This window comes from Marinibacterium sp. SX1 (assembly GCF_050389775.1).
In the GTDB taxonomy this organism is placed as follows: domain Bacteria; phylum Pseudomonadota; class Alphaproteobacteria; order Rhodobacterales; family Rhodobacteraceae; genus Marinibacterium.
Window position 1 is genome coordinate 171,735 of record NZ_CP177146.1, and the last position, 56,335, is coordinate 228,069.

50 protein-coding genes and 1 pseudogene (1 of these 51 running past the window's edge) are annotated in these 56,335 nt (G+C 68.7%); 14 read left to right on the plus strand and 37 right to left on the minus strand.

Features of this window, described 5'->3' with window-relative positions:
* Positions 1–29: 29 nt before the first annotated feature.
* Positions 30–596 (plus strand): LuxR C-terminal-related transcriptional regulator, encoded by a 567-nt coding sequence (locus tag ACK3BB_RS23365; protein WP_428929087.1) that lies wholly within the window; start codon positions 30–32, stop codon positions 594–596.
* 40 nt (positions 597–636) lie between these two features.
* Here ACK3BB_RS23365 and ACK3BB_RS23370 read toward each other — a convergent pair whose 3' ends face one another.
* The 10 genes from ACK3BB_RS23370 to ACK3BB_RS23415 all read right to left on the minus strand — a co-directional run bounded on the left by ACK3BB_RS23370 (position 637) and on the right by ACK3BB_RS23415 (position 12,255).
* Complete coding sequence (locus tag ACK3BB_RS23370; RefSeq protein WP_428929088.1) at positions 637–1,401, minus strand: HpcH/HpaI aldolase family protein; 765 nt, start codon at positions 1,399–1,401, stop codon at positions 637–639.
* Positions 1,398–2,948, minus strand: a complete 1,551-nt coding sequence (locus ACK3BB_RS23375) for a hydantoinase B/oxoprolinase family protein (RefSeq protein WP_428929089.1) — start codon at positions 2,946–2,948, stop codon at positions 1,398–1,400. Before ACK3BB_RS23375 ends, ACK3BB_RS23370 begins: the two co-directional genes overlap by 4 nt.
* Complete coding sequence (locus ACK3BB_RS23380) at positions 2,948–5,071, minus strand: hydantoinase/oxoprolinase family protein (protein ID WP_428929090.1); 2,124 nt, start codon at positions 5,069–5,071, stop codon at positions 2,948–2,950. The genes ACK3BB_RS23375 and ACK3BB_RS23380 overlap by 1 nt, the downstream gene beginning before the upstream one ends.
* The gene (locus ACK3BB_RS23385; protein ID WP_428929091.1) at positions 5,068–5,850 is read right to left on the minus strand and encodes an IclR family transcriptional regulator; all 783 of its coding nucleotides are present in this window, start codon (positions 5,848–5,850) and stop codon (positions 5,068–5,070) included. Before ACK3BB_RS23385 ends, ACK3BB_RS23380 begins: the two co-directional genes overlap by 4 nt.
* A 3-nt stretch (positions 5,851–5,853) precedes the next feature.
* On the minus strand, positions 5,854–7,131 hold the full coding sequence (locus ACK3BB_RS23390; protein ID WP_428929092.1) for a TRAP transporter large permease: 1,278 nt from the start codon (positions 7,129–7,131) through the stop codon (positions 5,854–5,856).
* The gene (locus tag ACK3BB_RS23395) at positions 7,128–7,706 is read right to left on the minus strand and encodes a TRAP transporter small permease (protein WP_428929093.1); all 579 of its coding nucleotides are present in this window, start codon (positions 7,704–7,706) and stop codon (positions 7,128–7,130) included. Before ACK3BB_RS23395 ends, ACK3BB_RS23390 begins: the two co-directional genes overlap by 4 nt.
* A 184-nt stretch (positions 7,707–7,890) precedes the next feature.
* On the minus strand, positions 7,891–8,262 hold the full coding sequence (locus ACK3BB_RS23400; RefSeq protein ID WP_428929094.1) for a cupin domain-containing protein: 372 nt from the start codon (positions 8,260–8,262) through the stop codon (positions 7,891–7,893).
* Positions 8,263–8,265: 3 nt separating this feature from the next.
* On the minus strand, positions 8,266–9,246 hold the full coding sequence (locus ACK3BB_RS23405; protein ID WP_428929095.1) for a TRAP transporter substrate-binding protein: 981 nt from the start codon (positions 9,244–9,246) through the stop codon (positions 8,266–8,268).
* A 349-nt stretch (positions 9,247–9,595) separates the two neighbouring features.
* Complete coding sequence (locus tag ACK3BB_RS23410) at positions 9,596–11,089, minus strand: AMP-binding protein (RefSeq protein ID WP_428929096.1); 1,494 nt, start codon at positions 11,087–11,089, stop codon at positions 9,596–9,598.
* Entirely contained in the window at positions 11,086–12,255 is a 1,170-nt protein-coding gene (locus ACK3BB_RS23415; protein ID WP_428929097.1) for an acetyl-CoA acetyltransferase, read from the minus strand. Before ACK3BB_RS23415 ends, ACK3BB_RS23410 begins: the two co-directional genes overlap by 4 nt.
* Positions 12,256–12,408: 153 nt before the next feature.
* On the opposite strand from ACK3BB_RS23415, the gene ACK3BB_RS23420 reads away from it, so the two are divergent.
* The 4 genes from ACK3BB_RS23420 (at position 12,409) to panC (ending at position 17,459) form a co-directional block, all read left to right on the plus strand.
* Positions 12,409–12,777 (plus strand): hypothetical protein, encoded by a 369-nt coding sequence (locus tag ACK3BB_RS23420; RefSeq protein ID WP_428929098.1) that lies wholly within the window; start codon positions 12,409–12,411, stop codon positions 12,775–12,777.
* A 107-nt stretch (positions 12,778–12,884) separates the two neighbouring features.
* Positions 12,885–15,500 (plus strand): protein translocase subunit SecD, encoded by a 2,616-nt coding sequence (gene secD / locus ACK3BB_RS23425; protein WP_428929099.1) that lies wholly within the window; start codon positions 12,885–12,887, stop codon positions 15,498–15,500.
* A 253-nt stretch (positions 15,501–15,753) separates the two neighbouring features.
* Entirely contained in the window at positions 15,754–16,611 is an 858-nt protein-coding gene (panB, locus tag ACK3BB_RS23430) for a 3-methyl-2-oxobutanoate hydroxymethyltransferase (RefSeq protein ID WP_428929100.1), read from the plus strand.
* On the plus strand, positions 16,608–17,459 hold the full coding sequence (gene panC, locus ACK3BB_RS23435) for a pantoate--beta-alanine ligase (protein ID WP_428929101.1): 852 nt from the start codon (positions 16,608–16,610) through the stop codon (positions 17,457–17,459). The genes panB and panC overlap by 4 nt, the downstream gene beginning before the upstream one ends.
* Positions 17,460–17,465: 6 nt before the next feature.
* Here the strand turns inward: panC and ACK3BB_RS23440 are convergent, their stop codons facing one another.
* From ACK3BB_RS23440 to ACK3BB_RS23545, 22 genes and pseudogenes are all read right to left on the minus strand, one after another.
* A complete protein-coding gene (locus tag ACK3BB_RS23440) occupies positions 17,466–18,512 on the minus strand; it encodes an HlyD family secretion protein (protein WP_428929102.1) in 1,047 nt (348 codons plus the stop codon).
* A gap of 15 nt (positions 18,513–18,527) precedes the next feature.
* The gene (locus ACK3BB_RS23445) at positions 18,528–20,420 is read right to left on the minus strand and encodes an MFS transporter (RefSeq protein ID WP_428929103.1); all 1,893 of its coding nucleotides are present in this window, start codon (positions 20,418–20,420) and stop codon (positions 18,528–18,530) included.
* Entirely contained in the window at positions 20,417–20,911 is a 495-nt protein-coding gene (locus tag ACK3BB_RS23450; RefSeq protein WP_428929104.1) for a MarR family winged helix-turn-helix transcriptional regulator, read from the minus strand. Before ACK3BB_RS23450 ends, ACK3BB_RS23445 begins: the two co-directional genes overlap by 4 nt.
* A gap of 210 nt (positions 20,912–21,121) precedes the next feature.
* A complete protein-coding gene (locus tag ACK3BB_RS23455) occupies positions 21,122–21,631 on the minus strand; it encodes an RES family NAD+ phosphorylase (RefSeq protein ID WP_428929105.1) in 510 nt (169 codons plus the stop codon).
* Positions 21,631–21,981 carry an MbcA/ParS/Xre antitoxin family protein gene (locus ACK3BB_RS23460; protein ID WP_428929106.1) on the minus strand — a complete coding sequence of 117 codons (351 nt, stop codon included), beginning with the start codon at positions 21,979–21,981 and terminating at the stop codon, positions 21,631–21,633. Before ACK3BB_RS23460 ends, ACK3BB_RS23455 begins: the two co-directional genes overlap by 1 nt.
* Before the next feature lie 92 nt (positions 21,982–22,073).
* Positions 22,074–22,799, minus strand: coding sequence for a hypothetical protein (locus ACK3BB_RS23465; protein WP_428929107.1), 726 nt, complete (start codon positions 22,797–22,799; stop codon positions 22,074–22,076).
* Entirely contained in the window at positions 22,792–23,166 is a 375-nt protein-coding gene (locus ACK3BB_RS23470) for a response regulator (protein WP_428929108.1), read from the minus strand. Before ACK3BB_RS23470 ends, ACK3BB_RS23465 begins: the two co-directional genes overlap by 8 nt.
* Positions 23,163–25,133, minus strand: coding sequence for an ATP-binding protein (locus ACK3BB_RS23475; RefSeq protein ID WP_428929109.1), 1,971 nt, complete (start codon positions 25,131–25,133; stop codon positions 23,163–23,165). Before ACK3BB_RS23475 ends, ACK3BB_RS23470 begins: the two co-directional genes overlap by 4 nt.
* 30 nt (positions 25,134–25,163) lie before the next feature.
* Positions 25,164–26,126, minus strand: a complete 963-nt coding sequence (locus ACK3BB_RS23480) for a response regulator (RefSeq protein WP_428929110.1) — start codon at positions 26,124–26,126, stop codon at positions 25,164–25,166.
* A gap of 3 nt (positions 26,127–26,129) precedes the next feature.
* Positions 26,130–27,545 (minus strand): hypothetical protein, encoded by a 1,416-nt coding sequence (locus ACK3BB_RS23485; protein WP_428929111.1) that lies wholly within the window; start codon positions 27,543–27,545, stop codon positions 26,130–26,132.
* Positions 27,542–29,431, minus strand: a complete 1,890-nt coding sequence (locus tag ACK3BB_RS23490; RefSeq protein WP_428929112.1) for a glycosyltransferase family 2 protein — start codon at positions 29,429–29,431, stop codon at positions 27,542–27,544. The genes ACK3BB_RS23485 and ACK3BB_RS23490 overlap by 4 nt, the downstream gene beginning before the upstream one ends.
* Positions 29,432–29,436: 5 nt before the next feature.
* Complete coding sequence (locus tag ACK3BB_RS23495) at positions 29,437–31,380, minus strand: cellulose biosynthesis cyclic di-GMP-binding regulatory protein BcsB (protein WP_428929113.1); 1,944 nt, start codon at positions 31,378–31,380, stop codon at positions 29,437–29,439.
* Positions 31,377–31,709: an Hpt domain-containing protein gene (locus ACK3BB_RS23500; protein WP_428929114.1), complete on the minus strand. Its 333-nt coding sequence runs from the start codon at positions 31,707–31,709 to the stop codon at positions 31,377–31,379. The genes ACK3BB_RS23495 and ACK3BB_RS23500 overlap by 4 nt, the downstream gene beginning before the upstream one ends.
* Before the next feature lie 345 nt (positions 31,710–32,054).
* The gene (gene arsJ, locus ACK3BB_RS23505) at positions 32,055–33,359 is read right to left on the minus strand and encodes an organoarsenical effux MFS transporter ArsJ (protein ID WP_428929115.1); all 1,305 of its coding nucleotides are present in this window, start codon (positions 33,357–33,359) and stop codon (positions 32,055–32,057) included.
* Positions 33,356–34,354, minus strand: coding sequence for an ArsJ-associated glyceraldehyde-3-phosphate dehydrogenase (locus ACK3BB_RS23510; RefSeq protein WP_428929116.1), 999 nt, complete (start codon positions 34,352–34,354; stop codon positions 33,356–33,358). The genes arsJ and ACK3BB_RS23510 overlap by 4 nt, the downstream gene beginning before the upstream one ends.
* Positions 34,351–35,184, minus strand: coding sequence for a helix-turn-helix domain-containing protein (locus tag ACK3BB_RS23515; protein WP_428929117.1), 834 nt, complete (start codon positions 35,182–35,184; stop codon positions 34,351–34,353). The genes ACK3BB_RS23510 and ACK3BB_RS23515 overlap by 4 nt, the downstream gene beginning before the upstream one ends.
* 170 nt (positions 35,185–35,354) lie before the next feature.
* Positions 35,355–35,516: pseudogene (locus ACK3BB_RS23520) on the minus strand (amphi-Trp domain-containing protein); the annotation flags it as partial.
* A 32-nt stretch (positions 35,517–35,548) separates the two neighbouring features.
* Positions 35,549–36,877, minus strand: a complete 1,329-nt coding sequence (locus tag ACK3BB_RS23525) for a metallophosphoesterase (protein ID WP_428929118.1) — start codon at positions 36,875–36,877, stop codon at positions 35,549–35,551.
* A 33-nt stretch (positions 36,878–36,910) separates the two neighbouring features.
* On the minus strand, positions 36,911–37,663 hold the full coding sequence (locus ACK3BB_RS23530; RefSeq protein WP_428929119.1) for a histidine phosphatase family protein: 753 nt from the start codon (positions 37,661–37,663) through the stop codon (positions 36,911–36,913).
* Positions 37,623–38,714 (minus strand): HprK-related kinase B, encoded by a 1,092-nt coding sequence (locus ACK3BB_RS23535; protein WP_428929120.1) that lies wholly within the window; start codon positions 38,712–38,714, stop codon positions 37,623–37,625. The genes ACK3BB_RS23530 and ACK3BB_RS23535 overlap by 41 nt, the downstream gene beginning before the upstream one ends.
* Positions 38,711–39,592 carry a GAK system ATP-grasp enzyme gene (locus tag ACK3BB_RS23540; RefSeq protein ID WP_428929121.1) on the minus strand — a complete coding sequence of 294 codons (882 nt, stop codon included), beginning with the start codon at positions 39,590–39,592 and terminating at the stop codon, positions 38,711–38,713. The genes ACK3BB_RS23535 and ACK3BB_RS23540 overlap by 4 nt, the downstream gene beginning before the upstream one ends.
* On the minus strand, positions 39,585–41,219 hold the full coding sequence (locus ACK3BB_RS23545; RefSeq protein ID WP_428929122.1) for a phosphotransferase: 1,635 nt from the start codon (positions 41,217–41,219) through the stop codon (positions 39,585–39,587). The genes ACK3BB_RS23540 and ACK3BB_RS23545 overlap by 8 nt, the downstream gene beginning before the upstream one ends.
* Before the next feature lie 573 nt (positions 41,220–41,792).
* Between ACK3BB_RS23545 and ACK3BB_RS23550 the strand changes: the two genes are divergently transcribed.
* From ACK3BB_RS23550 to ACK3BB_RS23560, 3 genes are all read left to right on the plus strand, one after another.
* On the plus strand, positions 41,793–42,980 hold the full coding sequence (locus tag ACK3BB_RS23550) for a GAK system CofD-like protein (RefSeq protein ID WP_428929123.1): 1,188 nt from the start codon (positions 41,793–41,795) through the stop codon (positions 42,978–42,980).
* Between the two features lie 211 nt (positions 42,981–43,191).
* Complete coding sequence (locus ACK3BB_RS23555; RefSeq protein WP_428929124.1) at positions 43,192–44,745, plus strand: CHAD domain-containing protein; 1,554 nt, start codon at positions 43,192–43,194, stop codon at positions 44,743–44,745.
* Positions 44,742–45,485, plus strand: coding sequence for a ParA family protein (locus ACK3BB_RS23560; protein WP_428929125.1), 744 nt, complete (start codon positions 44,742–44,744; stop codon positions 45,483–45,485). Before ACK3BB_RS23555 ends, ACK3BB_RS23560 begins: the two co-directional genes overlap by 4 nt.
* 169 nt (positions 45,486–45,654) lie before the next feature.
* Here the strand turns inward: ACK3BB_RS23560 and ACK3BB_RS23565 are convergent, their stop codons facing one another.
* Together ACK3BB_RS23565 and ACK3BB_RS23570 are read right to left on the minus strand one after the other, a co-directional pair.
* Positions 45,655–47,094 carry an MmgE/PrpD family protein gene (locus tag ACK3BB_RS23565; RefSeq protein WP_428929126.1) on the minus strand — a complete coding sequence of 480 codons (1,440 nt, stop codon included), beginning with the start codon at positions 47,092–47,094 and terminating at the stop codon, positions 45,655–45,657.
* Entirely contained in the window at positions 47,091–48,191 is a 1,101-nt protein-coding gene (locus tag ACK3BB_RS23570; RefSeq protein ID WP_428929127.1) for an AbrB family transcriptional regulator, read from the minus strand. Before ACK3BB_RS23570 ends, ACK3BB_RS23565 begins: the two co-directional genes overlap by 4 nt.
* 256 nt (positions 48,192–48,447) lie before the next feature.
* Between ACK3BB_RS23570 and ACK3BB_RS23575 the strand changes: the two genes are divergently transcribed.
* The gene (locus ACK3BB_RS23575) at positions 48,448–48,639 is read left to right on the plus strand and encodes a hypothetical protein (protein WP_428929128.1); all 192 of its coding nucleotides are present in this window, start codon (positions 48,448–48,450) and stop codon (positions 48,637–48,639) included.
* A 10-nt stretch (positions 48,640–48,649) separates the two neighbouring features.
* Here the strand turns inward: ACK3BB_RS23575 and ACK3BB_RS23580 are convergent, their stop codons facing one another.
* From ACK3BB_RS23580 to ACK3BB_RS23590, 3 genes are read right to left on the minus strand one after another with little or no spacing between them, the layout of a single operon-like run.
* Positions 48,650–49,951, minus strand: coding sequence for a hypothetical protein (locus ACK3BB_RS23580; RefSeq protein WP_428929129.1), 1,302 nt, complete (start codon positions 49,949–49,951; stop codon positions 48,650–48,652).
* A gap of 38 nt (positions 49,952–49,989) precedes the next feature.
* Entirely contained in the window at positions 49,990–51,183 is a 1,194-nt protein-coding gene (locus tag ACK3BB_RS23585; RefSeq protein ID WP_428929130.1) for a pyridoxal phosphate-dependent aminotransferase, read from the minus strand.
* A 20-nt stretch (positions 51,184–51,203) separates the two neighbouring features.
* Positions 51,204–51,974: an SDR family NAD(P)-dependent oxidoreductase gene (locus ACK3BB_RS23590; protein WP_428929131.1), complete on the minus strand. Its 771-nt coding sequence runs from the start codon at positions 51,972–51,974 to the stop codon at positions 51,204–51,206.
* Positions 51,975–52,173: 199 nt separating this feature from the next.
* Here ACK3BB_RS23590 and ACK3BB_RS23595 point away from each other — a divergent pair, with 199 nt between their 5' ends.
* The 5 genes from ACK3BB_RS23595 to ACK3BB_RS23615 all read left to right on the plus strand — a co-directional run.
* Complete coding sequence (locus ACK3BB_RS23595; protein WP_428929132.1) at positions 52,174–52,854, plus strand: GntR family transcriptional regulator; 681 nt, start codon at positions 52,174–52,176, stop codon at positions 52,852–52,854.
* Between the two features lie 71 nt (positions 52,855–52,925).
* Positions 52,926–53,915: a Bug family tripartite tricarboxylate transporter substrate binding protein gene (locus ACK3BB_RS23600; RefSeq protein WP_428929133.1), complete on the plus strand. Its 990-nt coding sequence runs from the start codon at positions 52,926–52,928 to the stop codon at positions 53,913–53,915.
* Between the two features lie 68 nt (positions 53,916–53,983).
* Positions 53,984–54,469 (plus strand): tripartite tricarboxylate transporter TctB family protein, encoded by a 486-nt coding sequence (locus ACK3BB_RS23605; RefSeq protein ID WP_428929134.1) that lies wholly within the window; start codon positions 53,984–53,986, stop codon positions 54,467–54,469.
* A gap of 297 nt (positions 54,470–54,766) precedes the next feature.
* Positions 54,767–56,287 (plus strand): tripartite tricarboxylate transporter permease, encoded by a 1,521-nt coding sequence (locus ACK3BB_RS23610; RefSeq protein WP_428929135.1) that lies wholly within the window; start codon positions 54,767–54,769, stop codon positions 56,285–56,287.
* Between the two features lie 3 nt (positions 56,288–56,290).
* Positions 56,291–56,335 carry the 5' portion of an Ldh family oxidoreductase gene (locus ACK3BB_RS23615; RefSeq protein ID WP_428929136.1) on the plus strand. Its footprint extends 1,008 nt past the window's final position, so 45 of the gene's 1,053 nt are visible here — the first part of the coding sequence; it begins with the start codon at positions 56,291–56,293; the stop codon falls past the right edge of the window.

The window sequence follows — 56,335 nt, forward strand, 5'->3', positions numbered from 1 at the left end:
GCAGGGGCCACCAGGGGACACGCCACGCCATGACAGATCCGTCCGAGCACATCTCGCTGGCCTTCGACCTGGCCCCGGTCGGGCTGGCGGTGACCCGTGACCGCACGATCCTGGCCTGCAACCCGCAATTCGCCGCGATCTTCGGCTATCGCCCCGGCGTGCTGGAAGGCCGGTCCCTGTCGCTGCTCTATCCCTCCGACGAGGAATACCGCCGCATCGGCGAGATCGGCCTGGCCGAGATGCAGCGCAGCGGCAGCTACCATGACGAACGCATCATGAAACGCCGCGACGGCAGCCGCTTCTGGTGTTCCGTGCGCGGCCGGTCGCAAGACCGGACAAGCCCCTTCGCCCGGGCGGTCTGGACGATGATCGACATCTCCGACGCCCGGCCCATCGTCGACCTCACCCGCCGCGAACGGCAGGTGGCCATGCTGATGACCGAAGGCCGGACCAGCAAGCAGATCGCCGAAGCCCTGGGCATCTCGCCCCGCACGGTCGAGGCACACCGGGGCCGGCTCTTCGACAAGCTGGGCGTGCGCAACACGGCGGAATGCGTGGCCCGGCTGAGCGGCCTGCCCGTGCCCGGCGCGCGCTGAGCGCCTTGCGCCGAACACGCGCCCCCGGGGTCAGCGGGGCTTAACCGCCCCGCATCTCGGCCAGCGCCTGGCGCGCACCGTTCAGGACATAGCCCTGGTCGGTGCCCAGCACGAACAGGTTGGCCCCATCCGCCTGCCAGCCCGGGGCCTGCCCCGGCTGACCTAGGAACAGCCCGCCCGCCTTGCCCGCCCGGCCCGCCGCCCCAAGCACCGCGCGGGTCATCCGCGCGACCTCCGGCTCGGCGGCCGAGGTGAAGCCCGCCGACACGGCCAGGTCGACCGGCCCGACAAGCAGCCCGTCGACCCCCTCCACCTCAGCGATCTCCTCCGCATGGGCCACCGCGCCCGGATCCTCGATCTGGCAGACTAGGACGCTTTCGCCGGCCCCGGCCGCAAGATGCGCGGCGATCCCCCGGCTGCCGTATCCGGCCCCGGGGGTCGACGGCGAAAAGCCCCGCCCCCCGGGGCCATAGCGCATCCGCGCGGCCAGCCGCGTGGCCGTCGCGGCATCAGGCACCTGCGGAGCCATGATGCCGGCCGCCCCCGCATCCAGCGCCGTGGCGATCCAATGGCCGTCCAGCTGCGGGATGCGCACCAGCACGGGCAGGCCCGCGGCCCGCGAGGCGACCATCATCGCCGCGATCCCGGCCCGGTCGATGCCGACATGCTCGGCATCGAGAATGGCAAAATCCAGCCCCGCCAGGCCCAGCACCTCCACCACCGCCGGATCGGCGGACTTGATGAAGGTGCCGGCCATCCCCTCGCGCGCCCGAAGGCGCCGGGCAAAGGCCGCGCGATAGCTCACACCGCCGCCCCGTATCCGCCGCCGCCGGGCGTGATCATGAAGACCTCGTCTTCGGGCTGCATCTCGCGCTTGCGCGTATCGGTGACATCCTCGCCATTGATGCGAAAGACCCCCGCCGCGCCATCGCCCCCGCCCAGCAGGCCCTCGGGACCGGCCGTCAGGCGTGACGGAATGGTGTTCAAGAGCCAGCTGCGCCCGGTGCGCATGCGATAGCCGATCCGCTGGCCATCGCCGCCGGGATACTTGCCCGCCCCGCCGGTGCCGTGCTCCAGCTCCTTGCAGGTGAAGGCGATGGGATAGGTGGCCTCCAGCACTTCGACCGGCACGGCCGACACACCCGTGGGATAACACACCGCCGAGATCCCCGGCTTGGTCGCCCGTGCGCCCATGCCCCCGGAATAGTTGAACATCGACGAGGTGAAGGGCTTGCCCGCCTTGTCCTTGCCCTGGATCTGGATCGTCCAGACCGCGCCCGAGCCTTCGGCCACCACGCTGTCGGGCACCACCTGGGCCAGCGCCTTGAGGATCGGGAAGGGCACGTACATGCCCACGACATGGCGGGCATTGACCGGCGAGGGATACTTGGCATTCACCACGCAGTCCTCGGGCAGCTTCAGCTTGATCGGCGCGAGGCTGCCGGCGTTGTTGGGCAGGTCCGGGTTCAGCGAGGAGCGCACGGCGAAAGTGGCATAGGCATGGGTATAGGCCGGCACCACGTTGATCCCCATCGAGGACGGCCCGGAGGAGCCTTCGAAATCGATGGTGATCTCGCCCTTGTCGCTGTCCACGGTCACGGCGGTCTGCAGCGTGATCGTCTCGCCACCCGGCACATCGAATTGCGAGGCACCGTGATAGGTGCCGCCCGGCAGCTTGCGGATCGCATCGCGGGTGGCCTTTTCCGACCGCGCGATGATCTCTTCGGACAGCGCCGAGATGTCATCCAGCCCGTAGCGGTCGCAAAGCGCATTCAGCCGGTCCGAGGCAATGATGCCCGACGACACCTGCGCGCCCAGATCACCCATCAGCGCGTCGGGCGTGCGGACGTTCCGGCGGATGATCTGGAAGAGCGTCTCGTTGGGCCGGCCGGCCTCGTAGAGCTTCATCGTCGGGATCCAGAGGCCTTCCTCGTGGATGTCCCGCGCGCCCGAGCCGATGCCATAGCCGCCGATATCCGAATGGTGGATGGTCGAGCCGGCATAGCCGATGATGCGCTGGCCCCGGAAGATCGGCGAGAGCACCGTGATGTCAAAGAAATGCCCGGCCGACATCCAGGGGTCATTGGTGATCAGCACGTCGCCCGGCTGCAGCTTGTCGATATCGGTGCCGTCCAGCAGGTTGCGGGCGGCCGCGGCCAGCGAGTTGATATGGCCGGGCGTGCCGGTCACGGCCTGGGCCACCATGCGGGCGTTTTCGTCGAAGAGGCCGTTGGCCAGGTCGCCCGCCTCGCGGACGATGGGGCTGAAGGCGATGCGCTGGAGCGCGCGGGCCTGTTCGCTGACGATCCCGATGAGGTTGGACCAGAGGATCTGAAGTTCGACGCCATCCATCAATTGGTTTCCTTTTCGGCTTCGGCGGCGGCGGATGCGCGCGCGGGGGTTTGGGGGCTGACGCGTTTTGCGGCCACGAGGCTGCCGCTTTCGTGGCGGGTGACCTCCCAGCCCTCCAGGACAAAGATCGTGGTTTCGCGTTCCTCGATGATCACCGGGCCGGCGATGCAATCGTCTTCGGTGATTGCCGCGCGCTGCCAGACGGCAACGTCGCGGGCCTCGCCCTTGATGTGGACGGGCCGGCTTTCCTGCACCCGGGCCGACAGGTCGGCAGGGCGCACGGCGGCGCGGTTGGGCTGGCTGCCAGAAGCGGTGACCAGCCAGTTGACGACCTCGACCTTCATGCCATCGAGTTTCAGCCCGTACTGGCGGTGATATTCCACCTCGAAGAGCTGCATGATCTCGTCGGTGCTGCGGCCCTCGCGCGGGTCGGCGGCCAGGTCGATGCGCACTTCGGATTGCTGGCCGAGATAGCGCATCTCGGCGGCGAAGCTGAAGGTGAATTCCTCCTCGCGGATACCGGCCTCACCCAGGGCCGTGGCGCCTTCGGCGATCATCGCGCCCAGCACACCGTCGACGGCATCCCAATCCAGCGCGTCCAGCGTGGTGACATGGCTGCGCACCAGGTCGATCTGCACGGGCGTGACCAGCGTGCCGAAGGCCGAGAGCACCGAAGCCAGCGGCGGATAGATCACCTTGGGGCTTTCGGTCAGCTCGGCGACCATGCAGGCATGCACCGGCCCGGCCCCGCCAAAGGCCAGCAGCGGCAGGCCCCGGTAATCGATGCCGCGTTCGGTGGCATGGGTCCGGGTGGCGGCGGCCATCTGTTCGCAGACCACTTCAAAGACCCCCCAAGCGGCCTGGTTGCGGGGCAGGTTCAGCGCCCGGCCCAGCTCGTCGAATGCCTGCTCGGCCCCCGCCAGGTTCAGCTCCATGTCGCCGCCGAGGAAGCGGTCGGCATTGAGGATGCCAAGAACGAGGTCGGCATCGGTCACGCAGGGGTCGGTGCCGCCGCGCCCGTAACAGACGGGGCCAGGCATGGACCCGGCGCTTTCCGGGCCGATCTTGAGCAGGCCCAGGTCGTTGACCGAGGCGATGGACCCACCCCCTGCCCCGATCTCGATCATGTCGATCGACGGCACGGTGATCGGCATGCCCGAGCCCGGCTTGAACCGGTAACGGCGGTCGACTTCGAAGGTGCCGGTGACCAGCGGCTCGTGGTTCTGCACCATGCAGGCCTTGGCCGTGGTGCCACCCATGTCAAAGGAAATCAGGTCGGGAATGTCGAAGATCCGGCTGAAATAGCAGGCCACCAGCGCGCCCGCCGCCGGGCCGCTTTCGATCATCCGCACCGGGATCGTCGATGCCCGTTCGGCCCCGATCACCCCGCCGTTCGACAGCATGATCAGCGGCTGCTGCCGGAAGCCGCGGTCCTTCAGCTCGGCGATCAGCGCGGTCAGGTAGGGCCGGGTGATCGGCACGGTATAGGCGTTGATCGCCACGGTGGAGGCCCGCAGGTATTCGCGCATCTGGGGCGCGATCACGCTGGAGAGCGAAACGTAGATATCAGGCGCTTCCTCCTCGAAGATCTTGCGCACGGCTTCCTCGTTCACCCCGTTGCGGTAGGAATTCAGGAAGCAGACGGCGACCGACACGATGCCCTTCTCGCGGCATTGCGCGATGACCGCGCGCACCTCGTCGGCCTCGACGGGCGTGCCCACGCTGCCATCGGCAAAGACCCGTTCCTTGAGCGTAAAGGTCCGCTCGGAGGGGATCAGCGGCTCGGCGAATTCGATCTGCGGATCGTACATGTCATAGCGGTGCTCCTCGCGGATATAGAGCACGTCGCGGAAGCCTTCGGTCAGCAAGAGCGCGACCGGCGGCCCCTTGCGTTCGATCAGCGCATTGGTCACCACGGTGGTCGCATGGACCACCACGTCGTCCACGTCCTGCGGCCGGATGCCGGCCCGGCCGGTCACCAGGTCGACGCCGCGAAAGAAGCCTTCGAGCAGGTTGTTGTGCGTGGTCAGGGTCTTGTCGACATAGCTCTGCCCGTCAGAGGCCAGCAGCACGGCATCGGTAAAGGTGCCGCCGATGTCGATGGCAAGCGAATATCTGGTCATAGGGGGTACTCCATGCATCCAAGCTCGGCCGAGATTTCCCGCGCCGCGCCAGTGGCGGCGTCGACAAAGACCTCCGCCGGTTCCGGTTTGATGTCCTGGACCGACCCGACGATGGTGATCGTCGCGGTGAAACGGCCCTCGATGTCGAAGATCGGCGCGGCGACGGCATTGACGCCGCGCAGGGTCTCTTCGGGGGCGACCGCCCAGCCGGCCTGCCGGGCATGGGCGATCTGGTCTTCCAGCCAGTCCGGGTCCGGCCGGTCACCGGGCGCCAGGGCCGCCAGCGCGGTCTCCAGCGCCGCCCGGTAGCCGGGGCCGCCCCAGGCCAGGGCCACCTTGCCCTGGGCCGAGGTATGCAGCGGCAGGATGGCCCCCGGCCGGGTGACGATCTGCACCGGCGTTTCCACCCGCACGATGTCGATCACGCGCATGCCGGTTTCCTCGGGGATCGACAGCGTCACGGTCTGGCCGATCCGGTCGCGCAGGGCGGCCATGACCGGCCGGGCGGCCGAGGTCAGCTGGGTGCCGTCGGCAATGGCCTGGCCCAGGTGGAACAGCTTGAGCGTCAGCCGGTAGCGCTCGGTCGCCGGGTCCTGGCGCACGTAGCCCAGCGAGACCAGCGTGTGCAGGTAGCGATAGACCCGGGCCCGGGGCATGCCCAGGGCCTTGGCCAGGTCGGTCACCCGGCTGGGCTCGCCCCGGGCGGCCATCTCTTCGAGAATGGCAAAGGCCGCGACGGTCGATTGGTTGGTGGTGTTGGAATTGGTGATGTCCGACATGGATCAGCCTCCGAGCAGCGCGGGCAGCGACAGGGTGAGGAACGGCACGAAGGCCACGGCCAGCAGGACCAGCAGGCAGATGCCGATCATCGGCAGGATCGCCCGGGCGACCTTTTCCAGCGGCTGCTTGCCGATGGCCGCGACGATGAACAGGCACAGGCCGACCGGCGGGGTGATCATGCCGATCATCAGGTTCAGCACGACCATCACCCCGAACTGGACCGAGCTGATGTCCAGGAGCGGAAAGACCTGGTTGAGGATCGGCATGGCCAGCACCAGCGCGGCCAGCGGTTCCAGGAACAGGCCCAGCAGCAGCAGCACGAGGTTGAGCATCAGGATCAGCACCCAGGGCCGTTCGCTGATCGCCTGCATGGCCGCGGCAATGGCCCGCGGGATGTTCTCGATTCCCAGGATGAAGGCCGTCATCGAGGCCATGGCCACGATCAGCATGACCCCGGCCGTCATGGTCGCCGTGTCATAGAAGGCCCGGGCGATCTTGGACCCGCCCAGCGTGCGATAGAGCAGCCCGCCGATGATCAGCGCGTAAAGCGCGGCCACGGCGGCGGCTTCGGTCGGGGTGAAGACCCCGGTGCGGATGCCGCCCACGATGATCACGGGCAGGAACAGCGCCGGCAGCGCCTTGACCGCCAGGCCCGCGCGTTCCGATGCGGGCACCGGCGCGGGCAGCGGGTGGTCTTCGACCCGGGCGCGCCAGAGCGCGTAGAGGATCAGCAGGCCGCACAGCAGGAAGGCGGGGACGATGCCGGCCAGGAACAGGTCCGAGATCGAGGTGCCGGTCAGCACGCCATAGAGGATCAACGACAGCGACGGCGGCACCAGCGGTCCCAGGATCGAGCCGGTGGCCACCAGGGCGGCGGCATATTCGGCCTTGTAGCCGTCCTTTTCCACGGCCGGGATCATGACCGAACCGATGGCCGAGGCCTCGGCCGTGGCCGCACCCGACACCCCCGAAAACATCATCGACGACAGGACGTTGACCACGGCCAGCCCGCCCTTGACCCGGCCGACCAGCATCTGGGCAAAGCGTACGATCTGGCGGGTCAGGTCGGCCGAGTTCATCAGGTTGCCGGCCAGGATGAAGAAGGGAATGGTCAGCAGCACAAAGCTGTCGATCCCGGCGATCATCTTCTGCGGGAAGCCGATCATCAGCTGCCATTGATCGTTGACGAAGAGATAGGCCACCGAGGCCAGGCCCAGCGAAAAGGCGATGGGCACGCCGAGGATCATGAACAGGACGAAGGCGGCGAGATAGAGCGTCATTCGGCCATCTCCAACCGGGCGCGGTCCAGCACCTCTTCCAGCGTCTGGCCGCCGGGAATGGCCCGGGCACAGAGCACCAGGTCGCCGGCAAAGCGCAGGGCCAGCAGGCCCATGCCGATGGGCAGGGCGACATAGACCCAGAAGGTGCCGGGCGTCGGCGGGGCGTTGTCGCCGAAGAGGTCTTCGAGGATGAAGCGCAGCGCGGGGATCGCCGCGCGCCCGGCCATCTCGGCAAAGCGCCAGCCATACCAGACCAGCAGCAGGCACAGCAGCAGCGACAGCCCCGTGGTCACGCAGGCCAGCACCAGCGCGGGCACCCGGGGCAGACGGGCCGACAGAAAGGTCAGCGAGGCCACCTCGCCGCGTTCAAAGGCCAGGGGCACGGCCAGGAAGGCCAGCCAGATCAGCATGTAGCGACAGACCTCCTCGGCCCAGAGCAGCGAAGCGTTGAACCCGTATCGCAGCACGATCTGGATGATCATGATGGTCAGAAGCGCCCCGACCAGCGTCACCAGCAGGCCGCGCAACGCGATGCGGAACGGGCGCTGGATCGACCGGGTGGTCATGGCTGTCATTGATGGTCTCCTGTCCGCCGGTCACACCCTGCCCGATCGCCCGGCGAAGGCATCGCGGGCGGGGCGGGGTGATCCGGTCATGGGTCGTCTTGGCGGCCCCTGCGGCGGTCCTGTCGGCCGTCCGCCCGGGGGCCCGGTTGGCTGGTCACGTCCGGCCCGGCGGCGGCACCGCCGGGCGGGGGCATCAGGCGTCCTGGAAATCGGGCTCCTGGTAGGCCGTCAGGTGCAGGTAATCGTCGCGCGGCGGGGCAAAGACATCGAGGTTCACGGCCGTCTCGGTCCCAAGCGCCTCGCCGCAATGCACCACGTCGGGCGGGATGCGCACGACTTCGCCCGCGCCGACCTCGACGACATCGTCGCCGATCTCGAACCGGACCCGGCCGGCCAGGATATAGGCCAGCTGTTCGAACGGGTGGGAATGGGGTTTCTTCTCCATCCCCGGTTCCAGCCAGTTCATCACCATCAGCGCGCCATCGCCCCGGAAGGCCGTGCGCGAGACACCCGCGCGCACCTGTTCCCTGGGCAGGCTGTCCCAGCGGTAGACATTGGTTGCCATCGCTCAGTCCCCGGCCCCGAAGGCATCGACAAAGCGGGCGACCAGCGGGTCCTTGCCCTGCCATTCCTCGACCACCGGCGCGGTCAGGGCCTGCATCGCGTCCAGGTCGGCCAGCCGGTTGATTGTCACGCCATGGCCTTCGAGGAAGGTGATCGTGTCGGCCTCCTGGGCCGCGGCCAGGGCATAGGCCTCGGCCGTCGTCTCGTGCCCGGCCTCGATCAGCGCCGCCTTGTCATCGTCGCTCAGCTTGTCCCAGGTCATGCCCGACAGCATGATCACGCCCGGCCAGAAATACTGGCCCGTCAGCGTCACCTGGGTGGCCGCGTCATAAAGGCTTTCGGACTGGATCGACGACAGGTTGATCTCGACCGCGTCGATCGTGCCGGTTTCCAGCGCCGAGTAGACCTCGCCATAGGCCATGCCGATCGGGTTGACGCCGATGGCCTCCCAGATCGCCTTGTGCAGCGGGATCGGCACGATACGCGTCTTCAGCCCGGCGAATTGCGCGGTTTCGCTGACCGGCACCTCGGCCGACAGGAAATGGCGCTGACCGGCCTCGACATAACCCAGGCCCTTGATGCCGCTGTCATCCAGCGAGGCCAGCAACTCGTCGCCCAGATCAGAGGTCAGCACCCCGGCCAGCTGGTCATAGCTCTGCACGACAAAGGGCAGCTGCAGCGCGTCGAAGCCGCCCGCGCCCAGAACCAGCGGCAGGGTCGGGGCCGAAACCAGCGCGCCGTCGATCAGCCCGATCTGCAGCCCTTCGAGCAATTGCTTGTCATCGCCCAGCTGGCGGTCGCCATAGACCTCGACGGCCACGTTGCCGCCGGTCTTCTCGGCCACCTTGTCGGCAAAGATCTCCAGCCCCTGCTGGAAGATGTGCTTGGACGAGGCCGCATGGCCCATCTTGATGGTCACCTCCTGGGCGGAAAGCCCCATGGGCACCGCACAGACCAAGGCTGTCGTCAGGAACAAATGTTTCATCCTAAGGGCCTCCCACCCCCGGGTCAGATATGGCGCGTTTCACTCCTCAAAACACGTGATACGATATTGAAACACCGGTGAGGGAAGTGTCAATGAGCCTTGCGAGGCGGGGGGCGCGGAAAACTCAGATCGCCGCGTAGACCTATGAAATATCACATCAAATACCCTTGTGATCACAAATTTCCAGGCCGGATCGCCCGATCCGAAACCCCCATTGCCGCAGCAAAATACACGTATGACGTGTATCCTGTTTCGCTCTCCGAACGCCCCGGGACCGGACAGCCGGACGGGCAGAAAAAAGACCGCCGGCAGGCGCTGCCGGCGGTCCGCTTGACGCAGGGTGATTCGCCTAGGCCTCGGCCAGGTCGCGGGCGCGCAGCTCGGTCTTGAGCACCTTGCCGTAGTTGTTCTTGGGCAGTTCGGGCAGGAAGACATAGGCCTTGGGCCGCTTGAACCGGGCGATGCTGGCCAGGCAATGGGCGTCCAGCACGGCCGGATCGGGCGCCGGGCCACGGGCCACGACACAGGCCACGACCACCTCGCCCCACTCCGGGTCGGCCCGGCCGATGACCGACACCTCGCTGACCGCCGGATGGGTCAGCAGGGCTTCTTCGACTTCGCGCGGATAGATGTTGGTGCCGCCCGAGATGATCACGTCCTTGGACCGGTCGCGCAGGGTCAGGTAGCCGGCGTCGTCCAGGCTGCCCATGTCGCCGGTGCACAGCCAGCCGTCGCGCAGCGTGCGGGCCGTGGCCGCCGCATCCTGCCAATAGCCGGCCATGACCGGCGTGCCGCGCACCTCGATCTCGCCCAACTCGCCGGGCGGCAGGGCGGCCCCGTCGGACCCGGTGATGCGCAGCCGCACCGGGCTTTGCGCCCGCCCGACCGAGCCCAGCATCGCGGGCGTGCCGGTGGCGATCTCGTCGCGCGACAGGGCGGTGATGGCCATCGGGCATTCGCCCTGGCCATAGATCTGGACAAAGCGCGGGCCCATGACGCGCAGGGCCTCGACGATGTCGGCGGTGTACATCGGCCCGCCGCCATAGACGATGGTGCGCAGCCCCTCGCCCCGGCTGCCGGCGGCCCGGGCGGCGTCGACCAGCCGGCGCACCATGGTCGGCGCGGCAAACATCGACACGTTGTCCAGCGCCCGGCCCAGGGCCAGCACCTCGGCCCCGTCGAACCCGCCCGAGGCGGGCACGACATGGCGCGCGCCCTTGATCACGTGCATGAAATTGTACAGCCCCGCGCCATGGGACATCGGCGCGGCATAAAGCGCGGCATCCTCGGCACCGACCGGATCGACATCGGCGAAATAGGCCAGGGTCATGGCCTGAAGGTTGCCCGTGCTCAGCATCACGCCCTTTGGCTGGCCCGTCGTGCCCGAGGTATAGAAGAGCCAGGCCAGGTCATCGGCCTCCATCGGATGGACCGGGCGGGCGCCCGACGCCCCGGCCACCAGCGCGGCCAGGTCCAGGACCAGCGGATCGGGGCAGAGCCCGGCCAGCGCCGCGACATGGGCGCCCTGGCTCAGCACCGCCCGGGCGCCGGAATGATCCAGGATATAGGCCGCCTCGCGGTCGTGCAGCTTGGCATTGATCGGCACGGCCACGGCCCCCAGCCACCAGATGCCGTAGAGCGCGACAAGGTAATCGGTGGAATTGCCCGCAAACAGCGCCACCCGGTCGCCCGGCCCCAGCCCGTGACCGTGCAAGGCGGCCGCCACGGCCCCGGCCCCGCGCGCAAAACCGGCGTAATCGGCGACCACCTCGGTGCCGCGCAGCAGCGCCGGGCGGTCCGGCCCGGCGGCGGCGCTGCGGGCCAGCCATCCGGCCGGGTTCATGCCCGGCCCCCGGTGCGTTCGAGGATCGAGACGTAATTGGCCACGCCCGATCCGCCCATGTTCATCACGGCGCCCAGCTCGGCCCCCGGGATCTGCATGTCGCCGGCCTGGCCGGCCAGCTGGCGGGCGGCCAGCGCATGCATCGACACGCCGGTGGCGCCCACGGGATGGCCCTTGGCCTTCAGCCCGCCCGACCGGTTGACCGGCAGCGCGCCATCGGCCATCACCACGCCCTCTTCGATGCAGCGCGCGCCCTGGCCCCGGGGCGCCAGGCCCATGGCCTCGTAGACCAGCAGCTCAGCAATGGTGAAGCAATCGTGGACCTCGGCGAAATCCAGGTCACCCACGCCCACACCGGCGGCCGCATAGGCCCGGCGGAAGGCTTCGGTCGGGCCGGCGAAATCCAGCAGCTCGCGGCGCGACATGGGCAGGTAGTCGTTGACCTGCACGGCGGCGCGGAACCCGATGGCATGGTCGAACTCGCCGGCCATGTCGTCGGCCACCAAGACCAGCGCGGCAGCGCCGTCCGAGATCAGAGAGCAATCGCTCATCCGCAGCGGCGGGGCGATCAGCGGGTTCTTGTCGGACACCGTGTTGCAGAAATCGAACCCCAGGTCCTTGCGCAGGTGGGCCAGCGGGTTGTCCATGGCGTTGCGGTGGTTCTTGGCCGCGATCCGGGCCAGCGCGGCCGATTGATCGCCGTTGCGCTGGAAATAGGCATCGGCGAAGCGGGCAAAGATCATCGGAAAGCTCTGGCCGTCTTCCTCGGCGGCGTAGCCGGCCTGCATCAGCGCGTCGGTCACCCCGGCGGTGTCCATGGCCGTCATCTTCTCGGCCCCGACGACCAGCGCCACCCGGGCCTCGCCCGCGCGGATGGCATTGCGCGCGGCATGGATGGCCGCCGAGCCGCTGGCACAGGCGTTTTCGCAGCGTGTCGCGGGGGTGAACCGCAGGGCGTCGTCGGCCTGCAGGACCAGCGAGGCGGCAAAACCGTCGCGCACCATGCCGGCGTTGAAATGGCCCAGCCAGATGCCGTCGACCTGCCCAGCCGTGATGCCCGCGCTATCCATCGCCTCGCGCGCGGCCAGGGCGATCAGCCCTTCCAGGTCTTCCTCGCGGCGGCCAAAGGGCGTGTGGCCCCATCCGACGATTGTCGCTTCGGTCATGTTCCTGTCCTCCCTTGACGTGGTTCGGCCCATCATGGCCGGCCTGCCGCCGTCCGCCCATCCGTAGAACCACGCGGTTTTCTGCGCGGATCGCGGTGGCCGGGCGCGTGGCAGAGATTGACAGGCGCCCCGCGAAGGGCCAGATGCGCAGGCATGGATGATCGCCGTGCCAGCAGCATGACCTGGATCAGGACCACGCTGGCCCTGCTGCTTCTGGCTGCCGTGGCCCTGGGCGGGGTGCCGCCCCAGGCCCAGGCCGGGCGCATCATGGCCCTGGCCCAGCAGCACGACGGCCTGGTGCATGCCACCGGCACGGTGACCAAGCAGACCAGCGAGGCCCGCCGGGCCGATCCGACCTCGGCGCCCATGGGCGGCGGTCTGGACGAAGGGCTGCTGCCCGTCACGGTGGCCCGGGCCCTGCCCGACAACCGCCTGCGCCGCGCGGCCGCCCCACGCGCTCCGCCCCCGGCCCTGTCGGCGCGCCTGCGCGTCCACCCCGTCCGCGCCCCTCCCCACGCATGATCCGACCCGCGCCCGGCCGATGGCCCGGCGCGTGATCCGTCGTTTCCAAGACCCGTCAACCGACAGCCGAGCCCGGGCCGCGCGCCCCGCCCTGTCGTGGAGAGATCATGCAAAGACCTACCCTTCTGAAACGCCTGGGCGTCTGGGCCATCTGCCTGCTGTGCCTGTGGCTGGCCCTGCCCAACGCCTTTTACTCCCGCGTGGACCTGTCCACCGGTGATGCCCCCCCTGCCGCCGTCACGGCCGAGGCCGAAACCGACACCGCCCGCGGCTGGCCCGCCTGGATGTCCTCCTCGCTGATCAACCTCGGGCTCGACCTGCGCGGCGGCGCCCACCTGCTGGCCGAAGTCGATACCGACGGGGTGATTGCCAAGCGGCTCGACGCGCTCTGGCCCGACCTGCGCGATGCCCTGCGCGCCGATGGCGGCGGCGAGATCCGCCTGCGCCGGCTGGACGCCCCCGCGGGCGAGCTGCGCGTGGCCGTCAGCCCGGCCGGGGCCATGGATGCCGCACGCAATGTTGCAGCAGGCTTTGCCACCCAGGTCACCGGCCCGACCGGCGCCAGCGCGCCGGACCTGGCCGTGACGGCCGACGGTGGCACGCTGGTCATCACCTATTCCGAGGCCGGGCGCAGCGCGCTGACCGACCAGCTGGTGTCGCAGAGCCTCGAAGTCGTGCGCCGGCGGATCGACGAGGCCGGCACCCGCGAGCCGACCATCGTGCGCCAGGGCAGCGACCGCATCCTGATCGAAGTGCCCGGCTTTTCCGATGCCGACGGGCTGAAACAGCTGATCGGCACCACGGCCCAGCTGTCCTTTCACCCCGTGCTCGACGCCGGGTCGGCCGATGCGCTGGTCCTGCCCGCGGCCGACCAGCCGGGCGTGACCTATCGCGTCGATCCCCGGCCGGTGGTCTCGGGCGCCCAGCTGACCGATGCCCAGGCCAGTTTCGACCAGAACGGTCGGCCGGCCGTGTCCTTCCGCTTTGATTCCACCGGCGCCCGGGCCTTTGGCGATTTCACGGCCACCCATATTGGCAGCCCCTTTGCCATCGTGCTGGATGACGAGGTCCTGTCGGCCCCGGTGATCCAGAGCCACATTCCCGGCGGTGCGGGCATCATCACCGGCCAGTTCACCGTCGACGACAGCACCCGGCTGGCCACCCTGCTGCGCGCCGGCTCGTTGCCGGCCGATTTGCAGATCCTCGAGGAAAAGACCGTCGGGCCGGAACTGGGCAGCGACAGCATCGCCGCCGGGCTGCATGCCGCGCTGGTCGGGCTGGTCGCGGTCTGCGTGCTGATGGTCGGCTGTTACGGCGCGATGGGCCTGATGGCCGTCGGCGCGCTGGCCCTGAACATGGTCATCCTGATGGCCGTGCTGACTGTCGCCGGAGCCACGCTGACCCTGCCGGGCATTGCCGGGCTGGTGCTGACTCTGGGCATGGCCGTCGATGCCAACGTGCTGATCTTCGAGCGCATCCGCGAGGAGGCCCGGCGCGAGGGCAACCTGTGGAAGGCCGTGGGCGCGGGGTTCGACAATGCCTTTTCGTCGATCCTTGATGCCAACATCACCGGGCTGCTGACCGCCGGGCTGATGTTCTGGCTGGGCGCCGGGCCGGTGCGCGGCTTTGCCGTGACCCTGGGCCTGGGCATCCTGACCTCGATGTTCACCGCCCTGGTCATCACCCGGCTGATCCTGCAACGTTGGCTGGAATGGCGCCGGCCCCGCAAGCTGCCCCTGAACGGCGTGCTGAAGTTCCTCAACGCCCGGCCGGTCATCGACTTCTTCCGCCTGCAATGGGTGACGCTCGGCGCCTCGGGCGTGGCCGTCCTGGCCTCGGTCCTGCTGATCGCCACGCTGGGGCTGAACCTGGGCATCGATTTCACCGGTGGCACCAGCATGCGCATCGAAACGCCCCATGCGCTGCAATTCGACGCCTATCGCACGGCGCTCGACGGGCTGGGCCTGACCGACGTGTCGCTGTCCGAAGTCCTGGGCAGCGGCACCATCGGCACGACGGGGGGCGAGCACGTGGCCACCCTGCGCATCGCCGCCGACGGGGCCAGCGACGGCGCGGCCCTGGCAACCGACCAGATGCAGGCCGTGCGCGACGCGCTGCACGGGGTCGATCCCGACCTGGCCTTCACCGCGACGGAAACCATCGGCGGCAAGGTCTCGCCCGAGCTGGTCCGCGCGGCGCTGATGGCCATCGGCGGCGGGGTGCTGTCGATCCTGGCCTATGTCTGGCTGCGGTTCGAATGGCAATTCGCCCTGGGCGCGGTGCTGGCCCTGGCCCATGACGTGATCCTGACGCTGGGCCTTTTTGCCCTGCTCGGGCTCAAGATCGACCTGGCCTTTGTCGCCGCGCTGCTGACGATCCTGGGCTATTCGATCAACGACACGGTGGTCGTCTTCGACCGCGTGCGCGAGAACCTGCGCCGCCATGTCACGATGCCCCTGCGCGATCTGATGAACCTGTCGGCCTGCGAGACCCTCAGCCGCACCCTGCTGACCTCGGCCACGACGCTGGTCGCCCTGCTGGCCCTGCTGATCCTGGGCGGCGATGTCATCCGGGGCTTTGCCCTGGCCATCACCTTCGGCGTGGTCGTCGGCACCTATTCGTCGATCTACGTGGCCAAGAACATCGTGCTGTTCCTGGGCGTCGACCGCCGGCCCGTCGAGGACCGCCGGGCGGCGGGCAAGTATGATCACATCACGGCCTGACCTCCACCGGCCGTTCACGGCCTGACGGCCCCGGGCAGATCAGTGCCCAAGGCCCATGGCACGAAACGGCCCCAAGGCCCCCGGCCGGGACGCAACCGCGTCCCGGCCACCCCGACGACACCGGCCTGCCCCGCCGGCGTCGGATACGATCCGGCCGGATTGCACGACCTTCACGCAATATTGTTGCGCCGCACTTGCAAAACCGGCCGCATGGCTCTACCAGATGGCCCCCGCGCAACCCGGAAGCCAGACCATGAGCCGCCCAGCACCGCAAAAGACCCTCTCCGCCTCGGATATCCGTGCCCGCAAGGGCGCCGACCCGCTTGTCTGCCTGACGGCCTATACCACGCCCGTGGCCCAGCTGGCCGACGCCCAGTGCGACGTCGTGCTGGTCGGTGACAGCGTGGGCATGGTGCTGCACGGCCTGCCCTCGACCCTGTCGGTCACGATGGAGATGATGATCCTGCATGGCCAGGCCGTGGCCCGCGGGGTGAACCGGGCGCTGATGGTCGTCGACATGCCCTTTGCCAGCTACGAGGACAGCCCGGCCCGGGCCTTTGCCAATGCCGCCCGGCTGATGGCCGAAACGGGCTGCGGAGCGGTCAAGCTGGAAGGCGGGCGGCACATGGCCGAGACGATCCGCTTTCTCGTCGACCGGGGGATTCCGGTCATGGCCCATGTCGGGCTGACCCCGCAGGCGGTCAATGCCATCGGCGGCTACCGCGTCCAGGGCCGGGGCGCCGATGGCGCGCGCATCCTCGACGATGCCCGGGCCGTGGCCGAGGCCGGGGCGTTTTCGGTCGTGCTGGAAAAGGTGCCCGGCGCGCTGGCCGACCGGATTACCGACGAGATCGACATTCCGACCATCGGCATCGGGGCTTCGGCCGGCTGTGACGGCCAGATCCTGGTGATCGACGACATGCTGGGCCTGTTCGACGCTTTCAAGCCCAAGTTCGTCAAGCGCTATGCCCACCTGGCCGATGATGCCGCCCGGGCCATCGCGGCCTATGCCGACGAGGTCCGCGCCCGGACCTTTCCCGCGCCCGAACATGTCTTCGGCGAGGCCCCCGCCGCGCAGGCGCCCGGGACCACCGGGGAGACCGGCGCATGAAGATCATCCGCCGCAAGGACGAGCTGCGCGCGCTGACCCGGGCCTGGCACCGGGCCGGCGAGACCATCGGCGTGGTGCCGACCATGGGCGCCCTGCATGCCGGCCATCTCAGCCTGGTCGAGGCCGCCCGCGCGGGCACCGACCGGGTGATCGTCACGCTCTTCGTCAACCCGCGCCAGTTCAACAGCCCCGCCGACCTGGCCCGCTATCCCCGCACCGAGGACAGCGACGCCGAGAAGCTCGCGCCCTACGGGGTCGAGGTGCTTTACGTGCCCGATCCCGACCAGGTCTATCCCGAGGGTTTTGCCACGACCGTGTCGGTGACCGGCGTGTCCGAAGGCCTGTGCGGCGCGGCCCGGCCGGGGCATTTCGACGGGGTGGCCACGGTGGTGACCAAGCTGCTGCTGCAGACCGATGCCGACCGGGCCTATTTCGGCGAGAAGGACTACCAGCAATTGCAGGTCGTGCGCCGGCTGGTGGCCGATCTCGACCTCAAGACCGACATCGTGCCCTGCCCGACCATCCGCGAGACCGACGGGCTGGCCATGTCCTCGCGCAACCAGCGGCTGGACGATCGCGGCCGGACCATGGCGCCCGAGATCCTGCGCGTGCTGGAAAGCGCCGCCGGGGCCATCGCCCAGGGCGCCGATCCGGCGCAGGTGCTGGACGTGGCCCGCGATGACCTGGCCCGGGCCGGCTTCGACGCGGTCGATTACCTGGACCTGCGCGGCGATCCCGACCTGGCGCCGCTGACCTGCTATGACCGCCCGGCCCGGCTGTTCGTGGCCGCTGCGCTGGACGGCGTGCGGCTGATCGACAACCTGCCCGTGCCGCCCCGCCGGGGTTAGGGCCGGTCAGGTCCGCGCGGCGGGGTCGACGCGCACGACAACCGACATGCCCGGGGCCAGGGCGGCGGCATCGGCCTGGCCGGCATCGACCGAGATGCGCACCGGGATCCGCTGGGCGATCTTGATGAAATTGCCCGTGGCATTCGAACTGCCCAGCACGCTGAACTGCGATCCCGTCGCCGGCGAAAAGCTCTCGATATGGCCGGCCAGCCGGACCTTGCCGAGCGCATCGACGGTGAAACTGGCGGCCTGGCCTTCCTTCAGCCCGGCCAGCTGGGTTTCCTTGAAATTGGCCACCACCCAGATCGTGTCGGGCACCAGGCTGACCAGCCGCGTGCCGGCGGTGACATATTGGCCGGCATGGGCCGACAATTCACCCAGCCGGCCATCGACCGGAGCCAGGATCCGGGTGTTGTCCAGCGCGATCTGGGCCAGCGAGACCGCTGCCTGGGCCTGGGCCACGGCCGCCGTGCGGGATTGCTCTTCGGTGTCGATGGCCGCCAGTTCCTGGCGGGCGGTGTCGGCCTGGGCCCGGGCCTGGCTGAGCGCGGCGACGGATTGGCGATAGACCAGCTGCAGGTTGTCGGCATCGCTTTCGGTGACCACCCCGCGCTTGCGCAGCTGGATCGACCGGTCCATGTCCGACTTGGCCACCGCCACGGCCGCCTCGGCCGAGGTCACCGCCGCATCGGCCGAGGTCACGCTCGACCGGGCAATCTCGCGGTCCTGGGCGGTGCCGTCCAGCGCCGCCTGGGCCGAGGCCAGCTGGGCCCGGGCCTGGGCCAGTTCCTGGACATAAGACGCGTCGTCCAGCTGGATCAGCAGGTCGCCCTTGGACACGCGCTGGAAATCCTGCACGGCCACCTGTTCGACATTGCCCGAGACCTGCGGTGCAAGCGCCGTGACCTGGCCGCGCACATAGGCGTCATCGGTGATTTGGGCCCGGCTTTCAAAGGGCGGCAGCTGCCAGGCATAGAGGATGCCGGCCACGCCCAGCACGCCCACGATCAGGGCAAGGGCGGTGGCAATATGGCGGGTGAAACGGTTGAGCATCGGTTCGGTCCTTCTTCAGGCGGCCTGGGGCCGGACCCTCGGCGGGTCTGCAACGTGGGGGGTGTGGGCGGCGGCGGCCTCCTGCCGGGCCCGGCGGGCCTGCAGGGCATCCAGCCCGGCATGGCCGGCCAGCAGCACCAGGGCCACGGCCGAAGCGCCGGCCACCACGAGAAAGGCGTCGTTATAGGCCATGACGGCGGCCTGGGTCTGCACCGCGCTGGCCAGCTGCGCGGCGGCATTGGCCTGGCGCAGGGTCGGGTCGGTAACCACCGGGGCCAGGCCGGCGGCATAGGTGGCGATCCGTTCGGTCACCAGCGGGTCGGTCGCCGCCAGGGCCTCTGACAGGCGCTGGCCATGCAGGGCCGTGCGGACCTGCACCAGGGTCGAAAACAGCGCCCCGCCCAGGAAGCCGCCGATCTTCTGGGTGGTCAGGAAGACCACGATGAAGGTCAGGATGTAATCGGGCCCCTTGCGGAAGGCCAGCAACAGCCCCGACAGCATGGCCGGCGGCAGGAACAGGGCCGCGGCCAGCCCGATCATGGCCTGCGACAGGTAAAGATCGCTGGGCAGGGTCTGGGCCGTCGACCGGGAATCCATCAGCGACCCGGCAATCAGCAGCACCAGCGCCACGGCGTGAAAGGCCTTTTCCCGGCCCGGTTTCATCCACAGCGCGCAGATCACCCCGCCGGCCACAGTCGCGCCCAGCACCACCAGCCACAGCCCGCTGGCCTGGGCGTTCAACAGGCCCAGCGAGCGGATCAGCCCGGCGGCCCCGGCGCTCTGTTCGCTCAGGATCAGGCGGAACAGCAGCAGGGTGGCCGCGAAATGCAGGACGACCGGGCTGGCCAGCCAGCGGATGTCCAGCAGCCGGCTGTCGCGGTTCAGCTCGATCGCCGCGGCCAGCGCCAGGGTGGCCACGCCGGTGACCAGCAGCCAGCCCAGCCAGGCCTGTTCGGTCCACCAATATTGCGCCCCGGTGATCGCCGCCACGGCCAGGCAGCCGAACCCCACGGCGATCAGCAGGAACGACACCACGTCGGCCGGCTCGATCTTCATCGGCATCGCCGGGTTGAGCAGGGGGAAGCGATAGATCAGGCACAGGCCGATGGCCGCCATGGCGGCTTCCAGCATGGTCAGCGCGGGCCAGGAGCCCAGGTCGATCAGCGGCGGCGAGACCAGCCGGGTCAGGGTGCTGCCCATGAAGATCAGGGTCAGCGCCCCGGCCAGGCCGACGTTCATCTTGCGCTGCTGGGGCAGCGGATCGAGCATGTAGAGAAAGGCCAGCGAACTCATCGGCGCGGCGGCACAGCCGGCCAGGAAGCGCACGGCCATGTGCGACCAGAAATCCTCGGCCAGGAAGCTGAGCAGGCCCGACAGCAGGAAGACGACGATCGAAATCTCGGCAAAGCGCCGCAGCCCGAACTGGCCGCGCAGCTTGATCAGCGCCAGGGTCAGCGAGACATTGGGCGCCATGAAGGCAGCGGTGAACCACAGGGTCTCGGCCTGGGTGGTGCCGAAATAGCCCTGCAATTGCTGAGCGTTGGACGACACCAGGCTCTGGCTGAACCCCTGGGCCAGCGCCAGGACGGCGGCGGTCAGGAAACAGGCCGCCGCCCGGGCCGGAGGCATGGTCAGACCCAGGGCGTATCTCGGCGCAGCCGGAGCGTCGGCGGACGGGTCAGCCGGGGGATTGGCCGACGGGCCGGCCTGGGTGTCGGTCGACGGGTCAGCCCGGGTGTCGACCAACGGTGCGTTCTGGGTGTCAGCCGACGGCCCAGCCCGGGTGCCCGTCGACAGCGCGGCTTGGGATGTAGCTGACGATCCACCCGTGGGGTTGGCCGTTTCCGTGGCCTGAGCGTTGGCCGTCGCCAAACGGCCGACCTCGGAATTGGCCCGCGCGTCGCTCATGCCCGCCCCCCGTCCTCGCCATCCTCGCCAGCACCGGCCCCGCCATCCTCGCCTTCACCGGCCCCGTCGATATTGTCGATCATTTGCCGGATCACCCGGTCGGCCACCTCGATGTCCGCCTCGGGAATGCCCGCCAACACCCGGTCGCGCAGCGCCGCCGACAGCGCCCGCAGCGCCCGCAGCTCGCCCTGGGCCTCCTCGGTCACCACGATCGTCCGCACCCGCCGGTCGCGGCTGGACATTTCGCGCCGCACATGGCCGCAGCTTTCCATCGCATCGATCAGCCGGGCCATGGTCGGCCGTTCAACCTCCATCGCCTCGGCCAGCTCGGCCTGGCTCATCGACCCGTGCTGATCGAGGTTCAGCAGCACCAGCGCCCGGGCCTGGGTCAGCCCGTGCTCCCCCGCCCGCTTGTCGAATTGCCGCCGGATGCGCCGGCCCAGTAGGCTGACGCGGCGGACGAAATTTCGGGTCGGATCGGTATCGGGCATGGCAGGCGCCCTCCGTTGGGCGCAATGGTTAGGCAGCTATTGGTTAGCCACCTACCTAAATCGCCCGAACCCCGATTTCAATCTGCGCACCCCGCATGGCTGCCATGACCGCCACGCGCCCCGCCATCCGTGCCGGGCGCCGTCCCCTGTCTTCTCTTTGGCTGAAATACCCGGCTCTCCGCGCACCACGGGCGCCCCGCCGGTGGGGTGTCACATCCGTCCCAACCGGTTCTCGTCGTCGACGACCTCCAGCGTGCCCGCCGCCCCGGACCAGTGCCACAGCACCAGGTTCCGGCCCGTCTCGCCGCCCTTGGCAAAGCTGCGCACCACCAGCCCGACATAGCCATCACCCATCAGCGCCCGGGCGAAATCCTGCGTGGGCACCGGCCGCCGATCCAGCATCGCCGCCCGCCAGCCTCCATCGGCCAGCCCCGCCGCGTCCATGCCGTAGCGCGCCAGCGCGCCGGCATCGCCGCTGTCAAAGACCGGCCCCAGCGCCGCGCGATAGGACACCAGAACCGTCGGTTGCAGGCTGCCCACCTGGTTGGCCTCGCGCAGGGCCGTGGCCGGGTCCAGCGCGGTGTAAAGCGCCGGCGTGCCCCGGGCATTGAACCGGCCGCCATGGGTCTCGGCCCCGCGGCCCGACAACGGCTCGCGCGCATAGACCGGGTTCAGCGCCCGGTAGAGCGGCCCGCTGTATCGCCCGTCAACCAGCGTCATCAGGCAAAGACGCCGGCATCCACCGCATCGATGTATTCCAGTACTTGCTGGGCCTTGCCTTCCTGCACCAGCTGCATGGCCGTGCGCCCGTCAAAGCCCGGCAGCGGCTCGGACCGGTACCAGGCATAGGCCATCAGTTCCGACCCAAAGCGCGGTTCGACCTTGTTGAGCACCTCGACCAGCTCGCGCAGGCGGCGCTGGGTCTTGTCGGAATTGATCCGTGCGCGGCGTTGCAGGGCATCCTTGCCCAGCCCCACGGTCTGCGCCACCTCTTCGGCCGAAGTCCGCAGGGCAGCGGCAATGCGGCGCGGTTCGAACTGGCCGCCCTCGGCAAAGGTCGTGATCTGCATGAACGCCTCCATACGGTGATTATACCGGTATATGGCGTTAAAATGACCGAATTTCAAGTCCGCCCCGCCCGTCGCGCCGGGCCTGGCCCGGTTCAGAACGTCGTCCAGATGCCCAGCTTGACCGACATCGCCCCGTTGGTGAGCTTGTAATTGGCGCCCATCTCGACGAACAGCCGCTCGCTGACCTTCTGCACATAGGTCGGCTGCACGGCCACCGACAGCTCGTCGCCCACCGGGTAATAGGTCTGGACCTGCACGAAACTCAGCGACCCGCCGGCGTGGTTGTAGCCCAGCGTGGCATCCAGCTTGGCCACCTGCGAGCCGTCGCCGCGAAAGGCATAAGAGCTTTCGACCCCCATCCAGCCGCTGCCGAACCCGGCCTGATAGCCCCGGCCCCAGGAAAAGCCCGGCCGGATCACGGCCTCCAGCTCGCCGCCGATCTCGACGGCACCCAGGCCGATCTCGGCCGCAAAGAGGTTCGGCCCGCTGTTGGGAAAGATCGGGTGACGCAGGAAGATCACCGGGCTGGAATCGTCCGTCACCGGGTTGTGGCCGCCGTCGAACCCGATCGTCCAGGTGTCGGTCAGCCCGTATTCATAGAAGATCGACGTGTAATCCAGGTCGGTCGTGTCGTTCAGCTGCAGCTGGTAGGACATCGACAGAAAGCTGGTGCCCTGCGCGCGCGGCCAGGCCCCGGCGCTGGCCGTATCGGCACCGGCGGCCAGCAGCGGCCCCGACAGCAGCGCGGCCAGCGCCGTGCGGGCGGCCCGGCGGCGGGCGGGTGGCAGGGCGGATGACAGGGCGCGCGGCTCAGACATGGCCGGCCGCCGTGACCACGTCGCGCAGGTAATCGCCAAGGCTCAGCGGATCGAAGGGCTTGGCCAGAACGCAGGTCGCCCCGGCCTCGACCAGGTCGCGTTCGACCGACGCGGTGACCTTGGCCGTGCAGACGACCACCGGCTTGGTCGCGTTATGCGGGGTTTCGCGCACCTTGCGCACCAGGTCGCGCCCGTCGGGCTTGGGCATCATCAGGTCGAAGAGAAAGCAATCGAAGGTCTCGGCCTCGATCCGCGCAAAGCCTTCGCTGCCCGACCCGGCGGCGGTCAGGTCGATCCCCTCGCCGTCGAGCGCGATCTCGACGAGCGACAGGATGTCGTCCTCGTTGTCTACGAAAAGAACCTTCATGTGAACTCTGTCTGTCTGGCTGAGGAGGAGGAGGGCGCCGGCGACACCAGCGGAAAGACGGCGCCGAAGGTCGAGCCATGGTCGGTGATGCCGCCCGGCTCGTCGACATGGACGGTCTCCAGGACCATCCGGCCGTTCTGGCGCTGGACCAGCTCCTGGGTAATGGCCAGCCCCAGCCCGGTGCCCGAAACCTGGACATTGGGATCATGGGCGGGCTTGGCGAACCGTTCAAAGATCGACTTGCGCGCGCCGGACGGGATGCCGGGACCGCGATCGGTGCACCACAGTTTCACCGCGCTTTCGGTCGCATCGGCGCCGACGATCACCGGCTCGGTGCGGGGCGAATACTTGATGGCATTGGAAATCAGGTTGGACAGCACCTGCTGGATGCGCTGGCGGTCGCCCCGGAACCGGGCGTCGGCGACCTGATCGGCCTGCAGCAGCGTGACCTGGAAGCTCTCGGCATAACCCTGCAACGAGGCCACGGCCTCTTCGACGACCTCGCGGGCCGACAGCACCTCCTGGTCGAGGTCGATCCGGCCCTGGTCGACCGATTGCAGGGTCAGGATGTCATTGACCAGCATCTTCAGCCGGTCGGCATTGCGGCTGGCGATGTCCAGCAGCTTGCGGGCCTTGGGCGTGAAATCCTCGCCGTAGCGATGGGCCAGCAGGTTGAGCGACCCGGCCAGCGAGGTCAGCGGCGTGCGCAATTCGTGGTTGATCGTCTCGACAAAGCGCACCCGGGCAGAGGCCAGCCGTTCCTCGGCGCTGACATCGGTCAGCACGCAGTAATGCACCATGCCCTGCAGGCCGGTGACCCGGCTGATGCGGCAGCGGATCTCGCGGCTTTCGCCTTCGGGCTGGTCATCGGAGCCCAGCGTCAGCCGGCTGGTTGCGCTGGCCTCGGCCCGGTCGCCCAGGGTTTCGGCCTGGTGGCGCATGATGCCGATGGCCTGGGCATCGCTGGCCGCGTTCAGCAGGTTGCGCGCGCGCTGGTTGGCCATGGCCACCGCGCCCAGCTCGTCATAGACCACGATGCCGTCTTCGACATTGCGGAAGATCGTCAGGAACTGCTCGCGGGCCTGGCGGGCGTTCTCGGCTTCCTGCCGGGTGTTGACCAGGCTGCGCACCAGCGCGGCCGACCGGCGCTGAGCCAGGGCCGCGGCGGCCAGGGCCAGGGTGAACAGCCCGCCCGAGACCAGCGCGAAGAAGGTCGCGCGGATGTAGAACCCGCTGAGAACGCTGGACCGGTTCATCGACACCCTTGTGACCAGGTCGGAGCCCGGGATCGCCACCTCGCTGCCGAACTCGGCCTGGTCGGCCGGCTGATCGGGGCGCACGCGGGTCGAAAAGGCCACGGTCCCATCGGCCGTGTGCAGGTCGATTTCCATGTCGGCGGCAAAGCGCGTGCGTTCCAGCAGGTGTTCGAAATAGGCGTCATACAGCGACGAGGCCAGCACCCCGCGCATGGGCTGGCCCGGCCCGGTGACCGGCCAGGCGATCGGCGTCAGCTTGCGCCCCGAGGCCCGCGAGTTGATCGGCTCGCCGACGTGATAGCGTTCGGCCGTCAGGATGCGCGCACGCTGGAAGTAATCGCGGTCGCTCAGGTCCTGGCCGACCAGCGCCCCCGAGGTGCTCCACAGCACGGTGCCGTCGGGCGCGATCAGCACCAGCGCATCGACCTGGCGCGACAGCTCGCCCAGGTCGCGCAGGCGGTCGCCGAATTGCGCCTCGACCATATCGCCGTCGGTCAGTTCCTGCTGGGCCAGCGCCAGGATCAGCTCGCGGTTCTGTTCGCCGGCCAGGGCCAGCGAGCTCTGGAAGGTCTGGTTGAACAGCCGGCCCACGTGGGTCAGCCGGTCGCGGGCATCGCGCACGGTGCGGGTGTAGTCGATCAGCACGAAACCGATGACGAACAGCGCCGCCGCGAGGGCCAGCGCGACCACCCTCGGTACGGTCATCTGCATCGTCAGTCTCCGCGTCACCGGCACCTCCTGTCAGCCGCTGGCCGGGCCGTCGCCCGACGTTGTCCCTGTTCCGTGCACCCGCACCCGGCCACCGCCCGCACGCTCGGCCTCGTCCATGGCCCGGAAGGCCTCGCCGATGATGTCCGACACCGACTGGCCCGCCCCGGCCAGCGCCGCGCCGATGCTGACGCTGGTTTCCGACCGGCGCAGATCCTGGCCGAGCCCGGCCAGCGAGGTTTCCAGCTGGCGGCGCACGTCGTCCAGGCGGTCCTGCAGATCGGTATCCCCGGCCACGAAGGCCGCGCCCAGCAGGCTCTTGCGGTCCCAGCGCACCACCACGTCGCCCGCCGGCATCGGGATGCGCGACAGGGCCAGGGCCAGGGCCGACTGGATCGTGTCGGTCTGGTCGGTGGTGAAATCGGCCCGGTCACGGGTCACCGCGTCGGCGGCGATGGCAAAGACCGCCAGCCCCTGGGGATCGGCCAGGGTCGCCAGCGCGGCCAGCAGGCTGTCCTTGTCGGCCACCAGGCCCAGGCCACGGCCTTCGGCCGCGCTGCGCCGGGGGCCGCCGGGGGTCACGCGGCGCCGGTCGCGGCGGCGGCGGTCCAGTTCGGATTTCAGCCGCAGCTGGGCCTTGATCCGGGCCTGGAACTCGATCCGCTCGAAGGGCTTGGTGATATAGTCGTTCGCCCCGGCCATGAAGGCCCGGGCCAGCGATTGCTTGTCGGTCAGGCTGGTCAGCATGATGATCGGCACGTCGCGCCAGGCCTGCAACTGGCGCAGCCGCGCGCAAAGCTCGACCCCGTCCATCCCGGGCATCATGATGTCCATCAGGATCAGGTCGGCCCCGTCGTCCTGGGCCGACATCTGGGCCAATGCTTCCTGCGGATCGCCGTAGGGGGTCACCTCGTCATAGCCGAAATCGGCCAGGGTCGCGAGCACCAGCTCGCGCACCACCTCGGAATCATCGATCGCAACGATCTGTTTCGTCATCCCTCAATCCCCGTCTTCGATGCTGAAGATGCGCCAACCGCCCCGGTCATAGATCAACCGGACGCCGGGGGCATTGTGATCCAGAAGTCGGGGGAAGGCACGCAGCAATCGGTCCCTGGGCTGCACTTCCGTGGGGTCGTTGTAAACCGCGATGTAGTCGCCGCGCGGCCGGCCACCCAGAACCGTCATGTCATAGGCCGGCATGCCCGGCACGATGAAGGGCTCAAGGTTGCCCATCGCGGCGATCAGCCCGGGGTGGCGTTCGACATCGGCCAGCACGTTGCGCTTGTCGCGCAGGAAGGCCGCGGCGGCGCGGTCATCGGCCAGGATGTCGGGCACGGCCCGGCCCTGCACGGCCTCGCGCCATAGCAGGCTTTCCGGCCCGCCGGCCGCGCGGACCGACCAATGGCCCAGGATGGCCGTCAGGATCAGCAGGGCGGCCAGGATCGGCGCGCGCAGGGCGCTCGGCGGCCAGATCTTGATCGTCACGGCCACCAGCCCCAGCGCCGGCACCGCGGCGATGACCGGATCGGGTTCCAGCGCATAGGCCGTGTTCAGGGCCACCGCGCCCAGCAGGCTGCCGGCGACCGACAGCAGGGGCATGATATAGCGCGGCAGGCGCGCCATGCGCAGCAGGCCGGCCACCACCACGGGCATCGCGGCCAGCAGCGGCACGAGCATCTCCCACCCGCCGCCGGCCGGGGCCGAGATCAGCCGGTCGGACAGGAAGGTCGTCTTGAGGATGGCGCTGACGAAGAGCAACGAGCCGATGGCCGCGGCGACCGGAAAGAACATCGACACCAGGTAGCCCGTCGACGAGGCGACCAGCAGGCTGGGCCGGGCCGCGATGACGATGAAGGGCAAGGTGCCCACGGCAATCAGCAGGCCGTAGGAATGCGACAGCAACAGGATCAGCATGCCCACGGCGACCTTCATCATGTCGGGCGCATTGCCCGTCAGGCGCAGGTTCAGCAGGCCCCGGGCATAGATCCAGGTGCCCAGCAGCAGCAGCACGGTGCTGGGCCCGTCGGCCACCGCCCGCAGGAACAGCGGGTTCAGGCCCAGCAGGGCCGTCAGCAGCAGGGCCGAGACCGGCTCGTAGGCACCGCGTTCGCGGAAGTTGCGGCACCAGGCATAGAGCAGCACCGCCCCGAAGGCCGCGGTCAGCAGGTTGGGCAGGGGCACGCCGCTGTCGGGCAGGGCCACCTGGACCAGCAGGGCCATGGTGTAGGTCAGCGGCGGGTAGAAGGTTTCGGTCGAGCGAAAGACCGGCGGGCCCTCGATCTGGACGATGGCCTTGGACCAGGTTTCAACCACGTCCGACGACATGAAGCCATGAGCTTCGGTCCAGAACAGGACGGCCATCAGCGCGGCGAAGAACGCCCCGCACCAGATGCCCGTGCGCAGGAACCAGGTCATGCCGGGGCCTCGCTCTCGGCCTTGGCCGCGGCCAGTTCGCTGGCCGTCTGCTTGGACAGGCCGTGCTGGGTTTTCTCCCAGTAGAACGGGTTGCTGACCAGCTGGAACAGGGCCTTGTAGGATGCGATGGTCATCAGCACCCAGTAACCGATCACCGAAATCCCCCAGGGCGCCAGGTAGGTCCAGCGCCGGCGGAACGGGGCGACCATGGTCAGGTAGATCAGCAGGCTGTTGCCGATCAGCAGGTTGACCAGCGACATGTACAGGATGACCGGTGGGAAATAGGGCTCGATCGCGCCGGCCCCAAAGACGATCCAGATGGCGAAGATGGCCCAGAACAGCGGGTTCAGCAGGCCCGACAGGAACGTCCCGCCGATGAAGAAGGCAAAGCCCAGCACGCCCGACACGCCCACGGTCCGGGCCAGGTGGATCGGCCGGCGGGTATGGACCAGGAAGGTCTGCATGTAGCCCTTGATCCAGCGGCTGCGCTGGCGGATCCAGTTGGGGATCGAGACATTGGCCTCTTCGTAGGTCGTGCTGTCGATGACACCGACGCGATAGCCCTTCTGGGTCAGGCGGATGCCCAGGTCGGCATCTTCGGTCACGTTGAACGGATCCCAGGCCTTGAGATCGCGCAGCACGTCCATGCGGAAATGGTTCGACGTGCCGCCCAGCGGGATCGGCACCCTCAGCCGTTCCAGCCCCGGCAGCATCAGGTCGAACCACAGCGAGTAATCCAGCGTGAACATCCGCGTCAGCCAGTTTTCCTGCGAATTGTAGTAATTCAGGCGGCACTGGATGCAGGCGGTGTTGGACGGGCCCAGGCGGAAGGCGGCCAGCACCTTCTTGAGCTGGTCGGGCTCGGGCTTGTCCTCGGCATCAAAGATCACGAGGTAATCGCCCCGGGCATATTGCACGGCGTAATTGCAGGCCTTTGGCTTGGTCTGGGGATGCGAGGCCGGGACCTGGACGATTTCGAACACGCCTTCCAGTTCCAGCGACCGGGCGGCATCGATCGTTTCGTGGTCGGTCTCTTCGAGCACGATCTTGATGTCCAGCTTGGCCAGCGGGTAATTCAGGTTCCGCAGGGCGTTGGTCAGGATTGGCAGCACCTCGGGCTCGCGGAACATCGGCACCAGCACGGTATAGACCGGCAGGTCATCATCGTTCATCGCCGCGGCCTCGGCGGCAATCGCGCGCGAGGAATTCTCCTGGGCATCGCCGCCGACCCAGACCAGCACGGCCTTGAACAGGAAGTTGCCGGTGTAGAACACCGTCATCATCAGGTTGAGCGCGATCAGCGTGACGATCGGATCGATGGCCAGGCCCAGCAGGAAGACCGAGGCCAGCAGGTAGAGCGCCACGACCTGCGGCGGGGTGATCACGCTCTTGGCCGACATCACCGGGTCGGTCTCGGCCAGGCCGAAGACCGCCTCGTGGGATTGCTCGTCGCGGAACGCCGTCTGCAGGCACCACGAGATGTCCAGCTGCGGGGCGACGACGATCTCGGTGCCCGGCGGATAGGTCTCGATGATGTGCAGGAGGGTCGACGAGCCCGGGCGCGAGGTGGCCACGACCATGACCCCGTCGGGCAGGATGCCGATGGGGATGGTCATGCGGTCGGTCATGACCTTGGGGTCGTACTTGCGCATCAGCTGGGTGTCGGGCGGATTGTCGACCAGGTTGACCTGGTTGAGATCGTAGTAATCCGCCAGGGCCTTGTAGAGCGTGCCGGGCTTCAGCCAGCGGCGGCTCTGCAGGACCTGCACCAGGCTGACCTGCCAGGCATCGGCCAGGTCTTCGGCCTCGTCCAGCTGCTCGGGCGTGAGCAGGCCGAGGTCGAACAGCAGGTTGCCGATATCCTCGCTCTCGCCATCGAGCGCCATGGCGGTCAGCCCTCGCTGGACGGACGGCGGCTGCGGTAGACGCCAAGCAGGAAGCGGATGATCAGCAGGGTCAGCACCAGCCAGCCGGCGCCAATGATCCAGGGCCGGTAGCGGGCCAGGATCTGCAGCACGGTCGTGGTGTCGGGATAGGTGACGCTGAGCAGGTTGGTGCGCTCGGTCGACACGGCCAGGGCCACGCCCTGGGCATCGACAAAGGCCACGTTGCCGCGATCCAGCAGCAGCGGGGTGGTCAGGCCGGGCTGTGGCGGGGTGCCGGCACCGGGCCGGATCCAGATGCCGTTGCGCCCGTCGACCGAAACGATCTGCACGATCCCCACGTCGTCCAGCCCGTCGCCGTCATAGAGCAGCGTGCCGGCGCTGTCCGACACCTCGACCCGACCGCGGTCGAAGCGCACCGGCGGTTCCGAGCCGGCCGGCGCGTCGGGGCCGACATGGATGAACGGCCGGTCGCCGCCATCCTCGATGCCCTGCACGGTCAGGGCCACATCGTCGGGCAGGATTGCCCCGGCGATGGGCAGCACCCAGGGCAGCGCGCCGTCGAGGTCCAGGCCATCGCCCAGGCGGATCTCGGCGCCCGAGGCAAAGGACTGGCGCATCAGGAAGAAATCGGTATCGGGCGCCGGGGCGCTGCGCAGGACAAAGCGGCTTTGCGGCAGGATCTGGGCCGGGTAGCCCTGGGGCGCAAAGAGGCAATTGCCGGCCTCGGTCTGGCGCTGGACCTGCACGGCAAACTGGTTCTCGCGGCCGACCAGCCCGCGCGGAATGGCAAAGTTCATCCAGACCGGCTGGGCCTCGTTCAGCGGGCGCGAGCCGATCAGGCTGCCGTTGAGATAGGCCGAAACGGTCACGCCCCGGTTCTGCGGGCTGCGCGCGGCGCCGACCAGCAGCTCGACGGCCGCCGGCAGCTGGCCGGTCGGGAAGCCATCGGCCGTGAAGGTGAATTCGTAGGTCGAGCTGTTGGTGACCATCAGCGTGGTGTCGGGCGCGCCCAGCTGGGCAAAGGACGTGGCCTCGGCGCTGCGGCTGCGCGGGGCGATCACCCGGGCGACGGTGCTGCGGCCCTGGGCCAGGTCGCGCCAGAGCGAGCCCAGCAGGGCGACGCCCAGCTCGGGCGCATCGCCGGAAAAGCCCAGCCCGGGCAGGCCGGCATCGTCGATCACGCTGACCGCACCGCCATCGCCGCCCTGGGCCTGGTTCAGCTGCATCGGCAGGGCCTGCCAGCCGTCGCCATCGCCGGCCCCGTCCGCTCCCAGCCCGACCAGCCCGTATTCGCCGTCGAACAGCGCGGCGCTGCTCATGACAAAGGGCAGCACCTGGGCCGGCGACAGGGCGGGATCATAGGCCAGGCGCTTGGCCCGGGGCATCGCCCCGGCCACCCGGCCCAGCGTGTCCAGCCGGTCGGACAGGAAATCCACCCGCAGGGCCGAGCTGGGCAGCACGCGCAGGAAATCGCCCGAGGCCCGTTCGTCGATGCAGATGTTCTCGGAATTGGCGCCGGAATAGTCCAGCCCGACCTTGACGAACCCGCTCGACACCGCCGAGCGCGGCACGTCGATCTCGATCGTGGCCCGCCCGCCGGCATCCTCCAGCGGTTCGACATGGGCGATGCGATCGGCCAGCCGGACGGTCAGGTGGCTGCGCACGTCGATGGTGCGGTCGAATTGCAGGTCGAGCCGCAGGCGCATCGCCGAAATGGCCTCGGCCTCGCCCACCGGCACATAGGCCACGGCCTGGCCCGACAGCTGCTGGAATTCGAACCCGTCGGCAAAGCCGATCTCGGGCAGCGAGATGTCGCGCGTAACGATCCCCGCGGCCGGCGCCGGGGCATTGGCCGTGCCCGTGGCACCGCCCGTTGCGGCGGTCTGGGCCGGCAGCATGGCCGGCAGTGGAATCAGGGAGGCGGCAGCGACGGCCAGGATGCGCTTCATGATGCGGACTCGTGAATGGTCTTGAGCTGCCGGATGCTGGCAGCATGGGTTTCCAGGGCGGCGAGGCGGTCCAGCGGGACCGGTTCGCCCGAATTGGCAGGGCCTTCGACAAGGTTCACCGCCGCGCGGGCCTCTTCGGCGATATCGTCGAACCCCAGCATGGCCGCGTTGCCCACGGTGTCGTGAAAGGCCAGGTGCAGTTCCTTGCCCGTTGCGGCCGCACCGGCAGTGGCCTGTTGCAACAGGGTTTCGATGGTCTCGATGCGATCATCGAGACCGGCCAGGAATTTCTTTCGAATCTGTAATAGCTTCTCAGAATAGGACGTCATGAGGTCTTAATATCCTTCCGAAAAAGGCCATAGTATGACCGGGACATTCTTTCGGCGCTGACTGGAAGAACGGCGCCCGGATCCGGTCGCATATCGCGGTGACTGGTGCGATGACCGGCCTAAAAACCCAACATGTTCACGACTTTACCCCTTACCCTGCCTGGCATGTCCCGAAACGGAGGACCTGCGGGGGGACAGGATGATGCGATGGCGGGACATTTCAAGGGCGCATGCCGGACAACCCGCGAGAATGTCGCGGGCCTTGGCCGGAAAGTGACAGATCATGCGCCGTTCGCAGCGAAGTTTCGCCCATGAGGCGAACGCAACGTCAACCGGTACCGGCGATCAGGCCGGGGCATCCCCCGGCACCCCGGCCCGGGCATCCAGCCGGCCCGAGGTCAACGCGGCCAGGGCGACCATGACAGCGGCCGTGCCCAGCACCAGGGGCAGCCCGCCGACCTGGTAGGTCAACCCCGACAGCAGGGTGCCCAGCAGCCGCCCGCCGGCATTGGCCATGTAGTAGAACCCGACGTCCATCGTCACCCGCTCGGACCGGGTGAAGGCCAGGATCAGGTAGGAATGCAGCGCGGAATTGACCGCGAAGATCGCGCCGAAGACCAGCAGCCCGGCCACCAGCGTGACCGTCAGCCAGGGCTGCGGCCCGCCGGCCAGCAGCACGGCCAGGGTCAGCACCGCGGGCACGACGAAAAGCGCCGCCGCCCAGCTGCGCGCCGCGCGGATCAACGCGCTCTCGGGCCGCGAGGCCGCGCCCAGCAGGCGCGGGGCGCTGGCCTGGACCGCGCCGTAAAGGATGATCCAGACGGCCATGAAGGTGCCGATCATGAAAAAGGCCGCGCGGTTGCCCTCGGGGCTGCCGTCGGACAGCACGGCGTAGAAATAGATCGGGATGCCCACCACGAACCAGACATCGCGCGCGCCGAACAGGAAGACCCGGGCGGCCGACAGCCAGTTGACATTGGCCGATTTCGAAAAGACCTCGGAGAACTTCGCGCCCTTGCGGCCCTGCGGCAGGCCCGGGGGCATCAGCAGGGCCACGGCGACCAGGATGATGGCCAGCACGAGGGCCATGATCAGCACCGCCCAGGTAAAGCCCAGCCCGGCCAGCAGGGCCGCGCCCAGCAGGAAGCCCAGGCCCTTGACGGCGTTCTTGGACCCGGTCAGCACGGCGACCCAGCGGAACAGCCCGCCGCCGGTGGTCGGGGCCAGCAGCTTGACCGCCGACTTGGACGACATCTTGGCCAGGTCCTTGGCCACTCCGCTGGCGCCCTGGACACACATGACAAAGGCCACCGAGGCGCCCACCGCCCAACCCGGATCCAGTTGCGTCAGGGCCAGCAGGGCCACGACCTGGATGCCCAGCCCGGCATACAGCGTGGCCGTCAGCCCGAACCGCGCGGCGATCCAGCCGGCGGCCAGGTTGGTGACCATGCCGGCGATCTCGTAGAGCACGAAAAGATAGGCCAGCTGGACCGGCGAGAACCCCAGCGCGTGGAAATGCAGAAGCACCAGCATCCGCAGCGCCCCGTCGGTCAGCATGAAGGCCCAGTAGGCCGCCGTGACGGCCACGTAGGCCGACAGGCCTTCGGGCCGGGCGGCGCCGGCCGGGTGATCGGGGCGCGGATCGGTCACAGCGCGGCCCCGACCATGGCGGCCACGTCGACCAGCCGGTGGGCATAGCCCATCTCGTTGTCGTACCAGGCATAGATCTTGACCTGGGTGCCGTTGATCACCATCGTCGACGGCGCGTCGATGATCGAGGACCGCGTGTCGTTGGTGTAATCGGCCGAGACCAGCGGCCGGGTTTCGTAGCCCAGGATGCCGCTCAGCGGCCCTTCGGCAGCGGCCCGGAACAGCGCGTTGACCTCGTCGACACTGGTTTCCCGCGACACTTCGAAAACGCAATCGGTCAGCGAGGCATTCAGCAGCGGCACGCGCACGGCATGGCCGTTCAGCCGGCCGGTCAGCTCGGGATAGATCAAGGTGATGGCCGTGGCCGATCCGGTCGTCGTGGGGATCAGCGAATTCAGCGCCGACCGCGCCCGGCGCAGGTCCTTGGCCGGCCGGTCCACGATGGTCTGGGTGTTGGTCACATCGTGGATCGTGGTCATGGACCCGTGGCGGATGCCCAGGGACTCGTGGATGACCTTGACCACCGGGGCCAGGCAATTGGTCGTGCAGGACGCCGCCGTGACAATGTGATGGGCGGCCGGATCATAGAGGTCGTTGTTGACCCCGTAGACGATATTGGCCGTCGGCCCGTCCTTGACCGGGGCCGACACCACGACCTTCTTCACCCCGGCATCGAAATAGGGCTGCACCCTGGCTGCGGTCTTGAAGACCCCGGTGCAATCGATCACCACGTCGACCCCGTCGAGCGGCAGGGCCGACAGGTCGCCCGTGCCGATGAAGGGCAGCCGCGTGCCATCGATCGTGACCGCCCCGGCCTCGTGGCCGAATGTCGCCGGCCAGCGACCATGTACCGTGTCGAATTCCAGCAGGTGGGCATGCATCTCGGCATCGCCCACCGCATCGTTGATCCAGGCAATGTCCAGCCCGCGCTCCAGCATCGGCCGAAGCGCCAGCTTGCCCATCCGGCCCAGCCCGTTCAGCGCATAGGTCGTCATGCCGGGGCCCCGGTCTCGCTGCGCCCGATCTCGTCGACGGCCCCCTGCAGGGCGACGCGGTCGAGGTTGTCGATGGACAGGGCCGTGAACGCCTGGATGCGCCGGCTCAGCGCCCCGTAGGCCTGCTGAAAGGCCAGGGCCTTCTGGGCGTCGGTGCCCTCGGCCTTGACCGGGTCGGGCATGCCCCAATGGCCGCTGATCGGCTGGCCTTCCCAGGCCGGGCATTCCTCGTTCGCCGCCTGGTCGCAGACGGTAAAGACGAAATCCATCCGCGGCGCATCCGGCCCGGCAAATTCCGACACGTTCTTGGAACGCAGCATGCTGGTGTCGTGGCGCTTGTCGTCCAGCACCTGCATGGCAAAGGGGTTCAGCTCGGAATAGGGCCGCGTTCCGGCGGAATAGGCATTGAACCGGCCCCCGCCGAGCGATCGCAGGATCGATTCGGCAAAGATCGAACGCGCGGAATTGCCCACGCAGATGAAAAGCACGTTGTAGATGCGGTCGGACATCGGGTCAGCTCCCGGGCTGGTGGACAGGCAAAGTTCGGGGCGGCCGCGGCAACAATCGATGAACAGGAAATCGAACATCTGTCGCACGGACGCCATCTGGATCGAATAGAGCAGCGATGTCCCCGACCGGTCCTGCCGCACCAGGCCGCAGCGCAGCAGCGCGGCAAGATAGGTCGACATGGTGCTGGCCTTGACACCCATGGCCAGGGCCAGCTCGCCCGCCGGCACGCGATCGGGATACCGGCGCATGAGCAGGCGGAACAGCGCAAGACGCTGGGGGTGGCCGAGGGTGGTCAGCTGGTCGGGACTCATCATTTCCATATTTCATGGATTATTGAATAAATGATCCCGTCACAAGTGAAGCTTTTGCGACGCCCTGCCCGTCAGGACGAAATCGTCGGGGTTTTCTTGCCGGCCGGGGCGACGGTGTCCTTCCACGACACGTTCAGGCGGAATTCGCATTGCCCGTCCTGGCGTTCGGCCCGGATGCGCACGGTCATCAGCTCGCCCGTCGGCAGGACAAAATCCCGGTCGCCGTCGCTCAGCGTCATCTCGCCCTTGGAAAACCCCTTGGACAGGGCGGTCAGCAGGGTCTTGATCGTCTTGGCATCCTGCAGCGATTCATGGGTGAACCGCGTGTCCGAGCTGGCCATCGTCGCGTGCTCCTTTGTTCCTTGACTGGCGTCTACCCGATGCGCTCGGGCGCGAAATGCTTGGCCCGGGGGTAATCCCGGCTCAGCCCGATGACATCGCCCGACGGCAGGATCAAGGTTGCCCCCGCACCGATGCCATCCAGCCCTTCGAGGCTGCGCGACGCCCGGTCGAGCGTGACATCGGCCTCCAGGTGCAGCAGGCCGCGCTTGGCCAGCAGCCGCTGGCCGGCGTGGTTGTTGACATGGCCCTGCACGACCATGTGGATGCCATTGCGGTGCAGCAGGTCGACCCCCCGGTCGGTGAGGTCGAAATCGCTTGGCCGGTACTTGGTGCGCACCAGGTTGGCCAGCGGGCCGAAATAGAAGGCCAGCGAACTGTGCCGGGCCCCGGCGCGGTAGCGGGCGTTGACGCCCTCGGGGCCGACCTCGTCCAGCAGGGCGCACATGCGGTCGCAGATCCCGGCATGGACAAACAGCAGCGATCCGCTGCGAGCGACAACATCCATGTTGTCGTAGAACCAGGCATAGGGCCCGCCCGGTTCAAAGAACACCCGGCGGCAGCCGTGCACGGCGGCCATCAGCTCGCGCGCGCTCAGCCCGGTGCGCGCGACCTCGCGGTCGAACTGGCCGCGCTTGGCCTCCAGCTTGCGGATCTCGCGGGTGATGACCTCGGGGCGCAGCTGGCCCCGGGCGGCGGCGGCAAAGCCTTCGGCCCAGCCCGGCGGCGGCAGCAACCGGGCGCGACAGGTCACCTCGTCGGGCAGCGCATCCAGGTCGGCCGGGGTGACAAATCGGTCAAAGACCTCGCGCAGGGCGGGCAGGATCTTGCGGCCCATGCGCAGGAAGATGTGATCGCGCAGCACCGAACGCGGCCCGCACAGCGCCTCGACCGCCAGGCGCATGCGCAGGTCGTGGTTGCCGGCCAGGATGTGCAGCCGCGCGCCCGAGCGGCGCAGGTCGTCCAGCGCATCGAGCATGGCCAGGTTGCTGGGACCCTTGTCCAGGCAATCGCCGCCGATCACGATCGTGGCCTGGCGTCCAAAGCCGGTCAGGTCGAAACGCGGGCCGTGCGCATGGCGGCGGATCACCCCGGCGCCGACCAGCGAGCGCAGGAACCCGTCGGCATCGGCGTGGGTGTCGGACACAAAGACCACCGGCCGGTCGGGCCAGCGCCAGCCGCCATGGCGCCGGGCACGGGCCAGGCAGGCCCCGATCAGCGGCCGCTTGGCCGGATCGGCGGCACAGGGCCAGGGTTCGAGATCGCGCGGCAGGTCGGCCACTTCGCCGGCCACGTCGAAGACGGGGGGCAACAGGCCGGCGGGCGGCGTCGGGGACAGCGGGGGACGGGGGAGAACGTTCATCGGGTCGACCTTCCTGCCTGCCATCCGGCGCGGTCAGTCGATCGGGTCCTCGGACCGGGCCCTGACCTTCCATGCGCCGGCACAGTGCTGCCAGCTACCATGCGCATTGTAACAGAATAGCAACGGCCGGGCGTGGAACATCGACAGCCGGGGCACATCGGCGGCGGTGAGCAGGCCCAGGTACCGGCATCCGTGGCGGAAGGACGCGCCATGGCCGACAAAGACCGTCACCCGGCCGGGCACCGGATCGCGGCCCAGGGTGTCGCCCAGGCAGGCGGCGACCCGGGCGCCGGCCTCGTCCAGGCTCTCGGCCCCGTCCAGCGGCAGGCGGTAGCTGCTGTCCGACTTCCAGCCCGGCGGCGGGGGGCCATGGCGGGGATCGTCGGCCAGGACCTGTTCGATCTCGGCCACGGTCAGGTTGGCCGCGCTGCCCAGCCCGCGTTCGGCCAGGGCCGAGGTCTCGTCGATCCGGTCCACCGCATGGCCATGGGCGCGCAGCCGCCCGGCCACGGCATCGGCGGTCTGCCAGGCGCGCAGCTGGCGCGAACAGCGGATCACCGGGTCCAGTGTCAGCCCCCGTTCGGCGATCATCGCGGCCAGCGCATCGCCGCCGGCCCGGGCCTGGGCCTGGCCCTCGTCGGTCAGGGCAAAGGGCTGGCGGGCCGACGGCGCGCCGGGCCGCTGGTGATAGGCCCCGTGGCGCAGGAAGGCGGCATAGGCCCCCACCCTGTCGGGCGCCGCCCCCTCACCCATCGAAAAGCGCCCGGCCGGCATCGGCCAGCGCATCGAAATCGACCCGGCCCGAAACCTCGCAGACCTGCACGCCCCGAAGGGCGTCCAGGTAGGGCCCGGGCACCGGCGCGGCGCCGTTGGGTTCGAACCGGCCATCCGGATGCTGGTAGAACGGGCCGGGCGATTTCATGATCGCGCCCAGCAGGTCGGGCCGCGCGGCCAGGTCCACCGGATCGACCCGCGTCGGCGCTTTGCTGTCGCGCGCCCAGTTCAGCACCCAGAAATCGGTCAGCGGCGCGGCATATTGCACCCGGCCCGGGCCGTAGACCTCGGACACCATCAGGTCGTGCTTGTCTTCGAGCGCCCAGAGCGCATCGGGATTCATCGCCGCCAGCTCGGCCCGCCGGGCGGGATCAAGCATGGCCTGCAGCCGCGGATTGCCCAGGATCGTGCCCGGGTTGATGCGCGGATGCTTGGGAATGCCCAGGGCCCGGGCCGGCGCGCCCGGCTGCACCAGCAGCCGGTCGTTGGACACGAAGGCCGTGCCGTCGATATCCATCATCCGCAGGATCGAGGTCGACTTGCCGCCGCCCGACAGACCGGAAATCGCCAGCGTACGCCCGGCCCCGGTCACCGCCGCCGCGTGGCACAGCTGCCAGCCGTCCTGCTGGCAGTGGCTGAGCACCTGGGTGTTGATGAAATTGATCACCGTCGAGACATGATCCACCAGCGGGCCGCAGGCCAGCCGGACCCGGGGCGACTGCACGAAGGTCACGCCGCTGCGCACCTTGCGCACCAGGCGGGCATCGTCGAGATCGACCACCGCATCCTTGCGCCCGGCCTTGCCCGGTTCGCGCGCCCAGTCGATCCAGGCCGGCTCGGGGGCCAGGGCCTGGCCCGGCAGCAGGTGCACCGTCACCGGATCGGCGCCCGGCGCATCGGCCAGGGCTTCGGCGAAATAGGCCACCAGCGCGGCGCGCAACGGATCGGGGCAGAACACGCTGAGCGACACCGGCCCGACCCGCAGGTGAAACGGCCGCGCGGCCTCGGCCGGCGACAGGTCCAGCGCCAGGCCCAGGCGGTCCAGCTCGGCGCGCGGGCTCATGCCGCCACCTCGGCCAGAACGTGATCGACGACCAGCGCCGCGGCGTCGATCCCGCAGCCGTCCAGCGCCCCGCGATAGCCGCCGAAGGCCGAGACCTCGAAGACGATGGGCCCGTCCGGGGTCAGGGCAATGTCGACGGTGGTAAAGGTCAGCCCGAAGGGCGCCTGGGCCCGCCGGCCCAGCTCGATCAGCGCGGCGTCCGGCTCGTAGGGGGCATATTTGCCCCCCGCATGGATCGTCGTGTTCCAGCTGCCCGACTGGCCGACCCGGCTGTAGGTGCAGACATAGTCGCCGCCCAGAAAGACCATGCCCAGGTCCTGGCCCGACAGGTCGGCCTTTTTCTGGATGTACATCACCGGGTTGTCGGCCCGGAAGGCCGCGATCTGCGCGGTGGCATCGGGCGCGCCGTGGTCCAGCAGCACCATGCCCCGGGCCTTGGTCGAGAACAGCGGCTTGAACACCGCCGAGCCGAACCGCTCCAGCGTCTCGGCCGCGGCGGCCGGGTCCTCGGTGATGACCGTCGGCGGCATCGGGATGCCCGCATTGGCCAGCGTCACCGTGCAGGCCAGCCGGTCCATCAGCCGCAGGATCGCCTCGGCCGGGCTGAAGATCCTGACGCCCCGGGCCTCGGCCACGCGCAGCATCTCAAGCCGGTCCAGCGCATGGGGGCTGTAGACCTCGGAGATCTTCTTGACCACCAGCCCGTCCAGCGAGGCCAGGTCCACCCCGTCGCACATCAGCCGGCCGCTGCCCAGGTCGAGCGTGACCCGGGCCATGTCGATCACCATGCGAAAGCCGGTCCGCGCCTCGAAGGCATCGGCCAGGGCCTCTGTCGACCATTTGCCGGGGGTTCCGATGACCCCAATTCTCTCAGTCACTGAACAGCATCCTCGTGGGCAGTTTGAACCGCGTCTCGCGCCCCTCGGGCACGGCCAGCGCGGTTTCCAGAATATAGCGGGCCCGCAGCATCATGCGCCGGGCCTGGCCGGTGTCGACGATGAACCGGGTCGAGCTGGCAAAGGACCGGGCCAGGCCCAGGGCCAGCCGGTATTCGAAGGTCCTGTCCCCCTCGCGCGCGGCGAACTTGGAGGCCATCGCCTGCATGCCGCAGGCCACGTCGCAGATCCGCGCCCGGGTGCCCGCGTCCAGCACCTGGAGGCGGTAGTTCGACACCATGAAGACCGACACGTCCTGGACGTAATCCATGTAGCGCGAGCGGTGCAGGTCGATGAACCGGATCTTCTGCTCGTCGGCGTCGTAGATCACGTTGTCGAGGTTGAAATCGCCGTGGATCCAAACCGAGAACGGCGCCGGCACCCGGGCCTCGCGCCGGGCGGCCGCGTCGATCAGCCGGTCGAGCCCGGCAATATCGAGGCCCTGGATCTTCTGCGGGCGGGGCGTGAACTGCGGATGGAGCCGGCAGACGTCATCCATCCGCGCGGCCATCTGGTCCATTGCCTTCATCTCGGCGCGTTCGTCGATCCGCGTGCGCCGCCAGATGTCGCGGACGGTGCGGTGCAGGGCCTTCTGGGCCTCGGCCAGCCGGGCCGGGGTCGCGCCCAGCACGATATCCTCGAAGGTCTGGCCGTTGAGATGTTCGATCAGCAGCGCGGCACTGTCGCCGCGCTTGTGATAGGACAGGATGCGCGGGGCCAGGCCGGGGTAGACCGAATTCCAGCTCTTCACGCCGACCCGCTCTTCCTTGACCTTCTTCAGGTCGCCGTCCTTGAACACCGCATCGACGTTCTTGCCCTTGCCGTTCTGCCAGCTGACGCTGGAAATCGCGCTGCCCGACCGGGTTTCGGCCAGCGGTTGCAGGGTGATGTCCTCGTCGTCGCGGCTGACCCCAGACAGCACGCTGCGCAGGGTGAAATAGCGGTCGAACTGCACCGACTGGCCGATGCTGATCGACAGGATCGCCTCGCTGATGCCCTGCAGCGCCTCGCCCATGCGGTGGATCTCGTGGGCGGTCAGCAGGGCATGGGCCAGGTCGGCGGTATGGCGCGAGCCCTGCATGTCGCGGGTATAGGTGCGAAAGACCTGATCGTAGAAGGTGTCGAGCTCCTCGCTGGTCCGGCCGATCTCGACGGCCAGCCGGCTGTCGCGGTCGCGCAGGGCATCCTGCACGCGGGCAACCCGGCCGGTCACGCGCTGCAGCGGTTTGACATAGGCATCCGGGCGCAGCAGCTTGAGCCGCTGGACATCCTCGGCATGCTGCACCGCCCGCCGGCCCAGCCGCGACACCAGGTCGAGGTTGCGCGCGACCTTGTCGACGCCCTGGAGTTGCAGGTTGTGGGCGGCGCTTTTCTTGCTGCGCATCATGCCCGAGATGCAGGCCCGGCGCACCCGGCCGGCCAGGTTGTGCGAATAGCCCGCCCGCTGGATCAGCCGCTGCGCGGTCTCGGGGCGGGGATCGCGGAAATACTCGGTCAGGCGGACCAGCTGGCCGTCGATCTCGGCCAGCAGGAAGGCCATGTTCTCTTCGGCCGCTTGGGGAAGTTTCATGGGGCCTCGGTCGGGATGGGGGCCGCACCCGGGCCGGTGCGCCCGCCTTCCGCCGGCGCGGCGGGGCGGCTGGCCACGGGGGCCGCGGGCGGTATGGGTGACTCTGCGCGCATGAGGCCTTATCTCCGAGAAGCGCAACGATTCCAAGACGGCCCCACGCCGGGCGGGGATCGGGTTGGGCCGTGACACGTGCCTGTCATGCGGACGGTGCAGAAACGGGCGGACCGGCGCAGGGGACAGGTCGGCAAAGGGCAAGGTGGCCGGGGCGAGACGGTCAGGGACATGACGAAGCCGGGCATCACGGCACGGCGACAAGGCGACAAGGCGACAAGGCGACAAGGCGACAAGGCGACAAGGCGACAAGGCGCGAGATGGCGCTACGGTGCAAGGCGGCAGGGCAATAGATCACGCCGGGCAAAGCGGCACCGCAGGGCAACGGCGGACCACTTCGGCGCGATGACGGGCGCGGGACCGACGCGATGCACCGGGCTGACCAACTGGACGAGAAGCGGACCCGACACAGGGACGGTAAACCGGGGCGAAACACTGGGGCGGGACACAGACGGGCAGGCCATGGCCAGAATACGCATCGAACGAGAGATCACCCTGCCGGACTCGCTGCGCGTGGCCCGGGCGCTGAGCGCGCCGCATCTCGGCCCGCGCCTGCTGTTCTTTTCGGGCGGCAGCGCGCTGAACGGCATCTCGCGGGAGCTCAAGCGCTACACGTTCAATTCCACCCACCTGATCACGCCCTTCGACAGTGGCGGGTCCTCGCAGATCCTGCGGGCGACCTTTGACATGCCGGCCGTGGGCGACCTGCGCAGCCGGCTGATGGCGCTGGCCGATGAAACCGTGCTGGGCCAGCCCGACATCTATGCCCTGTTCTCGCACCGCCTGCCCCGCGACGGCGGCCAGAAGGCGCTGGCCGGCCAGGTCCGGGCGATGACCGATGGCAAGCATCCGCTGGTCAAGGCCATCGGCCGGCCGATGCGCAGCCTGATCCAGTCGTTCCTGCAACAGTTCACCGACCATGCCCCGGCGGATTTCGACTATCGCAATGCCAGCGTCGGCAACCTGATCATCGCCGGAGGCTACCTGGGCAACGACCGGGCGCTGGAACCGGTGCTGTTCCTGATGTCCAAGATGGTCGACGTGCGCGGCACCGTGCGCTCGGTCGTGGATGCCAACCTGCAGCTGGGGGTCGAGCTGGCCGACGGCCGGCGGGTCATCGGCCAGCGCCAGATCACCGGCAAGGAGGTCGCCCCGCTGGCCACCCCCATCCGCCGGGCCTTTCTCAGCGACGGACAGCGCGAGCTGGCCCCGGGCGACATTCCCCTGCCCAAGCGCAGCCGGCGGCTGATCGGCCAGTCCGACGTGATCTGCTATTCGCCCGGCTCGCTCTATTCGTCGGTCGTGGCCAACCTGCTGCCCGCCGGGGTCGGACGGGCGGTGGCCGACCGGCCGGTGCCCAAGGTCTACCTGCCCAGCCTCGGCCCCGATCCCGAAGCGCGCGGCCATGACCTGGCCGACCAGGTCGCGGCGCTGCTGGCCCCGTTGCAGGCCGACCTGGGCGGCGACACCCCCCTGCCCGCCCACCGGCTGGTCAGCCACGTGCTTTGCGACAGCTCGACCGATCCGGCGCTCTGCGCGGCCGTGACCGCGCGCCACGGCATCCCCTGCCTGCGCCTGCCGCTGGCCGGCGACCGGCCCGACCGCTACGATCCCCGGCGGGTCTGCGAGGTGCTGGTTTCGCTGGACTGACATCCCGCCGGCGCGCCCCGGCGGCCACAGGCACCTGACCGGGCGGAAGCCCCTGCGCGCAAAGGTGGATTTCAAGGTGCCGCCATGACAGGCTGCCGGTTCGAAGACCCCGCCAGGTACCGGCCGCAGACGGCCCGCCCGGCCGGGGACAGGAAGCAAAGCGACCCGACGGCGCCAAGATCTGCGGGACACGGACGGAGGACCTGACAACATGCGCATGCAATCGGGTGCGGCGAAACGGCTGTTCCTTCAGGGGGCCACCGCGCTGCCCGGGGCCGGAACCCGGCTGGGCGAGGCCCGGCTGCTGGCCGAGGACGAGGTGACCGGGCTGGAGGCCTGCGTGCTCGACACGTTCGACACCCAGGTCCGCCAGGCCGGGCGCTGCCTGATCGGGGCGGGCGGCGAGATCGTGCTTTTCGGGCCGGAACCGGCGGAACAGACGGCCCCCCTGCCCGGCTTTGTCGGCGACATGGCGCCCGGCCCGGTGACCGACCAATTGGCCGGCATCGTCGATCCGCTGCGCCGGTTGCTGGAGCAGGTGCCCGCCCGGGCCGATGGCGTGACCCTGCGCATGGTCGACGAGCTGGACAAGACCGTGGCTCGCTGCCGCCTGTGGCAGATCACGCCCCGGCAGGACGGCGAACCGGATGCCAAGCCCGGCCCGGCGATCACCATTGCCGAATTCCTGCCCCTGCGTGGCTATGACGACGAGATGGCCGCGCTGGAGGCGCTGATCACCTCGCTGGGCCGCCCATTGGCCGATGCCGGCGCCGCCCAGGCGGCGCTGCTCGGCCCAAGGGCCGATTATCGCAACAAACCGGTCATCCCGATGACCACGGACGCGGCCGCCTTCGACGTGGCCACGGCCTTTCTGTCGACCAACCTGGCCGTCGCCCGCCAGAACGAACCAGGCGTGATCGACGATCTCGACAGCGAATTCCTGCATGATTACCGCGTGGCCCTGCGCCGGGTGCGCTCGGTCCTGTCGCTGTTCAAGGGCGTCTACAGCCCGGCGCAGACCGACGCGCTCAAGGCCCGGTTCGGCGCGCTGATGGCCCGGACGGGGCGGCTGCGCGATCTCGATGTCTACATGCTGGAACGCGACCGCTATGCCGCTTTGGTGCCCGCGCCCTTCCGGCCGGGCATCCACAAGCTGTTCGACGCGCTGGCCAGCGACCGCAAGGGCGCCCATGACGCGCTGCGCCGCCAGTTCCGCAGCGCGGCCTATGACCGCGACATGACCGATCTGGCCGCGCTTCTGGCTGCGCCCAAGCGGCTGGACCGGGGGCCGGCCGCCGGCGAACCCGCCCGCGACTATGCCCGGGCGCTGATCTGGAAACGCTATCGCAAGGTCTGCCGGATCGCGGCAACCATCGACGATGCCACGCCCGACGAACAGGTCCACGAGCTGCGCATCCAGGGCAAGAAACTGCGCTATCTGATCGAGTTCTTCACGCCGCTGTTCGATGCCCAGGAAACGGCAAAGGTCATGAAATCGCTGAAGAAGCTGCAGAACACCCTAGGCGCGTTCAACGATTATTCCGTGCAGCAGGCCGAGATGGTCGAGATGCTGGCCCGGCTCGATCCGCGCCGCACGCCCGACGTAGTGGACTGCGCGGCCAGCGTCGGCGCGCTGGTCACCCTGTTGCACCAGAAACAGCTGGAGGCCCGCGGCCGCGTGGTCGCCCGTTTCGCCGAATTCGACGCGCCCGAAACCCGCGACAGGGTGCGCGCGCTCTTCAAGCCGGGGAAGACCGACACATGAAGATCATATCGAGCTATTCCAACAAGGGCGGCGTGGGCAAGACGGCCTGCGCGGTGAACCTGTCCTATGCGCTGGCCCAGTCGGGCCGGCGGGTGCTGTTGTGCGATCTCGATCCACAGGGCGCCTCGGGGTTCTATTTCCGGGTGAAACCGTCGAAGAAGCTGAAGGGCACGCGGTTCTTCACCCATGCGACGAAATTCACCGATGCCATCCGGGGCAGCGATTTCGACAATCTCGATATCCTGCCGGCCAACATGAATTTCCGCGATTTCGATGTCTACCTGTCGCGCATGAAACGCAGCCAGTCGCGGCTGGAAAAGGCCCTGCGCGGGGTGCGCGCGGATTACGATTACGTCGTGCTGGATTGCCCGCCCAACATCTCGACCCTGTCCGAGAACATCTTTCGCAGTTCGGATGCCATCGTCGTGCCGGTGATCCCGACGACCCTTTCGGAACGCACCTTTGAACAGCTGATCGATTTCTTCCGCGACGAGGGGCTGGACCGCAAGAAGATCATGGCGTTCTTCTCGATGGCCCAGGGCACCAAGAAGCTGCATGGCGAGACGATGCGCCGGATGCGCCGGGACCATGCGAAACGGTTCCTCGACGTGACGGTGCCGGCCTCGACCGATGTCGAGAAGATGGGCATTCACCGGGCGCCCGTGGGCACCTTTGCGCCCAGCCATGACGCAGCCCGGGCCTATGAGACCCTGGGCCGCGAGATCACGCGCAAGCTTTAGGCAGGGATGCGGGGCCGGTGTGGCCCCGCGCCTTGGGATCGGGCCTCGCCCGCATCGGGGTCAGGCCGCGGCCGGCCCGATGTCAGGCCCAAAACACTGGCGGCTTCCCGTGTTCGGGCCGCCGCGGTGTGGGGCGCCCGTATCAGGCCCCCGATGTCAGGCACACGTATCAGGCCCCGGCCTTGCCGTACAGCAGGCCGGCCAGCGCGCCGGCGTCGTCGCTGTCCAGCACGGACCACAGCCGGGCCAGCAGGGCCTGCTGTTCGCCGGCATCCAGCACGCCATCGCAGCACGAGCGGAACTTGTCCTCGACCTCGCCATCTGTCAGCGGGTTTTCCGGCCCGCCGCGATACCGCTCGTCGGCCCAGCCGGCGATCTCGCTGCCATCGGTCAGGGTGATCGTGATGCGCGAGCGCATCTTGTCAAAGCCCTGAGCCTCGATATCGGGGTCCAGCCGGGTCTCGATGCGCCGCTGCATGGCCTGCATCTCGGGGCTGGCGACAAAGGCATCGGCAAATTCGCGTTTGCCGGCCTTGCGGGCCAGGGCGATCATCGACAGCGCCGCGGGCAGCGAGAACTTGGCCTGCAGGTGGTTGGCCGCGATCGGGTAGCGGATCGGCTTGAGGATGTTGGTCCCGGCATGCACGGTCACCCGGTCGATGGCGTCGGGCGCGATATCGCCTTCGGTGACCAGCCGCAGCATCAGGTCGATGGTCGGATGGGTCAGCACACCACAGGGGTAGGGCTTGATCGACACGCCGGGCTCGACGATGGTCCAGGTCCGGCCGAACCCCTGGGCGATCTTGTCGGGGCTGGCCCCGCCGCCCTGCACGGCCATGAAGCCCCAGGGCCCGTCCAGCGCCGTCGGATCGGCGGTAAAGCCCCGGGCGGCGAGCAGCGCGGCGGTGACCCCGTTTTCCGAGGCCCGGCCCACATGCAGGGGCTTGGTCATCGTGCCGAAGTTGCAGCGGATGCCGGCGGCCAGGCTGGCGGCGATGCCGAAGCCCCAGCGCAGCTTGTCGCCTTTCAGCCCCAGCATCTTCGCGGCCGCCGCATAGGCGCCAAAGGTGCCGACGGTGCCGCTGGAATGCATGCCCTGCATGTAGTGGCGGGGCAGCATCCATTCTGAAATCTTGCACTCGACCTCGAAGCCGGTGAGGAAGGCCAGCATGAAATCGCGGCCCGACACCCGGCCCAGTTTCTGGGCCATGACCAGTGCTGCGGTCAGCGGCGGGATGGTCGGATGGGTGAGCAGGCCGTAGATATGGGCCGGGTCCACCGACACCTGGCTGTCGTCCCAGTCATGGGCATGGCCGGCCGTGCCCAGCACCCGGGCGGCCATGGCCGCCGGCACGCGGTCGGGCCGGCCCAGCACCAGGGCATCCCCCCGCCCGCCGGTCTCGGCCGCTTCATCGGCCAGGATATGCACCGAATGTTCCTCGGACCCGGCGGCATACAGCCCGAAGGCATCGACCAGGCAGCGCGTGCCGATGCGCAGCGCCTCGTCGGGCAGGTCGGCAAAGGTCACGGTTTCGACAAAAGACGCCGCCGCGTCGGTGATGGCGGTGTCCTGGGGCATTTCGGCAAAGGCGTTCTGGGCGACGCTCATGATCGGGGTCCTTTCGGTCGGTCTGAGATGAGGAGGTGAAGCCGGGACCAGATCGCCCCGGCAAAGAGATTGACGATGACGGCCCGCACGGCCTGAAAGGCCGCGACGATGGCAACGTCCTGGTGCAGGGCCTTGGCGGTCAGCACCATTTCGGCCATGCCGCCGATGGAAAAGGCCAGCACCAGGGCCGGCGGATCGAGGGCGGCGAACCGGCTGGCCAGAACGGCCAGCGCGGCCATGACGCCCATGATGACGGCCAGGATCGGCACGCCCGCGGCCAGGGCGCGGGGGATGGCGGCCAGCCGGTCGCGTTCGAACCGGGCCCCCAGCGACATGCCCACGACGATCTGGGCCACGGCGATCAGCGGCGGGGGCAGGACCTCGTCCGGGGTGACGACCAGGCCCGCGCCGGCCAGCACGCCGACCGACAGCACCGCGCCCAGCAGCCAGGCCGCGGGCAGCCGCACCCGGTGGCCAATCCAGCCGCCCAGGGTGCCCACGGCCAGGGCCACGGCCAGCGGCCCCGGGGCAATGATCGCGCTGGCGGCCTGGCCCCGGGTGTCATGGGGATAGAAGGCAAAGAGCACCAGCGGCAGCAGCCCGACCACCATGCCCACGCGGATCGTGTGCAGGGCGGCGATGGTCATGCGGTCGGCCCCGGCGCGGCCACCGATATTGGCCATCTCGATCACCCCGCCCGGGGTCAGCGAAAAGAAGGCCGTGGCCGGCCCGACCCGGCCCAGCCGTGCCAGCACCGGCGCAAAGGCCGCCGCCATCAGCAGCCCGGCCAGAGCCGACAGGATCATCAGTGGCAGCCAGCCGACCATGCGCAGCACGACATCCGGGGTGATCGCCAGGCCGACGCCCGTGCCGATGGCCACATGGGCCGCGCGGATCAGCAGCCGGGGCAGGACAACGTGATGGGCCAGCATGACCCAGGCCCCGGTGACCAGCGCCGCGCCCATCAACCAGCCGAGCGGCAAGCCGGTCAGGTTCCACAGCCAGCCGCCGGCCGAGGCCGCTGCGGCAATGGCCGCAAGGCGCAGCGCCGCGGCTCCGGGCGCGGAAGAGGATGCTAGGCCGGGCCGATCAGCCATTGTGCGGCCCCCCTGCCCTGCCTGCCGGTCCCTGTTCCGTTCCCCTGCGCCCCATGTCGTTCCGTCCTCCTGCGCGGTCATTGCCGGCCAATACCGGCTCGATACCGGCTCGATACCGGCTCCGTGATGCCTGCCCACCCTAAATCTGTCAACTGTTGACAGTTTGTGGGCGCATAGCTGCATTGCAGAAACCACGGTTTTTTGCTGCAGCGCGGCATTCTATGTCTTGGGCAAGCGATCCACACAGGAGACACCGATGAAAACCCTCGCCGCCCCCTATGTCATGCCCCACAACCCGGGCTTCCTGCGCAACCTGCTGTCGGCCTTCACCGCCGCGCTGGCCGCCCAGAAGGCCTATGGCGATCTGAACCGCCTGAGCGATGCCGAACTGTCCCGCATGGGCATGACCCGCGAAGACATCCCGGCCCGCGTCCAGGACATGCTCTGACCGACGCGCCTCAGGGCGCCTCGGCCTCCAGCCGGTCGATCAGCCCGCCGATGTCCAGCAGGTACATCTGGCGCGGCCCTTCATGGACGCTGTCGATGCAGACCGTCCGGTTGTCCCGGCTCCACCGCGGATGCAGATCGCAGCGGTTGTGCTTGCCCAGGTCCGGCGGCGTGTGGAAACGCCCCAGGTCATAGCGGATGTTCCGCTTCGTATCGTAGAGGAACAGCGTGCGGATATCGGTCTCGGCATCGGGATAGGTGTCCGACAGCATCCAGCGCGGATTGCGCCCATAGGTCATGTGGCCGTTTTCGGTCAGCAGACCCGGCCCCACCGGCTGAACCGCCCCGCTGCGGTCGTCATACAGCTGATAGTGGATCTGGCCTCCATGCGGGCCCCAGACGATGACCTCGTCGTCGGATTTCCACAGCGGATGGCTGATCTGCCATTCCGATTTCTCGTAATCGAACGTGCCATGGGCCGACGGGTCATACCCCGGGTCGAGCATCGGCAGCGGATGGTCGGCGTCTTCCAGCAGGCGCAGGTCGCTGCCGTCGCCGTTGATCGTGTAAAGCCGGTGCAGGTAGCAGAATTCGTCGTCGGGCCGTTCCGTCCAGCGGTGCAGGAACAGGAACCGGCTACCCGAGGGATTGACCTCCATGTGGGTCACCCAGTGAAAGGCCCGGTCCATCGACGGCACGTGCCGGTGATCAAAGAGCCGCTTGAGCGAACAGATCAGCCGGCTTTCGCCGCTGGCAATGTCCATCCGCCAGATGCCGTCATCCTCGGGCGCCAGGTACAGCGCCGGTTCGGCCGTGGTGGCCGGGTAGCCGATGGTGCGATGGGTGCGGATGAACCGCGAATAGTTCAGCGTCAGGGCAAAGCGCCCGTCGGGGGCCATGACATAGATCGGCAGGGGCAGCTCGCGCCGGTCGCCTGAGGTCGTGTCGACCACGGTCGCGCGGAAATCCGGCTGGACATTGGCGGGGCCGGCCGGCCCGGTCGCCCGGCTGTTGAAGATCACCTGGTCCGTCAGCCCGACCCATTGCAGCTGGGACCCCATCTGCCAGTTCCAGGCCGTGGTCCGGCCCAGCCCGTGCCAGCGATCGCCGTCGGCCAGGTCGAAATACCCGACCTCGGCCTCTTCGCGGCCGGTCAGGTCGCCGGTGAACAGCGGCGTGCGCTGGCCCAAGAGCCGGGCATCGCGCGCGTCGAAATTCGACTTGTTGTAATAGCCGAAGAAGCTGTGCCTTTCCCCGTCGCCCACCCGGCGCACGGGGATTTCGGCGGATACGTCGACGATCTTGCCCGACATGCCTGTCTCCTCGTTTCTTGTCTCGTCTGGCGCGCCGGTCAGGCCAGCGCGTTGAAAAAGCGGTCCATCCGGTCCATCGCCTCGGCGATCGTGTCGTCGCTGGTGGCAAAGGACATGCGGAAGAACCCCGGCTGCAGAAAGGCCGACCCGGGGATCGTGGCGATCCCGGCCTTTTCCAGCAGGGCCTCGCAGAAGCCCAGGTCGTCATGGATGGCCATGCCATCGATCGACAGGCCGAAGGTCGCGCGGATATCGGCAAAGATGTAGAACGCGCCTTCGGGCGGGATGTAGCGGATATAGGGCATCGCCCCGAGCCGGCCGGTGATCAGGTCCTTGCGCCGCTGGTAAACACGGGCCATCTCGTCGATCTCGTCCTGCCCGGCGCGCAGCCCGCCAAGTGCCGCGGCCTGGCTGATCGAGGCCGGCCCAGAGGTATTGTGGCCCTGCAGCATGGTCATCCGCCGGATCAGCGGCGCCGGGCCCAGGGCATAGCCGATCCGCCAGCCGGTCATCGCCAGGGCCTTGCTGGCCCCGTTGATATGCAGCATGCGATCGCGGGCCTCGGGCACGAATTCCAGCGGGTTGCGATAGCGCCGGCCGTCAAAGACGATGCGTTCGTAGATCTCGTCGTTGACGATGGTCAGGTCGTGGTCGATGGCCAGCCGGCACAGCCCGGCGACCAGCGCATCGGAATAGATCCGCCCCGAAGGGTTCGACGGCGCGTTCAGCAGGATCATCCGCGTGCGCGGGGTGATCGCCGCGGCCAGCGCATCAAGCGAGAAATCCAGCGTTTCGGGATCGGTCTCGACGATCACCGGGGTCGCATCAAAGAACCGCACCTGTTCGACATAGCTGACAAAGGCCGGGGCGATCAGGATCGCCTCGGTGCCCGGATCGAGCAGCGCGCCGGCGGCCTCGAAGAGCAGCGGCTTGCCCCCGGCCCCGATCATCACCTCGTCGCGGGCATAATCCAGCCCGAAGCGGCTGCGGTAATAGCCGGCCACCTCGTCGCGCAGCTCGACCGTGCCGGCGGCGGGGGTGTAGAAGGTCTGGCCCTCGTCCAGCGCCTGCCGCGCGGCCTGCATCACCGACGGCGGCGAGACAAAATCCGGCTCGCCCGTCGACAGCGACAGCACGTCCCGGCCCGCCCGGCGCATCTCGGCCGCCCGTTCCGACACGACGCGCGTGGCCGCCGGGGCCATCCGCGTCACCCGTTCCGACAATCTGACCATGTGTTCCCTCCTGCCCCGGCTCAGGTCGCCTGGCCGCCGTTTGCCCCGACCATCTGGCCGGTGACGAAACGCGCCTCGGGCGAACACAGGAAGGTCACGACGGATGCGATGTCATCGCAGGCGCCCATGAAACCCACCGGGATCTGGCGGGCGATGTCGGGCCCGCTGCCGTCGCGGCCTTCGGTCAGGGTCTGGCCCGGCGAGACGGCGTTGACCGTCACGCCGTGGGGGCCGAATTCGGTGGCCAGCGACCGGGTCAGCCCGACGATGCCATGCTTGGACGCCGAGATCGGCGCACCTTCGAAATAGCCCTTGATGGCCTTCATGCCGGTCATCGACACGATGCGCCCGAACCCGGCCTCGACCATGCCCGGCAAAAAGGCCCGGGCGGTGCGGTAGGCGGCCGTCAGGCCGGTGTTCACCACGGCGTGCCAATCCTCTTCGCTGGTGTCCAGGAAGGGCTTGTGCGGGCGGATGGCGGCATTGTTCACCACGATCTCGATCCGGCCAAAGGCGCCCAGGGCAGTGTCGCGGATCGCCGCGATGTCCTCGGCCCGGCTCATGTCACCCATGGCGATCACCGCGCGCACGCCGCAGGCCTCGACCTGGCGAGCGGTTTCCTCGCAGGCCGCCCGGTCGCGGGCACCGTTGATCACCAGGTTGCAGCCCTGCCGGGCCAGCTGGACGGCAACGGCCCGGCCGATGTTGCGCCCCGAGCCCGAGACAAAAGCCGCCCGCCCCGCGTGGGACGCGCCGATAAGAGCCGATTCGGCATTGGTTTGCGTGGTCAAGTTGTCCTCCTCCGAAGCGGCCGGCGCGTGGTTGCGCCCTGCCCTGCCGGGCCGGAAGCGCCCCGGCGGGGGCATCAGGCACACCCGGACCGGAGCCGCGATCACGGCCGTATCGACCCCATGCATGTCGCGTTGCCATCGGCTTGTCAACGGAATGCAAACTGTTGACAGTTTGTTTTTTGCGAGTATCACTGGCCCCATGACAGACGCATCCCTGCCTCGAATCGAACCTGCCCGGCGCCGCAACGGCTCGGTCACGGCCACCGTGCGCGAACAGCTCGAAGACATGATCTTTCGCGGCGACCTTTCGGCCGGCGTGCGGCTGAACGAAAGCCAGCTGTCGGAAATCCTGGGCGTCAGCCGCGGGCCGATCCGCGAGGCCCTGCGCCTGCTGGCCCAGGACGGGCTGGTGGCGATCAGCTCGAACCAGGGGGCCTTTGTCCGCCAGCACACGATCGAGGACGCGCTGGAAATCTACGACCTGCGGGCGGCCATCGCCGGCTATGCCTGCGCCTGCCTGACCCGCCGCGCCACCCAGGCGATGAAACGCGAGCTGCGCGGCATCGTCGAGCGCATGGCCGACGCCATCGAACAGGGCGACGCACCGACCTATTTCGCCCTGAACCTGACCTTTCACGACCGCATTGCCGAATTGTCCGGCGCGACCCGGTCCAGCGAACTTTACGCCTCGCTGGGCAAGGAGGTGCGGGTGCTGCGCCAGCGCGTGCTGAAGGGCAGCTCGTCGATGCAGAAATCGCACGAGGAACACGTGCGCATCCTGGAAGCCGTCGAATCCGGCGACCCGGAGGCCGCCCGGCGCGCGGCCGAAGACCACCACATGAGCGGCAAGCAGCGCTGGCTGGACACGCTCAAGAGATGACATGCGCGCGCCGGCGGAACCGGGCGCGCAGCAAGGGGGCCGGAACAGCCGGCCGAACATGGGAGGACGACATGACCACACCTTTTGAAACCCTCGGGCGGGGGCTGCGCATCGCGGCCGTCGCGGCGGCGGGGCTCGGCGCAATGACCGGCGCGGCCCTGGCCCAGGACTATCCCGATGCCGGCGAAACGCTGGACTGGACCATTGCCTTCGGCCCCGGCGGGGGCAACGACATCATGGCCCGCACGATGGTCGACATCATCACCAAGTACGACCTCTACCCGGGCAACATCCGGCTGGAAAACCGGGCCGGCGGCTCGGGCGCCGTGGGCTGGGGATACCTGGCCGCGCAGAAGGGCAACGGCTATGCCATCTCGACGACCTCGGGCAGCCTGATCACCACGCCGCTGCAGGCCGACACCGGGTGGAAACCTTCGGATTTCACGCCCATCGCCCTGATGGCCACCGATGACCTGGCGATCATGGTGCGCGGCGACAGCGAATGGAAGACGATCGAGGATTACATCGAGGCGGCCAAGACCACGCCACCGACCATTGCCGGGACGGGCACGGTCAACGTCGATTTCATCGTGCCCAAGCTGTTCTCGGAAGCGGCCGGGTTCGACATCGAATACATCTCGTTCAACTCGATGGCCGACATGCAGACGGCCCAGCTGTCGCGGGCTGTCGACAGCCTGGTGGCCAACCCGGGCGAGGTCGTGGGCCTGGTCGAATCCGGTGACATGCGCGCGCTGGTCTATTCGGGCACCAAGGTGCCGCCCGAACTGGGCGAAGGCGTGCCGACCATGGCCGAGGTCGGTCATGACATCGGCGTGTCGATGCCCCGCGGCGTGATCCTGGCGCCCGATGCGCCGGAAGCGGCCAAGACCTACTGGATCGAGACGATGAAGAAGATCGCCGAGACCCCGGAATGGGCCGAGTACATCCAGGGCAACCTGCTCACCCAGAACATCATCTACGGCGACGAATTCGAGGCCTTCCTGACCAAGACCCAGGCCGGTTTCGAAAAGGTGCTGCGCGAACAGGGCGTCATCAACTGATGACGCGGCCGCCGCCGGGCAGGATGGACCGGCGGCGGCCACGGACCTAGCGGTCAAGGGGAGGCTTCATGCGACTGACATTCCTGCTGGCTTTGTTCGCCGGCGCGTTCTTCTACAGCTGGATCGCCTATTTCGATCTGCCGTTCCTGACGACGACCGGGCGGCTCGGGCCGGGGTTCTTCCCGCGCATCGTCGGCGCCGGCATGGTCGTCCTGCTGGGCTGGGCCCTGGTCGAAGAGCTGGCCCGACGGCCGCTGGCCGGCACCGGCACGGCCGGGGGCGAGCCCGACATGGAAACCGATACGGGCATGGGAACGGCACCCGCGGTGGCCACGATGATGGCGCTGGGGCTGGGCTTTCTGCTGGCGATCATCGTCCTGGGCGGGGTGCTGGGCAGCGTGCTGTTCCTGCTGGCCACGCTGAACGTCTTCAACCGTGGCGACCACCTGCGCAACCTCGCCGTGGCCCTGGTGATCCCCGTCCTGATCTACGTCGTCTTTGTCGTGCTGCTGAATGCCGACATGCCCGACGGCCTCGTGCCGCTGCCGTTCTGACCCGCCCCGGGTCCGTCGCCACCGGCCCGGTTCAGGCCCGGCCGGCGGCGCCCGATCCGGGCACGAGTGTCCGCCCCGCACCGGGCCGGACATGATCGACACGTCCCGGGGCCCGCTGGATCGCCCCGTACCGGGTCGAACCCGATTGTACCGTCCCGGGATCTGATCCGATCGACCCGATACCGGGGCCGCCTTTGAATGACCCGAACCGGGACCGCCCTTGATCGACCCGTACCGGGACTGCCTTTGATTGACCCGTACCGGGTCGGGCCCCTGCACGCTACCGGAGCTTGAAACATGGAATTCTTCGCGGACCTCTGGCTGGGCTTTTCCGTCGCGGTCACACCGATGAACCTCGTCTACCTTCTGGTCGGCGCGGTGGTCGGCATGACCGTCGGCGTGATCCCCGGCTTCGGCCCATCGGCCGGCCTGGCCATCCTGCTGCCCGTCACATTCGGCATGGACCCGATCGGGGCCATCATGATGCTGGCGGCGATCTATTACGGCGCGATGTACGGCGGCACGATCACCTCGATCCTGCTGAATACACCAGGCGAAAGCGCCACTGTCGCCTCGACCTTCGACGGCTATCCCCTCGCCCGCAACGGCCGGGCCGGGCCGGCGCTGGTGATGCAGGCCGTGGCCTCCTGCATCGGGGGCACCGTCGGGGTCATCCTGCTGACCGCCCTGGCCCCGGCCTTTTCCCAGGTCGCCCGCAACTTCGGCCCGCCGGAGTACTTCCTGCTGGCCATCCTGGGCATGCTGACCCTGCTGGTCATGCTGGGCACCAACTGGAAATTCGGCGTGATCTCGGCCCTGATCGGCTTTGCCCTGGGCACCGTGGGCGTCGACCTGGAAACCGGGCTCAGCCGCTATACCTTCGGCTCGGCCGAGCTGATCGGCGGGGTGCATTTCATTCCCGTGGCCATCGGGCTCTTCGGGCTGGGCGAGCTCTATTATTCCTTCTGGCAGGGCCAGCACCGGCGCAATGCCGAGGGCATCATCGACTACCACAGCGAGGCCCGTTTCTGGCCCACCGCCCAGGACTGGATCTCGACGCGGTTCACCATGCTGCGCGGGTCGATCCTGGGCTTTGTCGTCGGGGTGATCCCCGGCGCGGGGGCGACGATCGCCTCGCTGATGGCCTATAGTTTCGAACGCTCCGTCTCTCCCAACCGCGACAATTTCGGCAAGGGCGAGATGGCCGGGCTGGTGGCCCCGGAAACGGCCAACAACGCCGCCTCGTCGGGCGCGATGATCCCGCTGCTGACCCTGGGCATTCCCGGCTCGGCCTCGACCGCCGTGCTGCTGGCGGCCTTCCTTCTGTGGGGGCTGCGTCCGGGGCCGTTGTTCATGTCGCAGAACCCCGACCTGGCCTGGGGGCTGATCGCCTCGATGTACCTGGGCAACATGGCCCTGCTGGCGATCAACATCTTCGCCATCCCGGTCTTCGTGCGCCTGCTGCGCGTGCCCTATCGCATCCTGGCGCCGGTCGTCGTGGTGATCTGCACGCTGGGCACCTTTTCGGTGCACAGCTCGATGGTCGAGGTCTACATCATGTTCGCCGCCGGCATCGTCGGTTTCTTCATGCGGCTCTACGGCTTTTCGCCCGCCGCGCTGGTGCTGGCCCTGGTGCTGGGTCCGCTGGCCGAAGAGGCCCTGCGGCAGACCCTGACCATCTCGCGCGGGTCCTTCGGGATCTTCTTTCACCGGCCCGGCTCGATCTGGATCATGATCGTCACCGTGCTGCTGCTGGTCGTGCTGCCGCTGTTCCGCCTGGTCGGGCGCGGCGCCACGACCCGCAAGGCCGGTGCCTGAGCCATGGCCGACACGGTCACCCTGTCGCTGGACCGGGCCGGGGCGCTG

Excerpts from the sequence above, each read along its gene's own strand:
- ACK3BB_RS23365 (WP_428929087.1), top strand. The coding sequence starts at position 30 with ATGACAGATCCGTCCGAGCACATCTCGCTGGCCTTCGACCTGGCCCCG.
- ACK3BB_RS23375 (WP_428929089.1), bottom strand. The coding sequence starts at position 2,948 with ATGGATGGCGTCGAACTTCAGATCCTCTGGTCCAACCTCATCGGGATC.
- ACK3BB_RS23380 (WP_428929090.1), bottom strand. The coding sequence starts at position 5,071 with ATGACCAGATATTCGCTTGCCATCGACATCGGCGGCACCTTTACCGAT.
- ACK3BB_RS23385 (WP_428929091.1), bottom strand. The coding sequence starts at position 5,850 with ATGTCGGACATCACCAATTCCAACACCACCAACCAATCGACCGTCGCG.
- ACK3BB_RS23390 (WP_428929092.1), bottom strand. The coding sequence starts at position 7,131 with ATGACGCTCTATCTCGCCGCCTTCGTCCTGTTCATGATCCTCGGCGTG.
- ACK3BB_RS23395 (WP_428929093.1), bottom strand. The coding sequence starts at position 7,706 with ATGACAGCCATGACCACCCGGTCGATCCAGCGCCCGTTCCGCATCGCG.
- ACK3BB_RS23400 (WP_428929094.1), bottom strand. The coding sequence starts at position 8,262 with ATGGCAACCAATGTCTACCGCTGGGACAGCCTGCCCAGGGAACAGGTG.
- ACK3BB_RS23405 (WP_428929095.1), bottom strand. The coding sequence starts at position 9,246 with ATGAAACATTTGTTCCTGACGACAGCCTTGGTCTGTGCGGTGCCCATG.
- ACK3BB_RS23410 (WP_428929096.1), bottom strand. The coding sequence starts at position 11,089 with ATGAACCCGGCCGGATGGCTGGCCCGCAGCGCCGCCGCCGGGCCGGAC.
- ACK3BB_RS23415 (WP_428929097.1), bottom strand. The coding sequence starts at position 12,255 with ATGACCGAAGCGACAATCGTCGGATGGGGCCACACGCCCTTTGGCCGC.
- ACK3BB_RS23420 (WP_428929098.1), top strand. The coding sequence starts at position 12,409 with ATGGATGATCGCCGTGCCAGCAGCATGACCTGGATCAGGACCACGCTG.
- secD (WP_428929099.1), top strand. The coding sequence starts at position 12,885 with ATGCAAAGACCTACCCTTCTGAAACGCCTGGGCGTCTGGGCCATCTGC.
- panB (WP_428929100.1), top strand. The coding sequence starts at position 15,754 with ATGAGCCGCCCAGCACCGCAAAAGACCCTCTCCGCCTCGGATATCCGT.
- panC (WP_428929101.1), top strand. The coding sequence starts at position 16,608 with ATGAAGATCATCCGCCGCAAGGACGAGCTGCGCGCGCTGACCCGGGCC.
- ACK3BB_RS23440 (WP_428929102.1), bottom strand. The coding sequence starts at position 18,512 with ATGCTCAACCGTTTCACCCGCCATATTGCCACCGCCCTTGCCCTGATC.
- ACK3BB_RS23445 (WP_428929103.1), bottom strand. The coding sequence starts at position 20,420 with ATGAGCGACGCGCGGGCCAATTCCGAGGTCGGCCGTTTGGCGACGGCC.
- ACK3BB_RS23450 (WP_428929104.1), bottom strand. The coding sequence starts at position 20,911 with ATGCCCGATACCGATCCGACCCGAAATTTCGTCCGCCGCGTCAGCCTA.
- ACK3BB_RS23455 (WP_428929105.1), bottom strand. The coding sequence starts at position 21,631 with ATGACGCTGGTTGACGGGCGATACAGCGGGCCGCTCTACCGGGCGCTG.
- ACK3BB_RS23460 (WP_428929106.1), bottom strand. The coding sequence starts at position 21,981 with ATGCAGATCACGACCTTTGCCGAGGGCGGCCAGTTCGAACCGCGCCGC.
- ACK3BB_RS23465 (WP_428929107.1), bottom strand. The coding sequence starts at position 22,799 with ATGTCTGAGCCGCGCGCCCTGTCATCCGCCCTGCCACCCGCCCGCCGC.
- ACK3BB_RS23470 (WP_428929108.1), bottom strand. The coding sequence starts at position 23,166 with ATGAAGGTTCTTTTCGTAGACAACGAGGACGACATCCTGTCGCTCGTC.
- ACK3BB_RS23475 (WP_428929109.1), bottom strand. The coding sequence starts at position 25,133 with ATGCAGATGACCGTACCGAGGGTGGTCGCGCTGGCCCTCGCGGCGGCG.
- ACK3BB_RS23480 (WP_428929110.1), bottom strand. The coding sequence starts at position 26,126 with ATGACGAAACAGATCGTTGCGATCGATGATTCCGAGGTGGTGCGCGAG.
- ACK3BB_RS23485 (WP_428929111.1), bottom strand. The coding sequence starts at position 27,545 with ATGACCTGGTTCCTGCGCACGGGCATCTGGTGCGGGGCGTTCTTCGCC.
- ACK3BB_RS23490 (WP_428929112.1), bottom strand. The coding sequence starts at position 29,431 with ATGGCGCTCGATGGCGAGAGCGAGGATATCGGCAACCTGCTGTTCGAC.
- ACK3BB_RS23495 (WP_428929113.1), bottom strand. The coding sequence starts at position 31,380 with ATGAAGCGCATCCTGGCCGTCGCTGCCGCCTCCCTGATTCCACTGCCG.
- ACK3BB_RS23500 (WP_428929114.1), bottom strand. The coding sequence starts at position 31,709 with ATGACGTCCTATTCTGAGAAGCTATTACAGATTCGAAAGAAATTCCTG.
- ACK3BB_RS23510 (WP_428929116.1), bottom strand. The coding sequence starts at position 34,354 with ATGACGACCTATGCGCTGAACGGGCTGGGCCGGATGGGCAAGCTGGCG.
- ACK3BB_RS23515 (WP_428929117.1), bottom strand. The coding sequence starts at position 35,184 with ATGGAAATGATGAGTCCCGACCAGCTGACCACCCTCGGCCACCCCCAG.
- ACK3BB_RS23525 (WP_428929118.1), bottom strand. The coding sequence starts at position 36,877 with ATGAACGTTCTCCCCCGTCCCCCGCTGTCCCCGACGCCGCCCGCCGGC.
- ACK3BB_RS23530 (WP_428929119.1), bottom strand. The coding sequence starts at position 37,663 with ATGCGCTGGCCGATGCCGGCCGGGCGCTTTTCGATGGGTGAGGGGGCG.
- ACK3BB_RS23535 (WP_428929120.1), bottom strand. The coding sequence starts at position 38,714 with ATGAGCCCGCGCGCCGAGCTGGACCGCCTGGGCCTGGCGCTGGACCTG.
- ACK3BB_RS23545 (WP_428929122.1), bottom strand. The coding sequence starts at position 41,219 with ATGAAACTTCCCCAAGCGGCCGAAGAGAACATGGCCTTCCTGCTGGCC.
- ACK3BB_RS23550 (WP_428929123.1), top strand. The coding sequence starts at position 41,793 with ATGGCCAGAATACGCATCGAACGAGAGATCACCCTGCCGGACTCGCTG.
- ACK3BB_RS23555 (WP_428929124.1), top strand. The coding sequence starts at position 43,192 with ATGCGCATGCAATCGGGTGCGGCGAAACGGCTGTTCCTTCAGGGGGCC.
- ACK3BB_RS23560 (WP_428929125.1), top strand. The coding sequence starts at position 44,742 with ATGAAGATCATATCGAGCTATTCCAACAAGGGCGGCGTGGGCAAGACG.
- ACK3BB_RS23565 (WP_428929126.1), bottom strand. The coding sequence starts at position 47,094 with ATGAGCGTCGCCCAGAACGCCTTTGCCGAAATGCCCCAGGACACCGCC.
- ACK3BB_RS23570 (WP_428929127.1), bottom strand. The coding sequence starts at position 48,191 with ATGGCTGATCGGCCCGGCCTAGCATCCTCTTCCGCGCCCGGAGCCGCG.
- ACK3BB_RS23575 (WP_428929128.1), top strand. The coding sequence starts at position 48,448 with ATGAAAACCCTCGCCGCCCCCTATGTCATGCCCCACAACCCGGGCTTC.
- ACK3BB_RS23580 (WP_428929129.1), bottom strand. The coding sequence starts at position 49,951 with ATGTCGGGCAAGATCGTCGACGTATCCGCCGAAATCCCCGTGCGCCGG.
- ACK3BB_RS23585 (WP_428929130.1), bottom strand. The coding sequence starts at position 51,183 with ATGGTCAGATTGTCGGAACGGGTGACGCGGATGGCCCCGGCGGCCACG.
- ACK3BB_RS23595 (WP_428929132.1), top strand. The coding sequence starts at position 52,174 with ATGACAGACGCATCCCTGCCTCGAATCGAACCTGCCCGGCGCCGCAAC.
- ACK3BB_RS23600 (WP_428929133.1), top strand. The coding sequence starts at position 52,926 with ATGACCACACCTTTTGAAACCCTCGGGCGGGGGCTGCGCATCGCGGCC.
- ACK3BB_RS23605 (WP_428929134.1), top strand. The coding sequence starts at position 53,984 with ATGCGACTGACATTCCTGCTGGCTTTGTTCGCCGGCGCGTTCTTCTAC.
- ACK3BB_RS23610 (WP_428929135.1), top strand. The coding sequence starts at position 54,767 with ATGGAATTCTTCGCGGACCTCTGGCTGGGCTTTTCCGTCGCGGTCACA.